Genomic DNA, 55,180 nt, shown 5'->3' on the forward strand with positions numbered 1-55,180 from the left:
GGTAACGTTGGGCCCGGGTCAGCTGCCGGTAATGCGTAGTCATCTGCGCTTGAATCCTTTGGTGTGAGAGCCTGGATTCTACCGGTGGCTGGCCCTCTGCCTATCGTTTCAAGCGTTGCACTTATTCTATGAATTCAGGCAGTCATTCGGCCCGGCCTCATCAAGCAAAATATAACTCATTGTTATATATATAAATTAAACAGGTGCGAAGTCTCGTAGGGGCCGGAACCGTAGGATGGCGTTGAGCGTAGCGATACCCATCGAGCGATTTATACCTGTATCCGGATGTCGTGGCTGAACTCCGCGATGGGTTACGGCGCGTTTGTTCTGCTGCTGCAGGTCAATTTGCGGGCGCCTAACCTAGGCGGCCCCACCCATCCTACGGTCCTGATCCTTGAGCACCCCGTTTGCTGCGCGACTGCGCGGCGTCGTAGACGGGGCGACCCCGCTTATCCGAAGAGACGCTAACCCTATGTCGCGCATGTTCTCGCTCCTGGCAATACTTGCCGCCTTCTACGTGGCGATCTGTGTGGCGGTGTGGGTGTTTCAGCGCAGCCTCATCTACTTCCCGCAACCGCTTGCCATCAGCCACCCCAGCACACTGCTCAGGCTGGTGGTGGATGATGGCGAGGTGCTGGTCTCGGTTCGGCCGCACGCCGGTCCGAATGCCTTGATCTACTTCGGCGGCAATGCTGAGGATGTTTCGCTCAACCTGCCTGAGTTCGCTGAGGTGTTTCCCGAGCATGCGCTCTATCTGATGCACTACCGAGGTTATGGTGGCAGCTCCGGGTCGCCTTCCGAGGAGGCGATCCAGCGCGATGCCCTGGCCTTGTTCGACTGGGTGCATGCCATGCACCCGCGGACCGTGGTGATGGGCCGTAGCCTGGGTGCTGCGGTCGCCATTCGTCTGGCCAGTCAACGCCCAGCTTCGCGCCTGGTAATGATTACGCCGTTTGACAGCCTGCTGGCTTTTGCGGCGCGTCAGTTTCCCTACCTGCCGATCAAGTGGCTGCTCAAGGACAAGTTCGAGTCTTCGACCTATGCCGCACGTATCCAGGTGCCGACCCTGCTGGTCGTGGCCGAGCAGGATGAAATCATCTCGCGTGCCAGTAGCGAGGCGCTCTACCGGCATTTCGCGCCCGGCGTGGCCGCGCTCAAGGTGATCCCGGGCAAGGGCCACAACTCGATCTCCGAGAGCCCGGTGTACCTGGAGCTGCTCCGCGCCGCGCTGTGACCCCGTTTTGTAGCCCGGATGCAATCGGGGCTGGGCGCCTACATGTTTTAACGGTCTGCTGGTGATGGGTGAATAAAGCCTCAGAACAGGCCGAGCTGGCCACCGACCAGTTGGGTGAAGTCGTCACCGACAAACGGCAGGATGGCGTCTGCCACCGGCTGCAGTTGGCGGGTGAGGTAGTGGTCGTAGTCGATGGTCGTGCGCCGGGTTTCCAGCGGTTCGGGGCCGGCGAGGGTGATCACGTAGCTGATCCAGCCGCCGTTCTGGTACTGGCGCGGGCGGCCCTGTTGGTCGTTGTACTCATCGGCCATGCGCGCCGCACGCACATGTGGCGGCACGTTGCGCTGGTAGTCGTCCAGGCGGCGACGCAGGCGCTTGCGGTAGATCAGCAGTTCATCCAGTTCGCCGGCCAGGGTGCGGCGCACGTAGTCGCGGATATAGTCCTGGTACGGTTGGCGGTTGAAGATCAACAGGTACAGCTCACGCTGGAACTGCCGGGCCAGCGGCGACCAGTCGCTGCGCACCGTTTCCAGGCCTTTGAAGACCATCTCGCTGCTGCCGTCCACCGCCACGACCAGGCCAGCGTAGCGCTTCTTGCTGCCCTCTTCGGCGCCGCGGATGGTTGGCATCAAAAAGCGGCTGTAATGGGTCTCGAATTGCAGTTCCAGCGCGCTTTCCAGGTCGTATTCCTGACGCAGATGCTCGCGCCACCACTGATTGACGCGCTGCACCAGGGCGCGGCCGATCTGCGCCGCCTCGTCCTCGCCATGGGCGCGCCTGAGCCAGACGAACGTGGAGTCGGTGTCACCGTAGATCACCGCATGGCCTTCGGCCTCGATCAGCTCGCGGGTCCGGCGCATGATCTCGTGGCCGCGCAGGGTGATCGAGGACGCCAGGCGCGGGTCGAAGAAGCGGCAGCCGCTGGAGCCGAGCACACCATAGAAGGCGTTCATGATGATCTTCAGCGCCTGCGACAGTGGCGCGTTGTGCTCGCGCTTGGCCGTCTCGCGCCCCTGCCAGACGCTCTCGACGATGGCCGGCAGGCAATGCTGGGTGCGTGAGAAACGGGCGCCGCGAAAGCCCGGCACCGACGCGGTGTCTTCGGGATGGCGCATGCCTTCGATCAGCCCCAGCGGATCGATCAGGAAGGTGCGGATGATCGACGGGTACAGGCTCTTGTAGTCGAGCACCAGCACCGACTCGTACAGGCCGGGTTGCGACTCCATGACGAAACCGCCGGGGCTGGCTTCCGGTGGCCGCTCGCCGAGGTTCGGCGCGACAAAACCCTGGCGGTGCATCAGCGGCATGTACAGGTGGCAGAAGGCCGCGACCGAGCCGCCGCTGCGGTCGGCGGGCAGGCCGGTTACGGTGGCGCGTTCGAGCAGAAAAGTGAGGATCTCGGTCTTGGCGAAGATCCGCGTGACCAGCTCGCAGTCCTTGAGGTTGTAGCGCGCCAGGGCGGGCTTGTCCTCGGCGAACATGCGGTCGATCTCGTCCATGCGCTGGTAGGGCGTGGCGATGTCCTTGCCTTCGCCGAGCAGGGTCTGCGCGACGTTTTCCAGGCTGAACGAGGCGAAGCTCCAGGTCGCCGAACGTAGCGCCTCGATGCCATCGATGATCAGTCGTCCAGCGGCTTCGGCGAAAAAGTGATTGTTGCGGCTACCGTGCTCGCGCCAGCCCATGGCATCGCCGCCGCGGCCGAGTATCAGCGGCACCTGCAGGCGCTGGGCATGCTCGTGCAGTACGCGCAGGTCGAACTGCACCAGGTTCCAGCCGATGATCGCATCGGGGTCATGGGCGGCCAGCCACTGGTTGAGACGCTCCAGCAGCTGCTTGCGGCTGGCGCAGTACTCGAGGGCAAAGTCGCGCGGCGTGTCCACGCCATTGGCCGGCCCGAGCATGTACACCTGGCGCTGGCCACAGCCTTCCAGGGCGATGGAGTACAAATCACCCTGGGCGTTGGTTTCGATGTCCAGGGACGCCAGCCGCAAGCGCGGGCGATAGGCCGGCGCGGGCTTCATCTGCGCATCGAGCAGCATGCCGCTGGCGTCCGGCTTGCCACTGACGCACACCGGCGCGGTGATGAAGCGCTCCATCAGGTAGCGCTCCGGCGGACGGATATCGGCCTCGAACACCTCGACCCCGGCCTTGCGCAGCAGTTTTTCGATATTCATCAACTGGCGATGCTGGCGGCAATACAGGCCGAGCACCGGTCGATGCTGGAAGTCGCATAGATCCAGTGGGCGCAGCTCGACGTCACGCTCGCCGCGCAGCAGCGCCTCGGCCAGCGCGCGCTGTTCGGCAGGAATAAAGGCCACCGACGGCTGGCAAGGCAGGCGGATATGCAGCGGCCCCGCGTCGGTCGCCAGCCAGAATTCGACCTGGGTGCCGGCGGGCGTATCGCGCCAATGTCGGGTCAGGACGAAGCCCTGCTGTAAATCCACCGCTGCAACCTCAAGTGCTTGTTTCACGGCGCGATGCTACGTGGCATGGGCCGCGATTGCGCGGCCAGGGCAGCTAGGCGGGTTTTCCGCTAGTAACGGAGCAGGGCAGGGTTAAAACCGTCCAGAAGATGCGTCCATGTTGAGGAATGGCCAGGGTCAACACATATGCCTCCGTGCGCTCAGCCACTGCTGCTTTGCCCAGCGGCCCGCTAACCCGGCTGTGCGTCCTGCGTCCTGAGTGATTTCTTCAGGTAGTGACGTTGGTGGCCGGGCGGGCAGTCTTCGAGTATCCCCATCAGCTGATAGCCCTGTTTGTGGTAGAAGCCCGGCGCCTGGAAGCTGTAAGTATAAAGAAACACGCCCTGACAGCCGCGGCGCTGCGCCTCGTCCTCTGCTGCATGCAACAGCTGTGTACCCAGGCCATGGCTGCGCTGGTTGTCATCCAGCCACAGGTAATCAATGTACAGCCAGCCCATGCCTGAGTGGCCGAACAGGCCGCCCACTACCTGGCCGGCACTGTCGCGGGCATACAGCTGGAAGTCCTCATAGGCATAAGCGCCAATCTGTTCGACATTGAAGCGTTCAAGGCCCTGGCGCACCACGGCCATGGCCTGTGGGTCGGCACCCAGACTCAAGCGGTAAAGTGTGTCTGTCATGTGCTTTCCTGTGTGGGCACTTGCGGGGAAATAGCGGAGGAGTGGCCGCGCGGGGAGGGTAGCAACTCAAAACCTGCGCTCGACAACAATCACCCAGGAGCGTGTAGTTGGGTACGTCGAACAGGTCGTTGTATGCCGTGGCGCCGCTAGCAGGGTGCGCTGGCGTGAGAGGAAGGCGGCAGTCAAACCGCCTCCTGCTCAATCGGTGAATCTACTCGTCCATCTGCGATTGCAGGTAGTTCTGCAAGCCAATGGCTTCGATCAGGCTGAGCTGGGTTTCCAGCCAGTCGATATGCTCTTCTTCCGAGCAGAGGATGTCTTCCAGCAACTCACGGCTGGCGTAGTCGCCGATGCTCTCGCAGTAGGCGATCGCTGCCTTCAGGTCGATATGGGCTTTGTGCTCGATCTTCAGGTCGCACTCAAGTATTTCCTTGGTGTTTTCACCGATAAGCAGTTTGCCGAGGTCTTGCACGTTCGGCAGCCCTTCGAGGAAGAGGATGCGCTTGATCAGCTTGTCCGCGTGCTTCATCTCGTCGATGGATTCGTGGTACTCGTGCTCGCCAAGTTTTTTCAGGCCCCAGTCTTCGTACATCCGCGCATGCAGGAAGTACTGATTGATGGCGACCAACTCGTTACCGAGGACCTTGTTCAGATGCTGGATGACTTTCTTGTCGCCTTTCATGGTCTGAGCTGCCTTGCTGGGGAATTTGATTGGAAATTCTGAGCCGGCTACTACGGTCTGTCAAATCTAAGCATTTGAAATTTAGGCAGAAATAAATACTAGCAAGAATGATTTTGCTCCGTATTCAGAGTCTAAACGCTTGAATTTAAGGCATAAAAAAACCGAACACAGGGTCCGGTTTTTTGCATCGGTTAATTCAGGCTGCGACAAAACTTCCTGGATAAGCCGAGGCTGCCTGACTGCTCTGTACTTCGCCCAAGGTTTCGCGCACTACCTGTTTGGCCAGGCAGGCACACTTGCCGCATTGGCTGGCCACGCCGAGAGCGGCACGTACATCACGGTAGCTGCAGCAACCTTCAAAGATTGCGTCGCGGATCTGGTTGTCGGTGACACCTTCGCAGAGGCAGACATACATAGCGTAAGACCCGTCGCATGGCAGTAGTTGGTTGCGATTGATACTAATGCTAATGAGAATGCTTGTCAAAGCTATATTCTGAGAAGGTCTTCGCCGCTGTGTGCAGCAGACAAACGGTCGAGGTGGCGCCGCGTTCTTAGGTTTTGCCGTCGGCGTTATAGGCGTCTAGCACCCCACAAAAAAACCGGCCTGGGCCGGTTTTTTGTGAGCTGCTGTGGCTTTAGTTGTCGAAGTCTTGCCAGCCGCCCATTTCCTTCCAGCGGTTGACGATGCCGCAGAACAATTCGGCAGTTTTTTCGGTGTCGTAACGGGCCGAGTGGGCTTCCTTGCCGTCGAAGTCGATATCAGCGGCCTGGCAGGCTTTGGCCAGTACGGTCTGGCCGTAGGCAAGGCCGGCGAGGGTGGCGGTGTCGAAGCTGGAGAAAGGGTGAAAGGGGTTACGCTTGAGGTCGCAGCGCAGGACGGCGGCATTCAGAAAGCCGAGGTCGAAGCTGCTGTTGTGCCCCACCAGGATCGCCCGCTTGCAGCCATTGGATTTCAGCGACTTGCGCAAGCTGCGGAAAATCTCGGTCAGCGCATGCTCTTCGCTGACGGCCATGCGCAACGGGTGATCGAGTTTGATCCCGGTGAAGTCCAGGGCTGCCTGTTCGATATTGGCGCCAGCGAAAGGCTCGACGCGGAAAAACAGGGTGTGCTCGGGGTAGAGAAAGCCACTTTCATCCATGCCGATAGTGGTGGCGGCGATTTCTAGCAGGGCATCGGTGGCGCAATTGAAGCCGCCGGTTTCCACATCTACCACCACTGGCAGGTAGCCGCGAAAGCGCTCCGCCATCGGGTGACGCGAACCGCTACCTGTGTTCGGGTGGTCCAATTCAGTATCGTAGTGTTCGCCGCTCACACGTTGTCCTCCAGCAGGCGCCAGCGCAGGGTTTCACCAGCGCGCAGCGGGATTACGGTTTGATCGCCCAGCGGTAATTCACCAGGTACGACCCAGTCCTGACGAACCAGGGTGATGGTTTCGCTGTTGCGCGGCAGGCCATAGAAGTCCGGGCCATGCTGGCTGGCGAAGGCCTCGAGTTTGTCCAGGGCATTGCGCTGCTCGAATGCCTCGGCATACAGCTCCAAGGCTGCATAGGCGCTGTAGCAACCGGCGCAGCCGCAGGCAGCTTCCTTGGCATGCCGGGCATGCGGCGCCGAGTCGGTGCCGAGAAAGAACTTGGGATTGCCGCTGGTGGCCGCGTCGAGCAGGGCTTCCTGGTGCACGTTGCGCTTGAGAATCGGCAGGCAATAGAAGTGCGGGCGGATGCCGCCGACCAGCATGTGGTTACGGTTGTACAGCAAGTGGTGGGCGGTAATGGTCGCGCCTACATTGGCTGATGCCGCATTGACGAACTCGACCGCGTCACGGGTGGTGATGTGCTCGAATACCACCTTGAGGGTCGGAAAACGCTCGACCACCCGGCTCAGTTGTTCATCGATAAAGTACTTTTCGCGGTCGAATACATCGACCTCACTGCGGGTCACTTCACCGTGCACCAATAGCGGTAGGCCGATTTCGGCCATTACCTCAAGGGTCGGGAAGATCTTGTCGATGCTGGTCACGCCGGAGTCGGAGTTAGTGGTGGCGCCGGCCGGATAGAGCTTGGCTGCATAGACAAAGCCCGAGGCCTTGGCTGCGCGTACATCGTCCGGGCTGCTCAGGTCGGTGAGATAAAGCACCATCAAGGGCTCGAAGCGACTGCCAGCCGGGCGTGCGGCGAGAATCCGCTGGCGGTAGGCATCGGCTTCGCCGGTATTGCGTACCGGCGGCACCAGGTTGGGCATGATGATGGCGCGGGCAAAGGTCCGCGCCGCGTCGGCGACGGTGTGCGGCAGCAGATCGCCATCGCGCAGGTGAATATGCCAGTCGTCGGGACGCAGCAAAGTAAGGCGGTCGGTCATGGGTGTTTCCAGGCGGGCAAAACGTGCCGGGAATGCTACCGGAAAAGCCCTGTCAGGGCACGCCGAAAGCGGCGTGAGTGCGATCAGCTGTTGCGGCGAAAAACCGGGTCGCACAACAGTTCAAACGGCAATCCCGGCGTGCGGTCCGGCTTTGCTGGGTCTGCTGGCTCAATCAGCGGCTCAAGTTTTGCCCGGCGGCACCGATAGTCAGGGGGTACGTGGTATTTTTTGGAGTCTTCCGTGCGTCCGCCCTCACTCGCCCTCTTGTGCCTGCTGGCCAGTCAGCCAGTGCTAGCCATCACCTTCCAGACCCGTCTGGAGAAGGTCGAGTGGGCGGTCGCGGGTGACCAGTTCGAGTGCCGTTTGAGCCAGCCAGTCACCGACTTCGGCGCAGGAATATTCGTGCGCAGGGCTGGCGAACAGGCGACCTTCAACTTGCAGGTGCCTGAGCGTTGGCTGGGCAGCGGTTCGGCAACATTGCTGGCTGCTGCGGCGCCCTGGCAGCCGGGGCGTGGCGACATCAACCTGGGGTCAGTCAGGGTGGGCGACGGTGAGATGCCTTTCAGTAGCACGCAAGAGCAGGCCAGTCGTCTGCTCACCGGTCTGCTCGAAGGTCGTAGCCCGTTGATCCGCCACCGCACCCAGCATGCCGGCGACAGCCTCGAAGTGCGTTTGCTGCCGGTCAGGTTTCGCAAGGCCTACAATGAATATTTGGCCTGTACGGCCAAACTACTGCCGGTCAATTTTGAACAGATTCGCCAGTCCCAAGTCGGTTTCCCGGGTGGTGGCGTGGATCTGGCGCCGTTGGCCCAGGCCAAGCTGGACATCATCCTGAATTATCTCAAGGCCGACCCCAGCGTTAATCGCATCGAACTCGACGGGCATGCTGATAACAGCGGCAATCGCCTGACCAATCGCGATTTGTCGCGGCGCCGCGCCATGGCCGTGATGGAGTATCTGAAAGCCAATGGCGTGGCGGCCGAGCAGATCACGATGCGCTTTCATGGCGAGCGTTATCCGCTGGTGCCGAACAACAGTGAGGCCAATCGGGCGAAAAATCGCCGGGTGGGTATGTTGCTGGCGCGTGTCGCGGAAGCCTCTGAAACGCCTTGAACCATGCTGCAGCAGTGGCTGGAGTGGCGATTCGGTGGGGCAGGGCGTTGCCGCTTTGTCGTCACGGACTGTCGCAGTGCTGTAAATCATCTTGCGCGACCAGTAGAATCACGGGTTTTCCCGAACAACCCCGTGGAGTTGATTGGCATGGCCGACGTAAATAAGGTAGTCCTGGCATATTCCGGTGGCCTGGACACCTCCGTGATCCTCAAGTGGCTGCAAGACACCTATAACTGCGAAGTGGTGACCTTCACCGCCGATCTCGGTCAGGGTGAAGAAGTTGAACCGGCTCGCGCCAAGGCCAAGGCCATGGGCGTCAAGGAAATCTACATTGACGACCTGCGTGAAGAATTCGTCCGCGACTTCGTCTACCCGATGTTCCGTGCCAATACCGTCTACGAAGGCGAGTATCTGCTGGGCACCTCCATTGCGCGTCCGCTGATCGCCAAGCGCCTGATCGAAATCGCCAACGAAACCGGCGCCGATGCCATCTCCCATGGCGCCACCGGCAAGGGTAACGACCAGGTGCGTTTCGAACTGGGCGCTTACGCCCTCAAGCCAGGCGTTAAAGTCATCGCCCCGTGGCGCGAGTGGGACTTGCTGTCGCGCGAGAAGCTGATGGATTACGCCGAGAAGCACGCCATTCCGATCGAGCGTCACGGCAAGAAGAAGTCGCCGTACTCCATGGACGCCAACCTGCTGCACATCTCCTATGAAGGCGGCGTGCTGGAAGACACCTGGACCGAGCACGAAGAAGACATGTGGAAATGGACTGTCTCTCCCGAGGCGGCGCCGGACACTGCAACTTATATCGAGCTGACCTACCGTGCCGGCGACATTGTCGCCATCGACGGCAAGGACATGAGCCCGGCCACCGTACTGGCTGAGCTGAACCGCATCGGCGGCGAGAACGGCATCGGCCGACTGGATATCGTCGAAAACCGCTATGTCGGCATGAAGTCCCGTGGCTGCTACGAGACGCCCGGCGGCACCATCATGCTCAAGGGCCACCGCGCCATTGAGTCGATCACCTTGGACCGCGAAGTCGCTCACCTGAAAGACGAGCTGATGCCCAAGTACGCCAGCCTGATCTACAACGGCTTCTGGTGGAGCCCTGAGCGTCTGATGCTGCAACAGATGATCGATGCTTCCCAGGCCAACGTAAACGGCGTGGTCCGCATGAAGCTGTACAAAGGCAACGTGATCATCACCGGGCGCAAGTCTGACGATTCGTTGTTCGACGCCAATATCGCCACTTTCGAGGACGATGCCGGCGCGTACAACCAGGCGGACGCCGGTGGCTTTATCAAGCTCAATGCGTTGCGCATGCGCATCGCTGCGGGCAAAGGCCGCAAGCTGATCTGATAAGCTGATCGCCTTGTGTCTGACGAACCCCGGCCATAAGCCGGGGTTTTGCTTTCTAGAAGAGGAAAACCCGATGAGACTGCTGCATACCATGCTGCGAGTTGGCGATCTGGATAACTCCATTGCCTTCTATACCGACGTACTGGGTATGACCCTGTTGCGCCGCAAGGACTACCCGGACGGCCAGTTCACTCTGGCCTTCGTCGGTTACGGTGACGAGGCGCATAACAGCGTGATCGAACTGACCCACAACTGGGGCGTCAACAGCTACGAACTGGGCACCGGCTACGGCCATATCGCCCTGGAAGTGGCGGATGTCTACAAGGCCTGCGATGACATACGTGCCCGTGGCGGCAAGATCACCCGCGAGCCGGGGCCGATGCAGCACGGCACCAGTATCCTGGCCTTCGTCGAAGACCCGGATGGCTACAAGATCGAATTGCTGTCGCCGTCGCGTAAGGACTGAGGGTACGGTTCGCTGACTGCATGGGGCCAGGCGTCACCGTTGGCCCACGCAAAAACCGAAACCCATAGCCCAGATTGCATCTGGCTATAAACGAAAAGCCCCCGCAGATCTGCGAGGGCTTTTTCGTATCGGCTTAGGTTTACAGGTCGAAATCATATTCGGCCAGTTGTTTGTTCAATCGCCGCTCTTCGAGAAGATTGTCGATAACACGCCGTTTAGCCAGGTTGGTTTTGGCAACCTCAACAGGGGTATCACTATCGTCGGCATCTTCTGCGACAAATTCTTCGTCGAGCTCGAGGTTTTCTTTACCAGTGCTCATGTTTTTCACTCCAGGCTACCAAGGCCATTGGCGCACCTTATAACGGCAAAACACGGGCGGGTAAAAAAGTTTTTTTCAATCGATCAGATATAAAACTATTGAAAGCTCAATCATCGGAGGTTTTGTGCTTGTATTCGCACAGGTCTTCTACGCGGCAACTGCCGCAGCGCGGCTTGCGCGCCTGACACACATAACGGCCATGCAGTATCAGCCAGTGGTGTGAGTCGAGGAGAAATTCCTTGGGCACGAACTTCAGCAGCTTCTTCTCCACCTCGAGCACGTTCTTGCCAGGGGCAATGCCGGTGCGGTTGCTGACCCGGAAAATATGCGTGTCCACCGCCATGGTCAGCTGCCGAAAAGCGGTGTTGAGGACCACGTTGGCAGTCTTGCGGCCAACCCCGGGCAGGGCTTCGAGCTCTTCGCGGGTCTGCGGCACCTGGCTGCTGTGCTTCTCCACCAGGATGCGACAGGTCTCGATGACGTTCTTCGCCTTGGCGTTGAACAAGCCGATGGTCTTGATGTATTCGGATAATCCCGCCACGCCCAGGGCATAGATCGCTTGTGGCGTATTGGCCACCGGGTAAAGCTTTGCGGTGGCTTTGTTGACGCTAACGTCGGTGGCTTGGGCCGAGAGGATGACCGCGATCAGCAGCTCGAAGGGCGAGTTGTAGGCCAGTTCGGTTTTTGGCTCGGGGTTGTCTTCGTGCAAGCGTCGAAATATCTCGTGACGCTTTGCCGCGTTCACTCGATCACCCCGGTGACCCTGACCCGGCGGCTTTGTACTGGGATATCTGCCTGACGGGCCTTGGCGCGTTCGATCAGGATCTGGTCGATGCGGTTCTTTCCGGCAATCAGCAGGCCGAGCATGATGAAGGCCCCCGGCGGCAGAATCGCCAGGAGAAAGCCTTTGTAGTCGGCGAAAAGGGTCAACTGCCAGTCGGCGGCTACCGGGCCAAACAGCAGGTGCATGTTGGCAAATACCGCGCCGGTGCCGAACAACTCACGCAGCGCACCAATCATCACCAGAACCACGCCGAAACCAATGCCCATCATCAGGCCATCGTAGGCGGCCCGGCCTGGATCGTTCTTCGCGGCAAAGCCGTCGGCGCGGCCGAGGATCACGCAGTTGGTGGTGATCAACGGGATGAAGATGCCGAGGATCTGGTACAGCTCGTAGGTGAAGGCCTGCATCAAGAGTTCGATGCAGGTGGTCAGGGCGGCGATGATCATCACGAAGGCCGGCAGGCGCACGGCGGTGTTGACCACGCCGCGCACCAGCGACACGGCGGTGTTGGAGCAGATCAGTACCACCGCACTGGCCAGCGCCAGGCCGAGGGCGTTGACCGTGGAGTTGCTGACCCCGAGCAGCGGGCAAAGGCCGAGTAGCTGGACCAGCGCCGGGTTGTTCTTCCACAGGCCGTTAAGGGTGATATCACGGTAGCTGGGGCTGCTCATGGCGCGGTTCCTTGATCGTCAGGGCCGCTGCTGTCGCCCTCGCTGGCCGGCAGGGCGGGTGTATTGCGGATTGCCGCGTCGAGCAAGGCGCTATCGCTGTCCGCTGTCGCATTGCCGGCGACCAGCAGTTCGGCACGATGCTGATCAAAATACAGCAGCGCGTTATGCACCGCTTTGACCACTGCGCGTGGGGTGATGGTGGCACCGGCGAATTGATCGAACTCACCGCGATCCTTTTTCACCGCCCAACCAGTTTCACTCGGGTTGTTCAGCGACTTGCCGATGAAACTCTGGATCCAGCTGCTTTTGCTCACTTCGATCTTGTCGCCCAGGCCGGGTGTTTCGCGGTGGTTGAGCACGCGCACGCCGGCCAGTCGGCCATCGGCTTGAATGCCGACCAGCAGGCGGATCGCGCCGCTGTAACCATCCGGCGCCGTGGCCTGGAGGATCACCGCGTTAGGCTGGCCATCCTTCATCGCGATGTACGCGGGTTGCGGGCTGCGGCTGCCAAGCAGGGCGTCATGCACCTGGATACTGTTATCCAGTAGATGGTTGTCATAGCTGCCGGGCGGCAGGATCTCGCCCAGCGCGCGTACCTGAGCATCGCGCGCGGAGGCCTCGATCCGCGTGGCGGTGGCTTGCTGGATCAGCGTCACCAGGCCGACCGTGACGATGGCAAAGAGGCCGAGTACCAGGCTGTTTTTCAGCATCGAACGGCTGATTTCCGGGAGCATGTTCATTCGCCCAACTTGAAGCCGCGAGTCGGCTTGCGATGACCGTAGGTGCGCGGTCTTGTGTAGTAATCGATGGTCGGAGCCGCCAGGTTCATCAGCAGCACGGCGAAGGCCACGGCATCCGGGTAGCCGCCCCAGGCGCGGATCACATAGACCAGCACGCCGACGCCGGCACCGAAAATCAGCCGGCCACGATTACTGGTGGCGCCGGATACCGGATCGGTAACGATGAAGAAAGCGCCAAGCATGGTCGCGCCGGTGAGCAGGTGAAACAGCGGCGAGCCGTTGGAATCCGAGCCCGAACCATTCCAGAACAGCAGGCTCATGATTGCCAGGGCGGCGAGCATGCCTACGGGTGCGTGCCAGGTGAACAGGCGCTTGTAGAGCAAATAGAGACCGCCGGCGAGGAAAGCCAGATTGACCGCCTCAACCGCATTGCCGCCGAAGCGGCCAAAGGCTGGGTTCTGTGCCCAGAGTTCGTCCATGGTCAGGCTTTTATTGATCTTGAGAGCATCCAGCGCAGTAGCCTGGGTCCAGCCATCGGGCAGGGCGGCCAAACCAAAAATATGCTGCAGACCGTCGAGTAGGCCGATCGTGTGCGGCGCTGGCCAGCTGGTCATTTCCACCGGGAAGGAGATCAGCACCACTACATAACCGAGCATCGCCGGGTTGAACGGGTTCTGCCCCAGGCCGCCGTACAGTTGCTTGCCGAACACGATGGCGAAGCCGGTGGCGATCAGGGTCAGCCACCAGGGCGAATAGGCTGGCAGGGCCAGGGCCAGCAGTACTGCAGTGACCAGGGCGCTGTAGTCATTGAGGAAGAAGCCCAGGGGGCGTTGGCGCAGGGCCAGGATCGCCGCTTCGAAGCCCAGGGCGCAGACGCTGGCCCAGAGCAGGTTGATCAGGGTGCCGGCACCGAACAGCCAGGTCAGCGCCAAGATGCCCGGCGCGGTGGCCAGCAGTACCTGCAGCATCACCTGCTGGGTGCGATTGCTGCCCTTGGCGTGGGGCGATGTGATACGGGGCAGGGCCATTGGCTCTCCGGTTGGTGACTTATGCAGGCTGCGCGGTGCGCGGCCTTGACTGCTGTTCAGAATCGTAGCCCGGAGCCACTATTGGGCATTTTTAGTGGGTAGTCTCAAGGCCACCCACCCTTGTTGCATCCGGGCTTCAGGGTGTTGGTGAGCCTGCGTGTTGCTGTAATTGTTGTTCGGCTTGCGCCAGGCGTTGACGGGCTGTAGCCAGGGCATCGGTGGCACTGCTCGGGTCACGCTCCAGCTTGCGCAGGTCTGCGCGGGCGAAGGCCACCTCGGTTTTCAGCGCGCGGGTGGCGTCGTCGATCGGCTGTTTGTCAGTGCGTACCAGCGTGGGCGCAGGCGTGCTGGTCGTCGCCTCGGCTGTGTGCAGCGCCTGTTCGGCCTGGCTCAACGCATCGCGCAGACGACCCAGTTCGGCGTCATCACTGCCGGCCTTTTCGGCTTTTTTCAACGCGGCGCGCTGCATTGCCAGTTCGATCTTGGCTTTCTTCAGGGCACTGTCGTCGACCGGCGGCGTTGCCGGTGGCGCGGCCTGGCTTTGCAGGCTGGTCAGGACCTTTTCGGCCTCTTCGAGCTGCTGGCGTAGGCGCGCCAGTTCGGCCTGTTGATCGTCGTCCGGGGTTTCGAGTTTCTCCAGCTTGCGCAACTGGGCGCGGAGCATGGCGGCGTCGATCTTGGCCTTCTTCAGGGCGCCGTCATCGGCCGGCTGCGTTGCCGGTGGCGTGGCCTGGCTTTGCAGGCTGGTCAGAACCTTTTCGGCCTCTTCGAGCTGTTGACGCAGGCGGGCTAATTCGGCCTGTTGATCGTCGTCCGGGGTTTCGAGCTTCTCCAGCTTGCGCAACTGGGCGCGGAGCATGGCGGCGTCGATCTTGGCCTTCTTCAGGACGCCGTCATCGAGCGCAGGCGCTGTTGCTGCTGCGACAGGCGGGCTGTGCACCATCGCGGCGCCCAGGGCCTGCTGTGCGGCTGTGGCGGCGCTGCGCAGCTGGTCTACTTGTGCCTGCAGTTCAGGCGTGGCGTGCGTCGCCAGTTGTTTCTCTGCCTTCTTCTGCGCGACCTGGGCCATGCTGGCTTCGATCTTGAGTTTTTTCAGTTCATCGCCGACGCCGGCTGGTGCGCCAGCATCAGTGCTCGCCGGTGCTTCGGCTTGAGCTGCCTTGACGCGGGCGGCTTTCTCGGCGCGGGCCTTGCGCTCGATTTCTTTCTGTTCTTCAGCGCGGCGCAGGCGTTCCTGGCGCAGCTCGAAGCGTTGCTTGGACTGTTCGGCCTTGAGCTGCTTCTGTTCCAGATCGCGAATTTCGCCTTTGGCCGCGCGGTAGTACTGCACCAGCGGGATGCTCGACGGGCAGACATAGGCGCAGGCGCCGCATTCGATGCAGTCGAACAGGTTGTGCGCCTTGAGTTGCTCGTGTTCCTGGCCGATGGCGAAGAAATGCAGTTGCTGCGGCAGCAGGCTGGCCGGGCAGACTTCGGCACACTCGCCGCAGCGGATGCACGGCATGGCCGGCGGCGGCGGTGGCAATTCGGCGCTGGTCGCGGCGAGCAGGCAGTTGGTGGTCTTGATCAGTGGCACGTCGAAGTCGGGCAGGGTAAAGCCCATCATCGGGCCGCCCATGATCAAACGGTTGAGCTTGCTGCGGTCGAGGCCGGCAAACTCAAGCAGTTCGCCCACTGGGGTGCCGAGCAGCACCTCGACGTTCATCGGCCGCGCCAGGGCTTCGCCGGTGAGGGTGGTGATGCGCGAGATCAGCGGTTTGCCGAGGACCACCGCATCATGGATGGCTTTGCAGGTGCCGACGTTTTGGCAGAGGATGCCGATATCCGCCGGCAGGCCACCGCTGGGGACTTCGACACCGGTGAGAATCTGGATCAGTTGTTTCTCGCCGCCCGAGGGGTATTTGGTCGGGAACACCCGCAGTTGATAGCTGCGGTCATGCAGGGCTGAGCGCAGCGCCGCTATGGCCTCGGGTTTGTTGTCTTCGACGCCGATCAGTACCTGGTCGGGCTGGATCAGCTGGGCGAGGATGTCGATGCCGGAGATCAGTTGCTCGGTCCGCTCGCGCATCAACAGGTCGTCGGCGGTGATGTAGGGCTCGCACTCGGTGCCGTTGATCACCAGCGTATGAATCTTCTGGGTTGGCCGGGCGTTGAGCTTGACCGCTGTAGGGAAGCCAGCGCCACCCATGCCGCTGATCCCGGCCTGGCGAATAATCGCCAGCAGGCTGTTGTTTTCCAAATGGCGGTAGTCAGGGCGGGGCGTCAGGGCGCACCACTGGTCCAGGCCGTCGCTGTCGATGACGATGGCCTGGGCGAGCATGCCGGATACATGCGGGTAGGGTTGCGGCCCGATGAAGCTGATGGTGCCTGATGTTGGCGCGTGCAGCGGTACGCTGACAAAGCCATTGGCCGTGGCGATCAGTTGGCCCTTGAGTACCCGTTGTCCCAGGCTAACCAGTGGCTCGGCTGGAGCGCCGATGTGCTGGTTGAGCGGCAGCACCAGGCGCTTGGGCAGTGGCGCCAGCTGGATCGAGGTGCGATTGGAGAGGTGCTTGCGTTCCGGCGGATGAATGCCGCCGGGGATCTCCCACGCCAGAGGTTGCATTGCGCTCATGCTGCCTGCTCCCGATCACTGGCGATCAATTGGCCCGGTGACAGGGGCTTGCTCCACTTCCAGCTTTGCACGCTGCTGCCCAGCGGGATCATGTCGATGCAGTCCACCGGGCAGGGTTCGACGCAGAGGTCGCAGCCGGTGCATTCGGAGACAATCACCGTGTGCATCTGCTTGGCCGCGCCGACAATGGCGTCCACTGGGCAGGCCTGAATGCATTTGGTGCAGCCGATGCACTCGGCTTCGCGGATGTAGGCGACCATTTGTGGTTTCTCGCCTTCCACCGCATCCAGCGGTTCGATTTCGACATCCAACAGGTCGGCCAATGCCTGGATGGTCGCTTCGCCGCCAGGCGGGCATTTGTTTATCTTGTCGCCGCCGGCAATCGCCTCGGCGTAAGGCTTGCAGCCGGGATAGCCGCACTGGCCGCACTGAGTCTGCGGCAGCAGGGCGTTGATCTGTTCGGCAATCGGGTTACCTTCGACCTTGAAGCGCACCGCGGCAAAACCGAGGATGGCGCCGGCCACCAGGCACAACCCGAGCAAGGCGAGAATCGCGCTGAGTACCAGGCTCATAGCTTGATCAGTCCGGTAAAGCCCATGAACGCCAGCGACATCAACCCGGCGGTGATCATGCCGATGGCGGCGCCCTGGAAGGATTTAGGCACGTCGGCGATGGCAATACGCTCACGCATGGCGGCGAATAGCACCAGCACCAGAGAAAAACCGAGGCCGGCGGCAAAGCCGTTGGCGGTAGCCGTGATAAAGGAGAACTCGGCCTTGTTGGCATTCAGCAGGGCCACGCCGAGAACGATGCAGTTGGTGGTGATCAGCGGCAGGAAAATGCCGAGCACGCGGTACAGCAGCGGGCTGGTCTTGTTCACCACCATTTCGGTGAACTGCACCACCACGGCGATCACCAGAATAAAACTGATCGTGCGCAGGAACTCGATATCCAGCGGCTTGAGCACGTACTGCTGAACCAGGTAGCTGCACATGGCCGCCAGGGTCAGAACGAAGGTGGTGGCCAGGGACAGGCCAATGGCCGTCTCGATTTTCTTCGACACACCCATGAACGGGCACAGGCCGAGGAATTGCACCAGCACGAAGTTATTGACCAGGATGGCGCTGACCATGATCAAGGCGAGTTCGGTCATTGCGGGTTCCGTTGGTGGACAGGCAAGGCCGTGGGGAAAGGGGCTTCTATTATCGGCAAGCCGGTCAGGCCACACAAGCCAGATAACTGTTCCTGAGTGGCCGGCATAAGGCTGGCGCAGCGTATTGGGGCACGCTGCGCCAATCCGCCGCAGTTGCTTACTTGACCCGCTGGCCCGGCTTGGCGCCGCTGTCCGGACTAAGCAGGTAGATTTCCTCACCGCCGGGGCCTGCAGCCAGGACCATGCCTTCGCTGATACCGAACTTCATCTTGCGTGCGGCCAGGTTGGCCACGTACAGGGTCAGGCGGCCTTCCAGCTTACTTGGGTCCGGATAGGCGCTCTTGATCCCGCTGAACACGTTGCGCTTGGCATCGCCAATATCCAGGGTCAGGCGCAGCAGCTTGTCGGCACCTTCGACGAATTCGCATTTCTCGATCAGGGCAATACGCAGGTCCACTGCGGCGAAGGCGTCGAAATTGATCTCTGCGGCCAGCGGATCTTTTGTCAGTTCGCCATTGCCGGCTGCTGCTGGGGCGGCACCGCTGGCGGCCAGGTCTTCTTTGGAGGCTTCGATCATGGCGTCGATTTTCGCAGGTTCGATTCGGGTCAGCAGGGCGCTGAACGGGTTCAGTTGATGGTTGGCCAGCAGGTTCTGGTGGTCGTCCCAAGTCAGCGGCGCGACATTGAGAAAGGCCTCGGCATCGGTAGCCAGTTTAGGCAGTACCGGCTTGAGGAAAATCAGCAGCTGGCGGAACAGGTTGATGCCCAGGGCGCAGATGGCCTGCACCTCGTCCTGCTTGCCGTCCTGTTTGGCCAGGGCCCAGGGCGCCTTGTCGGCGATCCAGGCGTTGGCGCGGTCGGCCAGGCCCATGATTTCGCGCATGGCGCGGGCAAAGTCACGGGCCTCGTAGGCCTCGGCGATGCTCGGGGCTGCGGCCTGGAAGGCGTCGGTCAGTTCGGGTGCGGCATTGCCGGCAACCAGCACGCCGGCATTACCCTTGTGGATAAAGCCCGCGCAACGACTAGCAATATTGACGACTTTGCCGACCAGATCCGAATTGACCTTCTGCACGAAGTCTTCGAGGTTGAGGTCGAGGTCTTCAATGCCGCGGCCCAGTTTGGCTGCGTAGTAATAACGCAGGTATTCCGGGTTGAGGTGATCCAGGTAGGTGCGCGCCTTGATGAAGGTGCCGCGCGACTTTGACATCTTCTGCCCGTTGACGGTCAGGTAGCCATGCACAGCGACCGCAGTCGGCTTGCGGAAACCTGCGCCTTCGAGCATGGCCGGCCAGAACAGGGCGTGGAAGTTGACGATGTCCTTGCCGATGAAGTGATACAGCTCGGCCGTCGAGTTCTTGCCCCAGAAGGCATCAAAATCCAGCTCGGGAGTGCGTGCGCAGAGGTTCTTGAAGCTGGCCATGTAGCCGACGGGTGCGTCTAGCCACACGTAGAAGTACTTGCCCGGCTCGTCAGGGATCTCGAAGCCGAAGTAGGGCGCATCGCGACTGATGTCCCATTCCTGCAGGCCGGAATCTAGCCATTCGGCGATCTTGTTGGCCACCGCGTCCTGCAAGGCGCCGCCTCGGGTCCAGCTTTTCAGCATGGCGTCGAAGTCTGGCAGTTTGAAGAAGAAGTGCTTGGAGTCGCGCAACTCCGGCACCGCACCGGAGATGGCAGAGCGCGGGTTCTTCAGTTCGGTGGGCTCATAGGTGGCGCCGCACTTCTCGCAGTTGTCGCCATACTGGTCTTCAGCGCCGCATTTCGGGCAGGTGCCCTTGATGAAGCGGTCGGCGAGGAACATGCCCTTTTCCGGGTCGAAGTACTGGGTTACCGAGCGCGTGGCGATATGCCCGGCGTCGCGCAGCTTCAGGTAGATCGCTGCGGATAACTCGCGGTTCTCTTCGGAGTGGGTCGAGTGGTAGTTGTCGAAGTCCACCATGAAGTCAGCGAAGTCAGCCGTGTGTTCAGCCTTGACGTTGGCGATCAACTGTTCCGGAGTAATGCCTTCTTTCTCGGCGCGCAGCATGATCGCCGAGCCGTGGGCGTCGTCGGCGCAGACGTAGATGGCCTGGTTGCCGCGCAGTTTCTGGAAGCGCACCCACATATCGGTCTGGATGTACTCGAGCATATGGCCGAGGTGGATCGAGCCGTTGGCATAGGGCAGGGCGCTGGTAACGAGAATTTTGCGGGCTTCGCTCATGGGGATCGGCTGCACTGGTAACTCAGGGAAGCCGGCAACTATATAGGTGCGGGGAATTTTTTTCATCCTCGCGCAGGCAAACCCTGTCGTCGATAGTGTCTCGGGATACCTGCCAACTGCTCGATTGTGAGTAGGCTTGCGCCTATAGCTGTTGCCCTGGGGTAATATGTCCGCCTGATTTACTCAGTCTTTCGGAGTCCTCCATGAGTGTTGTTACCCGCGCGGCGGTCGAAGCCGCATTGTCCCAATACATCGATCCCCATCTTAATCAGGATCCGGTCAGTGCTGGCTGTGTGCGTGAGGTAGACATCCAGGGTGGCAAGGTTGGTGTGCGGCTGCAGTTGGGTTACGCCGCCGGTTTGTTCAAAAGCGGCTGGGCGCAGATGCTGCAGATGGCCCTGGAAGGCCTCGATGGCGTCGACAGTGCGCAGGTCCAAGTCGATTGCGTGATCGAGGCGCACAAGGCGCAAACCCAGGTGCCGGCCTTGGCCAATGTGAAGAATGTGATCGCCGTGGCCTCAGGCAAGGGCGGTGTGGGCAAGTCCACCACCGCCGCCAACCTGGCGCTGGCGTTGATGCGTGAGGGCGCCAAGGTCGGCATTCTCGATGCGGACATTTACGGTCCGAGTCAGGGCATCATGTTCGGTATCGCCGAGGGTACGCGGCCTGAAATCAAGGATCAGAAATGGTTCGTGCCGCTCAAAGCCCATGGTATCGAAGTGATGTCGATGGCTTTTCTGACCGACGAAAATACCCCAGTGGTATGGCGCGGGCCGATGGTCTCTGGTGCGTTGATCCAGCTAATCACCCAGACCGCCTGGAATGACTTGGATTATCTGGTGGTCGACATGCCGCCAGGCACTGGCGACATCCAGTTGACTCTGGCGCAGAAGGTGCCGGTGTCCGGTGCGGTAATCGTCACCACGCCGCAGGACCTGGCATTGCTGGATGCGAAGAAGGGCGTAGAGATGTTCCGCAAGGTGAATATCCCGGTGCTCGGTGTGGTGGAAAATATGGCAGTGCATATTTGCTCGAACTGCGGGCATGCCGAGCATCTGTTCGGTGAGGGTGGTGGCGAGAAGCTGGCCGCGCAGTTCGATGTCGACCTGTTGGCGTCTTTGCCGTTGTCGATGGCCATTCGCATGCAATCCGACGGCGGCAAGCCGGCCACTATCGCCGACCCGGAAAGCCAGATCGCCATGATTTATCAGGAGATTGCCCGTAACGTTGGCGCGCGCATCGCCCAGGGTGATCGACAGCAGGCGATGCCAAGCATCATGGTCAGCGATGACTGAGAGTTTGTGAAAAACGCTCGCCTACTGCGACTGCCTGCTGGTGTCCGCAGCGGGCGTAGCCTCTACAAATTGGTGCGGCACCAATCCGGCGGGCTCGCAGCGTAGCGAAAACCCGCCAGCTTTGTGCCGTGCCGATGAACCATGGTGCACTGCCTGCTGCGAGTGTCGACGGTTTGCGCCAATTTGCGCCCACAAAAAAGCCCCGCACTAGGCGGGGCTTTTTAACAAGCGGGTTAGATCAGGTTATGCAACCTGAACTTCCTCAGCTTGCATGCCTTTCTGACCACGGGTGGCCACGAAAGTAACTGCTTGGCCTTCTTTCAGGCTCTTGAAGCCATCGCTCTGGATAGCTTTGAAGTGTACAAACAGGTCATCACCGGATTGCGGAGTGATAAAGCCGTAGCCTTTCTCATCGTTAAACCACTTGACGGTACCATTCTGACGATTCGACATGTTATGTCTCCTAACAATTTTGATAACAGCCCTGGAAAAGCCCAGGCCGGGACTGAGTGCAACGAGTACTAGGAGTCGGACGATGTTTGGATCGAAATCTAGGCATCAAGTAGCGATTCGCGGTGACACATGCAGCACAGTGGCGCTACTGTACGCGGTTTTAACGATAAGCGCGAACGCTCTGTGCGCCTTTCTGTTATTCGGCGATGGTTGAAGTATGGCCATAACTTATGGGCTGGCATGGGTCGACAGCCTTTGAACCCTGTCGCCGGCCCCGGTAAGATGCGTTCACTTCTTCATCACCCGCTTATTCAGGACACTCGCCATGAGCATCAAATCGGATAAATGGATTCGCCGCATGGCTCAAGAGCACGGCATGATCGAACCCTTCGTTGAGCGCCAGGTACGCGCAGAAGGCAGTCAGCCGCTGATCTCCTTCGGTGTTTCCAGCTATGGCTACGATGTGCGCTGTGCCGATGAATTCAAGGTGTTCACCAACATCAATTCGGCTACCGTTGATCCGAAGAACTTCGACGAAAAGAGCTTTGTCGACGTCAAAAGCGACGTGTGCATCATTCCGCCGAACTCCTTCGCCCTGGCGCGCACCGTTGAATACTTCCGTATCCCGCGCAATGTGCTGACCATCTGCCTGGGCAAGAGCACTTATGCGCGTTGCGGCATCATCGTCAACGTCACCCCGCTGGAGCCAGAATGGGAAGGCCATGTGACGCTGGAGTTTTCCAACACCACCACCTTGCCGGCGAAGATCTATGCCCATGAAGGTGTGGCGCAGATGCTCTTTCTCGAATCTGATGAGGAGTGTGAAGTGTCTTACAAGGATCGCGGCGGCAAATACCAGGGGCAACGTGGTGTGACCTTGCCGAAAGCCTGATCGATTTTCTGGATTAAAAAAGCCGGGTTCCACATTGTGTGGAACCCGGCTTTTTCTTGCCCGTGATTTCGTAATCAGGGTGCCAGCGGCAGTTCGCGCTTGTGCCGACTGTTGTCGTAGGTGCGGGTGATGATCGCATACGCCTCGTCGCGAACCGGCTGGCCATGCAGGAAGGCGTCGATCTCGGCGTAACTGACGCCATGTGCTTCTTCGTCCGGTTTACCGGGACGCAGTTCTTCCAGGTCGGCGGTGGGTACCTTGAATACCAGGTTTTCCGGTGCGCCAAGTTGCTTGGCAATAGCACGCACCTGCCCTTTGACCAGGCCGCTGAGCGGGGCCAGGTCGCAAGCGCCATCACCGAATTTGGTAAAAAAGCCCATCACCGCCTCGGCAGCGTGATCGGTGCCGATCACCAGGCCATTATTGGCATTGGCGATGGCGAACTGGGCGACCATGCGCACGCGGGCCTTGATGTTGCCGACGACAAAGTCGCGGCGTGCTGCGGTGAGTTGCTGCAGGTGAGTGACCTGTTCGCCGAGTCCCGTCACGCTGCCTTCGATGTTTACCGTGTCTTCTTCGTCCGCGCCGATAAATTGCAGTGATGCCTGGGCATCGTGCTCGTCGTGCTGGGTGCCGTGAGGCAGGCGCACGGCAATGAAACGGTACGCAGCATCGTTGGTCTGGTTGCGCAGTTCTTCCACGCTTAGCTGCGCCAGACGCCCGGCGGTCAGTGAGTCGACCCCGCCGCTGATACCCAGCACCAGTACTTTTAGGCCGGCGTTACGCAGGCAATCCTTGATAAAGGTTTTGCGTCGCTCGATCTCAGCCAGCAGGGCGGCTTCGTCGGCGAAGGGGGGCACCACGTTCAGGGCAGTGGCGATTTCGGCTTGGCGGCTGCTCATGCTGGTTCCTTGGGGCAAGTCGGTACGCGGATGATGGTGGGCGGCAAGCGACGGCCTGCTCGTGGTGGCATGGCTTTCCATCGTGATGGTTTGCCACAAACGCTAAAGGATCATAAGCCAACTATGCCCTCGCGTTAATCTGCAAAGTTGTGTTCTGGGCTGAAATTCAAGCGAACAGCAGGCGCTTAGGCCCCGCGGAGTGCTGCTGCAGTGCCGAGCACATCAGCGATGTCGGTTGTTCCGTAGTTCCACCTTCAGTGCGGCTGGTCGGCGTTGGATTGCCCCGGATTTAATCCAGGCTACAAAAAACGGCGCATTTGGCTTAACTGAACAGTGCTGCGGTCTGGCGGAGCAGTGGCGCTGAAACATCTGGAAAGGCTGTGCTGCGAGGTACGGCCTGTACCGGTCGAGTTGCTTTGGTAGGGTGTGTCTGACGCAGAAGCGTGTCGCCTATTCAAGAGGCGTTCGAGTGTTTTAGTACTGGAGGAATCAGTTATGACGACCTGGAAGATTACATACAGCAAAGATGAGCGGACCGAGGTGTTCGAGCTGCAATCCAGCCGCAAGCCAGACATGGAGAAGGCGGTTCTGCAGTTGCTCAAAATGGCCGAAAAGGTTTACGAGTGCGAAGAGCCAAAAGATTTACCCAATGAAATCCAGACCCCGGCGGTGCGCCTGGATGAGTGTTATGGCATCACCATCACCGGGATCACCCGCGTCTGACCCTTGTCAGTTGCTGGGCCGCGAGCGCGGAGGTAAATCATGCGCAAAAGAAAGGGCGCCAGAAGGCGCCCTAAAGTGATGACCTATGGAGTAAGTCTGTTTCTTCAGAGCTGAGGCCTGGCACATTGGTTCAATCGCCGCCGACCAGTGGTGGCTATTTTCCGGGTGTCAGGATCAGGCGCTTGCTGCCATAGACCTTTTCGAGATTCTGGGGCTGAAACGGGAAACTCATGTACTGGCCCTTGAGCCAGGCATCAATGCCGTCGGCGTAATGCTTGCTCGCCGGGTTGCCGGATTGGCCGGAGCTGTTGAGGCCGATCAACGGCTCTTCGCGGCCGAAGTCGACGACGATGCGCATGGCCGGGATCAGCCAGGTGTCGAAGTCCTGCCCCCAGTTGTAGGCCGATACATTGAGTGTGCTGTGGTCGCCTCCGGCGGGGTAGGGGCCGCGGTCCAGGTAGCCCTTCAGTGAGTTGACCGCAGTGCGCTGGCTGGTGCTCATGTAAGGCGCCAGTTTGCTGGTCTCGCTGACCCAGTCGTAGCGGTGCAGCTTGCCCCACTGCCAGGCGCTGCGCTCGCTGCCGAGCTTGGCTTCGGCGAAGGTCACCGCGGCGGCCAGGCTGCGAGCGAGAATGGCAGGTTTGTCTTCTTGCTGGGCGCTGCCGATATCGTTCCAGAACGGGCTGTCGTCACGGCCTAGCAGGTGGTCGGCCTGGGCCGAATAGGATTTGTTAGCAGTCTCTACCAGAGCCAGCCATGCGGGGCTGGTTTCGGGGCCCAGTTCATCGAGGAAAATCTGCCGCGCGCTTTCGTGCAGGAAGGCGCCATAGAGTGCGGCATCTGACGAGCTCGCCTGGAGGTTGCCGTCGAATGCCATTAGTCGGCTGTAGGCTTCGCGCGCTTTGCTGCGTTCTAGCGCTGGCAGGGCCTCGATGGCTTTTTGCAGCGGCTCGGCCATGCCCGGTGCCTCGAACATGCTTTGCAGTTTGCCGACAAAGGGTGTGGTCTGATCGTACTGCATGGCAATCATGCTGCGAGTGTCGTGCTTGCCGTTGCCAGCCAGCTGCGCCAGGCGCTCGTAGCGCTCAGGGTAATACCAGGAGTTGGACAGCTGCATGCCGTAGCCGCGCGGCACGGTGCGGTGGTTGGCGGTGCCCAGCCAGCCCTGCGGTGGATCCTGATCGTAGGGATGCAGCATCGGATCGGCGAAACCATCCCAGTCGTAACGGCTGTCCCAGCCAGGTGAAGGTATCAGGCCAAGGCCTTCGCGCCGATTGGGAAAGCGTCCGGTAACCTGCCAGCCAATATGCTGGGCGTCGGCGAAGACGATATTCAATGGCATGGCGCGCACTTCGCGGGTGGCCTCAAAGGCTTGCTCGACTGACTGCGCGCGGGACAGGTCGAACAGTGCGTCTAGGGATTGATCCGCCTCGAACTGCGTGGTTTGCAAGGCCAGTCCGTAGCCACTGTTCAATTGCAGGGGCTGTAACGGATGTTTGCGCTCGCCCAATACCGAGTTGAGCAGCGGGCCGTGACGGGTCTCGAAGATGGTTTCGCGGATCGGCCGCTGACCCTTGATAAAGAAGGTTTCCTGGCGCTCCCGAGTAGCCAGCCATTTGCCGTCGGCCTGGTAGTAGAGCCGATCGCCTTCGCGCTTGATCTTCTCCAGGAACAGGTCCTGGTTGTCACCCATGACCATGGTCATGCCCCAGCCGAGTTTGCCGTTGAACCCGGCAACGATAGCGGGTACGCCGGCAATCGACACGCCGGCGGCCTGGAATTTCGGCGAGCGGATCTGCACGAAGTTCCACGCCGATGGCATCGACAATGGCAGGTGGGTATCGTTGGCCAGCAGACTCTTGCCGCTGCGGCTGTTCTGTGGGGCTATGGCCCAGTTGTTGGACGCGGCGACGCCAAGCATGTGGGTGCTGGCGAGCTGGCTGGCCGCATTGTTGACAGCGGCCAGGCCTGGAATCTGTCCGCTGAGGTTCAGACCCTTGAGTTTTGCGGCCTCATCGAATGGCAGCGGTTCGTCCGGGTAGGTGGGCAGCAACCAGGCGAGTTGCTCGCTGCCGACTTGCTGCGTGAGCACCAGGGCGGCGATTTCTTCCTGCAGGTTGACCGATAGGCCGAAGTTCAGCAGGCAGAACACCAGTACCGAGTCTTCGGCTTTCCAGTAGGGCGGGCGATAGCCGGATTGCGCCAGGTCCATCGGCAGCTTGTCGCGATAGCGGAACAGGTAGGCGTTGACGCCGCGGGCGTATACCTCGAAAAACTTTTTCAGGCGTGGCGAGGCGTTGGCATACAGCACTTCGGCACTTTTCTTCAAGTTGACCGCGCGCATCAGGCGATCAATTTCCAGTACCCCGGGGCCAGCCATCTCTGCTAATCGACCTTCGGCCATCAGGCGTAGCCCGACCATCTGACTGAGGCGGTCGCTGGCATGCACATAGCCCAAGGCGAATAGTGCGTCGTGGAACGTATTGGTCTCGATCAGCGGCATGCCCAAGGCATTGCGTCGAATCACCACGTTTTGTGCCAGGCCCTGCACGCGCACGGTGCCTTGATCCGGGTGCAGGCTATCGCTGTACCGGCTGTCGAGAAATGACTGGCAGCCGCTTAACGCCAAGCCGGCAGTGAGGCCGGCGGCAAGGCCCAGGTGGGCTAGGGGGCGGAATGCGCGCGTTAGCATACAGCTAGCTCCTTACAGACGCGGGGCTGGAAAATCGGTGGGTAAACGTACTATTTCACTAGGCTCAGGAAGGTTGTTTCAGGCCTTCTTCGAGCAGCCAGCGTGCAGCTGTGCGAGCGGCAGACTTGTGCTGCAGTTCCAGTTCATTGAAATGCTTTTCATGCTGGCGCCGCTCGGCCTGTTCCAGAGCTTTCCAGTGGGCGTGGGTAGGTACCTGGGCGGTGGCTTCGAACAAGAGGTGAAATACCTGGCAGCGGGAATCCTGGCTGAGCAGGGTGTCGTAATTATCCAGTAGCACCTTGATCCTGATCGCGCCCTCGATCAGTGGCAACTGGCCTTCGAGCAGGCTGCCGGCGAGCATTTGCAAATCACCGGCCAGGCGCTCACTCCGCAGTAGTTCAGCCTGCGCCAGGTTGCGCCGTTGCGCCCAGACGCGGCGCCACAGGAGCAGGGCGTACAGTGCAAGGGCCGTCACCACCAGGGCGCTGGCGAGTAGAAGCAGAAGATTAAACGTAGTCACAGGCACATCAAACGCCGTGACATTTTTTGAATTTCTTCTGGCTGCCGCATGGGCAAGGGTCGTTGCGACCAATGTCCTTCAGCGTGTTGCGCACCGGCTCTTGGTGAGCGTGGTTGCAGTCCGGGCCATGCACGTGGTCGTGATCATGCTCGGTGTGGTGGCCGTCGGAGCCGTTTGCGTGGGCGTGCTGGTTCATATGTATTTACTCAGGAATGAAATCGCCGGGGATTATCTCGCCATTACGCGACATGTGCACGCTACGGCCGAACAACAAACCAGTTTTTACCTGGCCTTCAAGGCGATAGCGGATAGGTTCTTCAGGCCGTTCCAGTAATTTGACGATTTGCCGTAGGTGTCGCCAAAGGTTGGTGCGCACGGGCACATCAAACACGTGATGGCCATAGGCTGGAACCGTGAACCAGGTGTCGGATTGGCCTTCTGCCAGCTTAACCTCATTAAGGTGTACGCGGTAATCCAGGCCGCGAACCGGCAGGCTCATGCTGTTGGGGTTGTCGATGCGAAAACGCAGGACGAACTGCTGCTCCAATAACTTGGCCCTGACGACTTCCACTTTGACCAGGCGGACATCGGGATCCTTGAATCCCCCGCTGGTCCATGTGGAACATCCGCCGAGCCCGCAAAGCAGGCCGAAAAAAATCAGTAGGCTGAGAGTTTTTATAGTTAGCGCCTGGGAAAACATTTCATACTCCAAAGGACGCGTCAGTGTAACAAGCACGTGCTTGGCTGCAACGTGTTGTGAGGGTAAAAAAACCTGCGCCATACTGAACGCTTAATAGGACAGGAGTGTGACCATGCCTCGTTACGAGATCGCCTTTGCCGGCCAGTTGGCGCCAGGGGCGCAGCTGGACGCAGTCAAAGCCAATCTGGCCAAGTTGTTTCAGGCTGATGCCACGCGGATTGCCTTGCTGTTCTCCGGGCGGCGAATGGTGATCAAGAACAACCTGGATGAAGCCGGGGCGGAAAAATATCGCAGCATCCTGTTGCGCGCCGGTGCTCTGGTCGAGGTGCGGAGCATCGTGGATGATATCGAGGAAATCGAACTGGCGCCGCCGCCTGCGGCCGAGCCCGAGTCTGATTTTGTGTCTGCGGCGAGTACGCCCGCGATGGGTGGCCGGCGGCTCAAGGTGCTGCCTCGGGATGAATACATGGCGGCGTTTTCTGACGTTGATGCACCGGACTTTGCCATTGCGCCACTAGGCGACGACCTGCAGGATGAACAGCCCGTAGCGCAAGCGCCGCCGCTCGATCTGTCGCAATTCAGTCTGGCACCTGCCGGCAGCGACATGGGTGAGATCAAGGCCGTGCCAGCTGCGCCGCCGCCGGATATATCCCATCTGAAATTACAGGAATAGCTCGGGTCTGGAGATTGTCCTTCTCGCGGCGGCAGTCGCGCAGACTGTTAGCTGTCGGTGGGTGAGCAGCTTTTTGTAGCCTGGATGAAATCCGCGGGAAAGCTGGTGGATTCTCCTCGCCCTGCGCACCCTGCGTGCAGCAAGCGAGGGCGCCGCGCAAAGGGATTTGGTGTTCGTCGTTTCAGACAAAGCCCGCGCAGCATTTCTTGAATTTCTGCCCGCTGGCACACGGGCATGGGTCATTGCGCCCGACCTGCAGCGCGACCGTAGGGTCGATGAAGAACCAATGGCCTTGGTGCTGGACGAAGGCGGAGCGTTCACGGTGAGCATGTTCGCCACCGTCATCATGCCAGCGGGCGGTAAAGGTCACGAACGCATGTTCCGGCTGGCCGCCGAACACTTCACTGCTTTCGACTTCCAGGCCAAGCCAGGTGCTCTGCAGGCTCCAGGCGCTGATGGCGGCGCGATCCAGACCTGTTTGTTGTGCCGCCAGGGTGGTCGCCAGCAAATAGTCGACCAGCCCCAGTACATAGGCGCTGTAGCGCGAACGCATCAGCCCCTCGGCGCTCGGTGCTGGCAGCCCGGCATGGTAGCGACCGCAGCACTCGTCGAGTGAGCTGCCACTGCCGCAAGGGCAGCTTGGCAGAGGATCGCCATTGGCTGTCGTCATGTGGCCTACCACCAGTATTTGCCGAAGTTTTCCGGGTTGGCCCAAAACTTGGCATTCAGCCAGTCGGGGACCTGTTTGTAGTCGAGCAAGTCGTAGGTGAACAGGCTCAGGGTCTGTTCGCCGCGCTGAAAACGCTCACTGGCCTGCAGCGCCAAGGCAAAGAAGTCGGTGTCCTGCCAGGCGCAGGCCTGCAGGTCGACCAGTACGGCCATGCGGCTGGCATTAAGGTTGCGGATGCCGCCGAGAAGCTCCAGAGCGGTGCGCTTGGGCAGATGCTCAAGGCAGTCGATGACTAGCGCCAGGTCAAATCGTTGCGCTGCCAGCTCGGCTGGCAGGGCGCCGGCAGCCGCGTGTGCAACCTGACAGTCGGGGTGCGCGGCCTGAAAAGCAGCCAGCGCAGGCAGTGCATTGGCACCTATTAATAGCAGGCGGCTTGGTGCGTAACGCTCCAGTAAAGCGGCCAGCGCTTGCTGTGGCGTACGTGAAGAAGTGCTCTCGGTCATCGATAATCCTCGATCAATTGTGAAAAGACTACCGTGTCGCCGGGTGAAGGCCTAGAACCTAATATTGTTGTTGCGTATGTAAATCATGCCTGGCGGATTCTAAAACGGGAGTCTTTACTCCATACGTATCGGTTTTGGTCCGATTCTTACTGGAGACAAGCACATGAGCATCATAAGGAAAGCCGTACCCCTGATTTTAACGACCAGCTTCTTGACGGGTTGCGCTGGCCTGCAGAAAACCGATTGGCCGACGTGCGCGGCAATCGGTGGTGTGGGCGGTGCGGCACTGGGCGCGATTGAGAGTTCGACGTGGGCAGGTGGTGGTGCCTTGGTCGGTGCCGGTATGGCCGCAGCCTATTGCTGGGTGCATGGTGCCGCAGGCGAAGAGCTGGTGATGGTCGAGGAGGTTATGGTCGAAGAGACGCCCATGCCTGAGCCAGTCGCTGAAGCTGTGCGTGTCGAGCTGGATGTGAAGTTTGATTTCGACAAGGCTCAAGTCAAGGAAGGCAGTTTTGCCGATATCAAAAACCTTGCTGACTTCATGGCGCAGTACCCGCAAACCACTACCGTGGTGGAAGGGCATACCGACTCCATCGGTACCGACACTTACAATCAGGGGCTTTCCGAGCGTCGTGCCAACGCTGTTCGCGATGTGCTGGTCAACCAGTATGGTGTGAATAGTAGTCGCGTCAACTCGGTAGGCTATGGCGAAACCCGCCCGGTTGCTGACAACGCGACTGACGCCGGGCGCGCAATCAACCGTCGAGTCGAGGCTGAAGTCGAGGCGCGGCCTTAACTATAATCACGCGCTCTCGCTGGGGGCGCGCTTGTACTCTCCAGAGGGTGCGACTTAACTCCTGTATTACTGGCAACACGCCGGTAATACAGGAGATTCGCCATGAGAATCAGACTCTTTAGAGTTGCTTGCCCCCTTCTCGTGGCCAGCAGTGTTCTATCCGGTTGCGTCACGACTTCCAGTACGGGAGATGCGGCGCTCAACCAGGGGAACTGGCCCTTATGCAGTGCGATTGGAGGCTTGGCCGGGGGTGGCCTGGGCGCAATCGAAAGTTCAGCTTGGGCAGCAGGTGGTGCCGTGGCCGGCGCGGTCATAGGCGGTATTCTGTGCTATGCCCAAGACGGTGACTTGGATGGCGATGGCGTGTTCGATCGTCGCGACCGTTGCCCGGATACACCGCCCAATACTCAGGTGCGCCACAATGGCTGTCCATTCCCCGAGTATGCGAGCCCATCGCAAGTGATGGCGCCCGATGAGCCTGCAGTGCCGGTTCGAGTTGAGCTGGACGTGAAGTTCGACTTCGACAAGTCGGTAGTCAAGGCGGGCAGTCATGCCGACATCAAAAGCCTCGCTGACTTCATGAAGCAGTACCCGCAGACCAGCACAGCTGTCGAGGGGCATACCGACTCCGTTGGCTCCGAGGCCTATAACCAAGGTTTGTCCGAACGGCGCGCCAGTGCCGTGCGTGACGTGCTGGTCGAACAACATGGGGTTGAGACCAGCCGGGTGACGGCTGTCGGTTACGGTGAATTACGCCCGGTTGCCGATAACGCTACGGAGTCTGGGCGCGCTATCAATCGAAGGGTCGAGGCTGCGGTTGAAACGCTGCCGTAGGCTGCCTCATCTGATGCGGGCCGGTCGTTGATCGGCCAGGTATCTGGCGGGGCGGGAGGTCTCTGCAGTTTTTGCTAGCCTGGCGCAAAGCGGTTAAGGTGCGGCGGAGCAAAAAAACTGCAGGGGCGGACATGAGACTTTTGTTGGGGCTGGGCAAAGTACTGACTGCGTTATTTTGGGGCGTGGTGTTGGCCAATCTGCTTGAGCCATTCGCGCAGCCTTTCGCAATGCTGCTGACTCTCGCGGGCGCTGCGCTGGTCATGATCCATGTGCTGGAGTTGTTGGTGTTCAATGATCGCCTGAGCGGGCACACGCAGCCTGGTTTGGCGCGCGTGCAAATTCTGCTGTTTGGCATTTTCCACCTGCAGGCACTGACGGCCGGGCAGTCGGTGGGCGACGCTGCAGTGCCGTTGGAGGTTGAGCATGCGTAACGTGTTGCTCTTGGCTGCACTGGTCAGCCCGATGGCGCTGGCGCAGAACCTGATCGATGTGCAGTCGCATGCCTTGCTGCGCTTGCCGGCGACCAGCAGCGTGTTGCGGGTGGAGCGTTTGCACGTGGCAGATCATGGCACGCTGCTGATTCCTGCCGGGCTTACCGAGATGCATGTCGCCGACTTGCGCCTGGGCCGTGATGCGCGCATCGCTGTCGCGCCTGGCCAGCAGGCTTTTCGTCTGGAGGTGCTGAGCGGCGAGATCGCTGCCGGTGCACAGATCAGCGTGCGCGGCAGCCCAGGTTCGTTTGTGCAACCCGCATTGCCAGGGCGTTCACTTACCATACGCCTGGTCGATGTGTTGGCTCCGGCGTTACTGGTCGATGCCCGTGGCGGCATGGGGACGCCAGGTTATGTTGGTCTGGATGGCGCGGATGGCAAGCCGGGTGGCTGCACCTGGGGCCAGGCCAGTCGCGGTCATGATGGGCTAAACGGAGGTGATGGCCAGGCTGGAGCCGTAGGTGGTCAGGTTCGCCTGGAAGTCCCGGGGGACTTTCCACTGGAGCGCTTGCAAGTGCTCCTTGACGGCGGTGCTGGTGGTGCCGCTGGCAACGGAGGTGGTGCAGGGGCTGGTGGCGCGAGCAAGGGCTGCTGGCTGTACAGCACGCAGCATGCTCGCGGTGGACGCCCCGGCCAGGCTGGTCAGGCCGGCGTTGCGGGGCCGGCCGGCAATCTGGACATAGTGCGGTTTTAGATAAGCGGTTATAGGCTCAGGGGTGCTGTGCGCACCTGAGCCTCGCTCAAAAGCCCGGGCGGGCTGCAGCGATGCTGGTCACTACCAGGCCCAGAATCAGGTTGAGGCCCACCAAGCGGCGAATACGTCCGAGTACTGCACCGCCGTTCGGCCAGTCTTCGCCCGCCACTGCGCGACGTAGTTCAGGCAGCTGCAGCGCCTGCACGCGGATAAACAGCGCAAGCATGACTAAATACAGACCAATCATGATGTGTACGTAACGTGGCGCCGTCTCGAAGCCGGAAAAACCCAGGTGGAGCATGCCCACGCCGGTAATCGGCAGCACTATCACGGCCGCCCAGACCCAGTAGAAGAAACGCTGAAAGACCTCGAGCCACAGTTTCAAGCGAGCAGGTGCCTCGAGGGTGCTGACCGCAGCGGGGCGCAGGATCATCCAGGCGAAGAACATACCGCCAACCCAGATCAGTGCGGCGAGCAGATGCAGTGCGTAGGTCACAGCGTAAGGTGTCATGTAAAACTCCGGTCCGGGTTCTGCGCATTATCGATTAGCGCGCTATGATAGCGGTCGTTGCCAGACACTGAAAATTTATCCAGCCTTTTCGCCCGTAGACCACGTCCAGATCCCATGCTCAGTACCGAACTCAAGTCCCAGATTCAGGGCGCGTACACGCGTTTCCTCGAAGCCAAATCGCTCAAGCCCCGCTATGGCCAACGGCTGATGATCGCCGATATCGCCAAGGTGCTGGGGGCGATCAAGGTCGACGGGGAAGGTCGGCGCGACGGTGAACCTGCCGTGGTAGCGGTCGAGGCTGGTACCGGAACCGGAAAAACGGTGGCCTACTGCATGGCGGCGATCCCGGTCGCCAAAGCGGCTGGCAAGCGCCTGGTCATTGCCACTGCGACAGTGGCGCTGCAGGAGCAGATCGTACACAAGGATCTGCCTGATCTGATGCGCAACAGTGGTCTCAGTTTCAGCTTCGCCCTGGCCAAGGGGCGAGGGCGCTACCTGTGTCTGTCCAAGCTCGACATGCTGTTGCAGGAGGGTCATGCGCAAAGCGCCACTGCGCAGTTGTTCGAGGATGAAGGCTTCAGGATCGACGTCGACGAGCAGAGTCAGAAGCTGTTCGTCGCCATGATGGAAAAACTCGCCGGTAACAAATGGGATGGCGATCGCGACAGCTGGCCCGAAGAGCTGGAGGACACGCGCTGGTCGCAATTGACCACCGACCACAGCCAGTGCACCAGCAGGCATTGCCCGAACTTTCAGCAGTGCGCCTTCTACAAGGCCCGCGAGGGCATGAGTAAGGTCGATGTGATTGTCACCAACCACGACATGGTGCTGGCTGACCTGGCGCTTGGCGGCGGCGCGGTGTTGCCTGACCCGCGCGAAACGCTCTACGTGTTTGACGAGGGGCACCACCTGCCGGACAAGGCCATCGGTCACTTTGCCCACTTCACCCGCTTGCGTTCGACCGCCGATTGGCTGGAGCAGACCGCCAAGAACCTCAGCAAACTACTCGCCCAGCATCCACTGCCCGGTGATCTTGGGCGCTTGATCGAGCAGGTTCCAGAGCTGGCGCGGGAGATCAAGACCCAGCAGCAATTTATGTTCGCCGCGTGCGAGCAGGTGGCCGAATTCAAGCCCGGCGAAGACATGCAGGGTCGCGAACGACCGCGCCACCGCTTTGTCGGTGGTCTGGTACCGCCTCACCTGATCGAGCTAGGCGTGGAGTTGAAGAAGGGCTTCTCCAAGCTCAACGACTTGTTCACCGGGGTTACCGAAAAACTCAAGGAGGCCATGGATGGCGAGGCCACTATCGGCATTGCCAGTCACCAGGCCGAGGAGTGGTACCCGCTGTTTGGCAGCCTGCTGGCGCGTGCCCATGGCAGCTGGGAACTGTGGCTGGCCTTCACCACCGAAGATCCCGAAGACAGCCCGCCCATGGCGCGCTGGCTGACCTTGGCTGACAGCGGCGCGTTGTTCGATATCGAGGTCAATGCCAGCCCGATCCTTGCCGCCGAAACCTTGCGCCGCAACTTGTGGAACGTGGCCTACGGCGCCCTGGTGACCTCGGCCACCCTGACCGCGCTTGGCACCTTCGACCGCTATCGAATGCGTGCGGGCTTGCCCAAGGTGGCAGTTACCTCGGTGGTGCCGAGTCCTTTTCATCATGCCGATGCCGGTGTTTTACGGGTGCCGAACCTGAATGCCGATCCGCGCGATGCGGTGGCACATACGGCGGCGATCATCCGCGATCTGCCTGCTCTGGTGGAAGGCTCCCGCGGTACGCTGGTGTTGTTCTCCTCGCGCAAGCAGATGCAGGACGTGTTCGAGGGGTTGGAGCGCGATTGGCGTAAGCGGGTGTTTATCCAGGGCAACTTGTCCAAGCAGGAAACCCTCAACAAGCACAAGGCGCGAGTCGATAGCGGTGAAGACAGCGTGCTGTTCGGCTTGGCCAGTTTCGCCGAAGGCGTCGACCTGCCGGGCGCCTATTGTGAGCATGTGGTGATCGCCAAGATTCCCTTTGCGGTGCCGGATGATCCGGTGGAGGCGGCGTTGGCCGAGTGGATCGAGGCGCGTGGTGGTAACCCGTTTATGGAAATCGCCGTGCCCGACGCGTCGTTGCGCCTGGTTCAGGCCTGCGGGCGTTTGCTGCGTACCGAAGAAGACCGCGGCACCATCACCTTGCTCGATCGTCGGGTGGTCACCCAGCGTTACGGCAAGGCGATTCTTAATGCGCTGCCACCCTTTCGCCGCGAGATCGACTAGCGATCCGTTGAAGATCGCCAGCAAGCTGGCTCCTACCTGTTTGCAAAAACTCAGTCCTTATCCCGATCCTGCTGCAGGGCATCGCCCAGGCTACCGCACTGCGGCTTGATGCCTGCCCGGTAGGCGGCTCGTGACAGCACATGGGCGGCCAGCGGAGCACTGGCCAGCAGCACCAGCACACCCAGCAGGACTTCCAGGGCGACCTCGGCATTACTCGCCGCAGCGACGCCTGCCAATATCAGTGTCGCGCCCAACAGCCCGGTTTTGCTCGCCGCATGCATGCGGCTGTAACTGTCCGGCAGGCGCACTACGCCTATGGCCCCGAGCAGGGAAACCAGCGCACCGGCGAGTACTAGAAACGAGGCCAGCCAGGCCAAAAGTGGGGAGGTCATTTGGGCTCCTTGTCATGGGGCTTCGTCTGAGGGGCCTCGCGAAACAGAAAGGCAAAAGCCGCGGTGCCGAGGAAGGACACCAGAGCCAGCAATATGGCGACATCGACCAAGGCCGCCTGGGCGCTGAATAGTGCACTGAGGGCCATGGCGGCGACAGCTAGCAGGGTCAGGGCATCAATGGCCACCGCGCGATCCGGACGGCTTGGGCCACGCAGCAGGCGGTAGAGGATCAACAGGCCGCTTAGCCCTAGCAGCGTGGCAGCCAGGGGCAGCACCCAGAAGGCGCCCGCCAGTTCGACAGTCATGTGCGTTCTCCGCTTGCAGTGGGTGCAAGCCATTGCAGCAGGCGGCTTTCCAGGTCGCGGACCATGCTTTCCACCTCCATCTGCTGGCGCGCATCGAGGGCGTGGATAAACAGGGTGCCATCGGCTGCTCGATAGTCCAAGGCCAGGGTGCCAGGGGTCAGGGTCAGCAAGCAGCCAATCAGGGTCACCATGTTCGCGTCTTGGTTGCGCAGGCGCACGGCAACTATCGCCGGTTCGACTGCGACGCGTCGCGCCAGCACCAGCCTGGCCACTTGCAGGCTGGCGAGCAATACCTGGCCGATAAACCAGGGGATGAAGCGACTACCCAGCTCTACCCGGCGAGCGTACTGGCGCAGTCTGACGCTGGGCCATGCCAGTTTGCACAGCAGGTAGAGCAGGGCGAAGGCGCCCAGCGCGCCCCAGCCATGCAGATGCCCGGCGAGTGCGGCCAGGGTCAGGCTGAGCAACAGGTGCAGTAGGAGCATTCAGTTGCCTCCTGGCGGGGCAAAGCCTTGGAAATAAGCCTGAGGGTCGGCCAGTTGCGCGGCGGCGGCGCTGGCGTAGTCGATCACCGGGCCGGCCGCCAAGCCGATGGCGACGGTGAGCAAGGCCAGGGCGCTGATGCTCCACCAGGCCGAACGCAGGCCGATGGCGCTCTGCAGGCTGTCGTCGCCCTGCGGATGGGTCTTGAGAAAGGCCTCGTTCCAGATCTTGTTCATCGACAGCAGGGTAAACACCCCGGTCAGCAGGGCGATGCCGGCGGCCCACCAGGCGGCGCTGTCCAGGCTGGCCTTGACCAGCAGGAACTTGGCCCAGAACCCTGACAGTGGCGGAATGCCGGCGAGGGACAGCGCCGGAATGGCGAATAGCAGGGCCAGCCAGGGCCAGCGCGCATACAGGCCACCCATGGCAGCCAGGCGTTCGGAGCCGCAGATGCGTGCGGCCAGACCGCCGATGAAGAACAGGTTGGCCTTCACCACAATATGGTGGATCAGGTAGAACACCGCCCCGGTCAGGGCCAGCGGGGTGGCCAGGGCCAGGCCGAGAATCATATAACCGACCTGACTGACGATATGAAACGAGAGGATTCGCCGTATCTCGGTTTGCGCCGCCGCACCGAGCACGCCCACCAGCATGGTGGCGCAGGCGACCCACAACAGCACCTCGTGAACCAGTCCGTAGTCGGGCCAGATCAGGGTCACCAGGCGGATCAGCGCATACACCCCGACCTTGGTCAGCAGCCCGGCAAACATCGCCGACACCGCAGTGAAGGCCACGTGGTAGGTGGCCGGCAACCAGCCAAACACCGGGAACAGCGCCGCCTTGATCGAGAACGACAGGAGCATCAGCAGCAAGGCCGGGGTGGTGCCTGGCGGCGCTTCGCCGGACCTTACCAGCAATGCCAGTTGGCCCATGTTGAGGGTGCCGCTGGAGCCATAGATCATCCCCGCCGCCAGGAGAAACAGCAGGGTGGCGAACAGGTTGAGGATCACATAGGTCATGCAGCCGGACAGTCGGCGTTTGCCGCCGCCCAGGGCCATCAGGGCGAAAGAGGCAATCAACAGCACTTCGAACCAGACATACAGGTTGAAGATATCGGCGGTGATAAAGGCCCCGCCGATGCCAGTCAGCAGGCCATGCACGAACAGGTGGAAGTCGCCACTCAAGTGTTGGTCGCTGTCGCGGCTGATGCCATAGACCAGGGTGGCCAGGCCGATCAGCGCGCTGATCGCAATCATCGCCGCGGACAGGCGGTCGATCACCAGGCTGATGCCGTATGGGGCTTGCCAGTCGCCCATTTGCCCGCTCAACACGGTATCGCCGGCGGCTAGCCAGACCAAGCCCATGCCCAAGACCAAGAGCAGCGTCGAACCGCTCAGGCTGACCAGTTTGAGCAAGCGCGGGTGCCTGCGCAGCAGCAGGCACAGCACCAGGGTAAACAGTGGCAGCAATACCGGCCCGACCAGCAGTGCACTCATGAACGGGGCTCCGCATGTTCGCTGGCGATTTTCGCGTTCTCGTGTTCACTGGCAGGCCAGTCCGGCGCCGGCTGTTCGGTGACCGAGCTGATCGAGTCGGTCGAGTTATCACCATGCAGTTCGCGGGTGCGCTTGAGCAGCGCGAGGGCGAAGATAAACAGGCTGAAGCCGATCACGATGGCGGTTAGCACCAGGGCTTGCGGCAAGGGGTTGGCCAGTTCGGCGGTTGTGCCGTCTGCGCTAACGAATGCCGCTTGCCCACCAAAGCGCCCAGCGGTGATGACGCCAAGGTTGATCGCATTGCCCAGCACCGCCACCCCCAGCACCACGCGCTTGAGGTTACGGTCGAGGAGCATCCACAGGCCGAAGCCAGCCATACCGCCAGTGGTCAGCGCGGCTATCCATTCCATCAGCGTTGTGCTCCTGTCAGTTGTTTGAGCATATGCATTGCAGCACCGAATACCGTCAGAAAGACCCCCACATCGAATAGCAATGGGCTGCCCAGGGGGAGCCCCGCGGGGAACCACCACAGCCCACTCAAAAACGCTTTGCCGGCGAGCAAGCCGAGTACCCCGGCTCCTGCTGCACAGCCCAGTCCCAGGCCGATCAGGCTGCTCGAGCTGATGGCGTATCGGTGTGCGCTGTTGCCGAAGGTCAGCAGCAGTAGCGTCATGCCACAGGCGGCGACCAGTCCGCCGATAAAACCACCGCCAGGCAGATTGTGGCCGCGCCACAGCAGTAACAGCGCGACGGCTAGCAGCAGAACCGCCAGCGGACGCATGCCTTGCTGGAGCAACAGTGAGGCGAACTCGGGTTCTCCTGCGGGTTTCTTGGCGCGGTTGTCGCTGGCCAGCAAGGTGGCTGCTGCCAGGGCCGACAAGGCCACCACCAGTATCTCGCCGAGGGTGTCGAAGGCGCGGAAGTCCACCAGGATTACGTTCACTACGTTGCGCCCATGGCCGCCGCTCAGGCTGTTGTCCAGGTACCAGTCGGCGATGTTGCCCGGCAGTGGCAGGCTCACGGCGAGGATCAGTGCACCGGCCACGCTGATACCGAAGAGGATCGCTACCGCAGCATGCAGGCGACGTTTCCAGGGCCTGCGTGCGCCGCTGCTAGGTATGCTCGGCATGCGCCGGAACACCAGGGCCAGGAAGATCACGCTGAGGGTTTCTACCATCAATTGGGTCATGGCCACGTCCGGTGCATTGACCGCGACGAAGAACAGCGCCAGCCCCAGGCCGCAAGCCCCCAGTGCCGCCACTAGAGTCAGACGACCGGGCAGCAGGGCCGCGGCAGCTGCGCCAGCCAGGGCCAGCAGGCAGCCGGCCACGCCGAGCGGGGAGATCGGCGAGAAGCGGGCGTCGCTCAATACCTGGCTGGCTGGCACCAGGCTGAACAACAACAGGCCGCCGATGGTCACCCCCAGTAGCAGCAGATGCTGGCGCAGGGAACCGTGCTGGAAGCGTGCGGCAAGCATCCCGGCAAACAGGAAGATACGTTTGAGCAGGCGATCCCAGAGCAAATCGCCGCTGAAGTTCCAGGCGCTGTTGATCCGTTCGATCAGTGCCCGCAACGGGTCGCGCAACCAGTAGAAGAGGATGCCCAGGCCGATGGTCAGCAGGCTGGCCAGTAGCGCCGGGGTAATGCCGCCCCAAAGGTACAGGTTGACGTCAACCGTGCCGCGCGCCACGGCCTGCACGGCGGTATTCACCAGCCAGGTTTCCGGCCAGGCATTCCAGGCTCCGAGCAGGAAGCCGCCGATGGCCAGGAGCATGGGGCCGATCCACATAGCCAGGGACACCTCGTGAGGCGTTTTAGGGTAGTTGCCCTGGCGGCCGAGAAAGGTGTGGATAAACACCAGGCAGGCGGCGGCGAACAGCAGGGCATTGGTGAGGATCATCACCAGGGTCACCGCCCAGCCGATCGAGCCCATTTCAATCAGGCCGGTGTACTTGAACTCCTTGGCAATAAAGCCGAAGAACGGCGGCAGACCGGCGTTAGAAAAGGCCGCCAGAGCCACCGCCGCACCGGTCAGGGGCATAAACCGGATCAAGCCGCCCAGGCGCGACAGCTCGCGGGTGCCGGTGGCATGGTCAATGGCGCCGACCGCCATAAACAGTGCGCCCTTGTACAGTGAATGGGCCACCAGATAGAGCACGAAGGCCTGTAGGCCGTAGCTGGTGTTGGTGCCGATCAGCATCGTCAGCTGACCCAGTACGGTGACCGTGGTGTAGGCCAGCAGGCGTTTCAGGTCGGTCTGACGAAAGGCCAGGAAGGCGCCGAGTACCGCCGTGACCGCGCCGAAAGTGATCAGCAGGGTGCCCCAGCCGACAGAGCCGCCGAGCACCGGATTGAGGCGCGCCAGCAGGTAGATGCCGGCTTTGACCATGGTCGCGGAGTGCAGATAGGCGGACACCGGAGTCGGTGCGTTCATCGCATTGGGTAGCCAGATATGAAACGGCACCTGGGCCGATTTGGTAAAGCAGCCGAGCAGTACCAGCAGCATGATCGCCGGCAGCAGGGCGTGTTCTTCCACCTGGCTGGCATCGAGCTGGGAGAACTGCCAGGTCTCACTGACGCTGCCTAGCAGGATCAGCCCGGCGAGCAGGGCCAGGCCACCGCCACCGGTAATCAGCAAGGCCTGCAGGGCCGCGCGGCGCGATTCGCCCTTCTTGTGGTTGAAGCTGATCAGCAGGAAGGAGGTGATGCTGGTCAGCTCCCAGAACACAAACATGGCGATAAAGTCATCGGCCAGCACCAGGCCGAGCATTGCCAGCATGAATAGCAGCAGGTAGGCGTGAAAGCGCCCGAGCTGATGATGGTCGGCCAGGTAGGCGCCGGCATAGAGCACGATCAGTGCACCAATGCCGCTGATCAGCAGGGCGAACAGCAGCGACAGGCCATCCAGGCGCAGGCTCAGTTGAATGCCCAGGGCCGGCACCCAGTCGAGCGTCTCGAACAGGGCTTCGCCACCAGCAACCAGGGGGATCTGGCTGGCCAGCCAAGCGAAGGCCGCCAGTGGCGCGAGCATCAACACCCAACCGGCCCGCTGGGGCAGTTGGTGGGTCAGCCAGGGTGCCAGCAGGGCGGCCAGCGCAATGATGGCCAACAGATAAAGCACGGCAGTCTCCTGTTGCAGTTTTGGGTGGCGGCCTGTGTGCAGTGCCCGTAATGACACTCTCGGCAAGTGCCTGAGTGCTGAATTAAATTGAACCCTCCTGACGATGATTCTTTTTCAGCATAGAGAATTACGCAGGCATATCGCTATTTCTTGAGGTTTCAGAACGTTGCATGATTGGCCTACGTTGCTGCTGGCATCTTGCGCGATAGTCGTTCAAGGTCGCGGTATTTCAGGATTCAAGGAGCGCAGGTTGATGCAAGTTCAGGGTTATTTCGATCTCAGGTTCGAGGCGCTCAAAGAGGCGTTCACCGCGCTGTTCGACAACCCGCAGGAGCGCGGCATGGCGCTGTGCGTGCAGGTCGGTGGCGAGACCGTGCTGGATATCTGGGCCGGGGTAGCCGATAAGGATGGCCAGCAGGCCTGGCACAGCGACACCATCCTTAATCTATTTTCCTGCACCAAGCCCTTTACTGCCGTGACCGCGCTGCAATTGGTCGGCGAGGGCAAGCTGGAGCTCGATGCGCCGGTCGCCCGTTACTGGCCGGAGTTCGCGGCGGCCGGCAAGGACAAAATCACCTTGCGCCATCTGCTCAGCCATCAGGCGGGGCTGCCTGCACTGCATCAGATGCTGCCGGCCGAAGCCTTGTATGACTGGCCGGCGATGACCGCCGCGCTGGCGGCCGAACAGCCTTGGTGGCAAGTCGGCGAAGGCCATGGTTATGCGCCCATCACCTACGGCTGGCTGGTGGGCGAATTGCTGCGCCGCATCGAAGGCCGTGGCCCGGGTGAGTCGATAGCTGCGCGCGTTGCCAACCCCCTGGGGCTGGACTTTCATGTCGGTCTGGATGATGCAGAGTTCGACCGGGTGGCGCATATCTCCCGCGGCAAGGGCGGCGTTGGTGATGCGGCTGCCCAGCGCCTGCTCAAACTCATGATGAGCGACTCTGCGGCCATGAGTACTCGAGCGTTCACCAATCCGCCATCAATCATGACCAGCACCAACAAGCCAGAGTGGCGTCGAATGCAGCAACCGGCGGCTAACGGTCACGGCAATGCGCGCAGCCTGGCCGGTTTTTACAGTGGCTTGCTCGATGGCAGCCTGCTGGAAAGTGAGCTGCTCGATGAACTGACCCGTGAACACGCTGTCGGTAATGACAAGACCTTACTGACGCGTACCCGCTTCGGTTTGGGTTGCATGCTCGATCAGCCCGGGGAGGCAAACGCCACCTATGGCATGGGCCCGCGAGCATTTGGGCATCCTGGCGCGGGTGGTTCCTGCGGCTTCGCCGACCCGGATCGGGACGTGGCTTTTGGCTTCGTGGTGAACAATTTGGGGCCGTTCGTCTTGATGGACCCTCGTGCACAGCAACTTGCACGTGTTTTGGCAGATTGTTTGTAGGAAGCTCGGCTAAACTCCCGGTCTTAAAGGCTGTTTTAAATGCCCACACCGGTAATTACCGGTTTCTTTCGATTGTTCCGTATGTGGATGACCCATGCTCGCCAATAAATCTATCGCCTTCGTCCTGTGTCTATTCCTTGCCGGTTGCGCCGCTCCGGAGAAGAGTAAAGCGCCACTAGCGGTCGCCATGCCGGATCCGAAAATTACCCAGGCATGGCTGGATGATTACGAGCCGCGCCTGCGTGAAGCGATCAAGGGCAGTCACTTCGAATTGGAGCGGCGCGATAATTTGTTGGTGGTAACGGCCCCGGTGCAGGGCACTTTCAACCCTGACCGTCCATTCATGCTGATGCCGGTGACCCTTGGGCCAATCAGCCGGGTTGCCAAATTGCTGGAAAATGACCATGGCGTTGCCGTGCTGGTGATTGGGCATGCCGACACCAGTGGCGCCGCAGCGGCCAACCGCGAGCTAAGTCATGAGCGGGCCCGCGCCTTTACTGCGATTTTTCGGTTGAGTGGGCTGAAGCAGAATCGCCTGATGGTTAAAGGTATGGGCTCGGATATGCCGCGCGCCGCCAATGACAGCGTCGAGGGTCGTGCGCTCAATCGGCGGGTGGAAATTCTCCTGACCTCGCATGACACCATGCAGGCGCTGGTTGCCAAATACAGCCAGCCCGCGCCGGCTGCTGCACCGACGTTGGTCGCCGTCACTGGCAAACAGCAAGGCACTACCGATCCGGTGGCAGGCAAGTAGATCCTTGCCTTGGATCAAGCCAACTGAGTTGTGTCCGGGTAAGCTAGGCAGCCTCCGTTCTCGAGGGCTTTGCAATGACCCAGATCCTGGCTGATATGCGCCGCGACTACATCCGTGATGGCTTGAGTGAGGCGCTAGCGCCTGCCGAGCCATACAGCTTGTTCAGGCAATGGTTTGCTGATGCGGTAAAGACCGAGCAGCCTCCTGTTGAACCCAATGCAATGACCCTTGCTACTGTGGATGCAGAAGGCCGTCCGCACTGCAGGGTGTTGTTGCTGAAGGGGTTGGACGAGCGCGGTTTTACTTTCTTCAGCAACTACGACAGCGCCAAGGGTGAGCAATTGGCTGCCAGGCCTTTTGCTGCCATGACCTTTTTCTGGCCAAGTCTGGAGCGCCAAGTGCGCATCGAGGGCCGGGTAGAGCGTGTTACTGCCGCAGAATCCGATGCCTATTTTCAGGTGCGTCCGCTAGGCAGCCGTCTGGGCGCCTGGGCTTCACCGCAAAGCCAGGTGATCAAGGATCGTGAGGCGCTTGAAACGCTTCTGGCGCACGTAGAAGAGCGTTTTCTTGACCAGGCACCACATTGTCCGCCGCATTGGGGCGGTTATCGTCTTCTGGCCGAGCGTGTCGAGTTCTGGCAGGGGCGCACCAGTCGTCTGCATGACCGCCTCAACTACCGGTTGCACGATGATGCCTGGAGTCGCGAGCGCCTGGCGCCCTGATTGCGCCGAGGCGTCCTGCAAAAGCCCGGCCGCGCTGTCTCGTTGAGTAACTCGCGACTGATTGCGCTCGCCGCGGCTGGTTGGCGCGGCGCAACACCGGTCGGCTGTCGCTGCGCTCCGAGCGGATCGTTGTACGCTGCGGTATCTTCCTTCGGGCTTCGGGCGCCTGGCTTTCACGCCAGGCCGCGCGATTTTCTTGCAAGCTCTCAGGGCGCTTGGTAACCGGCAGCCGCCCGTTCCAGCCAGCCATGCAGCTCGCGACGTTTGACCTTGCCAGCCTTGGCTTCGGCCAGACGCTGGAGCATGAACGCTTTCTTTGTGGCGTCTGTGCCGGCTAGGGACAAAGCCAGGTCACGGTCAGCCCAGCGTTTGATGCGCACGAAAAGCCACCAGTGGAAGTAGAGTCCGGCACAGGTCAGGCTTGCGATGATGAAGTAGTCCATGGGTGTTTCCTCCTTCGGCAAAGGCTAACCGATAGCCTAACCTGACTAGAAGTAGACACGTTGTCGCGCGGGGGTTTTTCCGAGGACAGGATGACAGTTGCGCGGTTTGCCGGTCTAATGAGCAATATATTGGAAACGGAGGAGTTCTCATGCGTAAGCCATTTGCGTTGGTTACAATTTTTGCGGCATTAGCTCTAACTCTGGGCGGTTGTGCGTCAAGCCTGACGGGTGATACCTATTCCCGCGCTGAAGCCCGCGCCGTACAAACCGTGCGCATGGGCACCATCGAAGCCCTGCGTCCGGTGCAAATTGAAGGTACCAAGACGCCAATCGGAGCAGGTGCCGGTGCGGTAGTCGGCGGTGTGGCGGGCAGTGGGATTGGCGGTGGTCGTGGCAGTGCTGTCGCGGCGGTGATCGGTGCCGTGGCGGGTGGTTTGATCGGTGCAGCGACCGAAGAGGGCTTCACCCGCACTCAGGGTGTGGAAATCACCGTGCGTGAGGATGATGGCACTATGCGCGCCTACGTTCAGGCCGTTGAAGAAAACCAAGTCTTCCGGGTTGGTCAGCGTGTCCGCATCATGACCGTCAACGGCACCAGCCGCGTCGCCCCGTAACGCATGTCCAAGCCGGATCAGCACTAGCTGGTCCGGCTTTTTCGTGTGTGTCATTCAGTGATTCTTTCTGGTCGCCTTCACCCGCTGGCTGGCAGTTAAGTGACGGTATCGTGTCAGTTCATGTAGTGTTGCGCGCTTGGGTTTTCAACGGCCAGTCACAGTCTGACAATCCCTGTGGTCTGCGATTTTGGTAATACTTCTATTCATGACGGCGTATCCATAGATATGGATAATCGCCAAATTATCTTGTGCCGACAAAGACTTAGCTGGTTTTAGCCAGCTAAGGTGAGTGTCGGCAGAGCACTTCAGGGCATGCGTACTACCCGTAGCCCTGAAATTATCACTGGCCTTCTGGCCAGGCAGCAGGCGTAGATCTGCCATTACAAGAAGGTATGCACGGCGCATGACGGAGAATCGTCGGCATGCGTCGTGCATAGCAGTTTGGACGCTAAGCGTTGGCCATGACGTGGCCAGCGGACTTGCAAAAAAGGGGTTTTGTGTATGGCGCTTGCGCTAATTGTCGCCTTGCCATTTTTGGGGCTGTTCCTGCCACTGTTGGCAGAGCGACTGGGCCGTTCGGCGTGTGCAGCGGCTGCCGGGGTAGCACCCTTGGCCGCCCTGATCCTGCTGCTGTCGCAGCAGTCTTCGGTGTTTGCCGGTGAACTACTCAAGTTCAAGGTGGAGTGGCTGCCGGCTCTGGGTCTGAATCTGAGCTTTCGCCTCGATGGGCTGGGCTTTCTGTTCGCCCTGCTGATTCTCGGCATCGGTCTGCTGGTGATTCTCTACGCCCGCTACTACCTGGCGAAACAGGAGCCGATGGGCCGTTTCTTCGCCTTTCTGCTGCTGTTCATGGGAGCCATGCTCGGCGTGGTGCTCTCGGAAAACCTGCTGCTGATGCTGATGTTCTGGGAGCTGACCAGCCTGTCGTCGTTCCTGCTGATCGGCTTCTGGAGCGGTCGTTCGGATGCGCGCAAGGGTGCGCGCATGGCCCTGGTGGTGACGGGTGGTGGCGGCCTGGCGCTGCTCGCCGGGATTCTGCTGCTCGGCCATATTGCCGGCAGCTTCGAATTGTCCCAGGTGCTGGCCGCCGGCTACGCGATTCGCGCCCACGAACTCTACCCGCTGGCCCTGATCCTGGTGTTGCTCGGCGTATTCACCAAATCGGCGCAATTCCCCTTCCACTTCTGGTTGCCCCACGCGATGGCGGCGCCCACCCCGGTGTCGGCTTACCTGCACTCGGCGACCATGGTCAAGGCTGGGGTATTTCTGCTGGCACGACTGTACCCGGCGTTGGCTGGCTCGGATTGGTGGTTTTACCTGGTGAGCATCACCGGCCTGGTGACCCTGTTGTATGGGGCCTGTATGGCCCTGTTTCAGCACGACCTCAAGGGCCTGCTGGCCTATTCAACGATCAGCCATCTGGGCTTGATTACCTTGCTGTTCGGCCTCGATACACGCCTGGCGGCGGTGGCGGCGGTGTTCCATATCATCAACCACGCGACCTTCAAGGCGTCGCTGTTTATGGCAGCGGGGATCATCGACCACGAAACCGGCAGTCGCGATATGCGGCGCATCAACGGACTATGGAAGTACATGCCGCATACGGCGGTGCTGGCCATGGTGGCGGCCTCTGCCATGGCCGGTGTGCCGCTGCTCAATGGCTTCCTGAGCAAGGAAATGTTCTTTACCGAAACCCTCAACCAGCACTTGCTGGGCAGTTTCAGCTGGGTGATTCCGGCCGGCGCGACCCTGGCCGGGGTGTTCTCGGTGGCCTATTCGCTGCGCTTTATCCACGATGTATTCTTCAATGGCGAGCCGGTCAACCTGCCGCATTTCCCGCCCCATGAGCCGCCGCGCTATATGAAGGTGCCGGTGGAGGTTCTGGTATTCCTCTGCCTGCTGGTCGGCATCGTGCCGGCCTACACCGTCGCGCCGCTGCTGGCGGTGGCCGCCGCCTCGACCTTGGGCGGGCCGCTGCCCGAGTACAGCCTGTCGATCTGGCACGGCTTCAATCTGCCACTGCTGATGAGCTTTATCGCCCTGTTCGGCGGCATCCTGGTCTACACCTTTCGCCAGCCGCTATTCCGCTGGTATGCCGGGCTACCGCAGCCAGATGCCAAGCTGGTGTTCGAGAAGGCGGTACAGAAACTCGTCGCTGTGGCCGCAGTAATTACCGGGTTCCTCGAAAGCGGTTCCCTGCAGCGCTACCTGGCGCTAATTCTGCTGGCCTCGCTGGCGGTTGTGGCGGTAGCGCTGGGGCCGTTGTCGAGCCTGCAAGGGCCGCTGGCCATGAGTCCAGTGGATGCGGTGACGGGCCTGAGCATGGGTATGCTGTCGCTGTCAGCGCTGATCACCGTGGTGTTCCACCGCCGCCGCCTGGTGGCCTTGCTGATGCTCAGCGTGGTCGGCCTGCTGGTGGCCCTGGCTTTCGTGCGCTTCTCCGCACCGGATCTCGCACTGACCCAGTTGTCGGTGGAAATGGTCACCATGATTCTGCTGATGTTGGCGCTGTTCTTCTTGCCAGCCTACACCCCGAGCGAATCGAGCAGCCTGCGCGGGCTGCGCGACTTTGTCCTGGCCAGCGGCTTTGGCACCCTGGTGGCACTGCTGGTCTATGCGGTGCTGAGCCGACCTTATGAGTCGATCTCCCACTTCTTTATCGACAACAGCGTCTCCGGGGGCGGCGGAACCAACGTGGTCAACGTGATTCTGGTGGACTTCCGCGGTTTCGATACCCTGGGCGAGATCAGTGTGCTGGCTATCGCCGGGGTCGGCATCTATGCCTTGCTCGGTGGCCTGCATCTGTTCCAGCCCAAGCAGGACGCCGAAGGCCATGAGTGGGCGCGGGACCGTCATCCGCTGATTCTGGCCACCCTGTCGCGCCTGTTATTGCCTTTGGCGCTGCTGATTTCCGCCTTTATCTTCCTGCGCGGGCACAACCTGCCGGGCGGCGGCTTTATCGCCGGGCTGATCACCTCGGTCGCGCTGATCCTGCAGTACGTGGCCAACGGTGTGCAGTGGACCCGCTCGCGCCTGGCGCTCAATTACCACCAGATGGCTGGCGGCGGTGTGATGTTGGCCGGGGCTACCGGGCTGGCCAGCGGGTTGTTCGGTTACCCGTTCCTGACCACCACTTTCGGTCATTTCAATATTCCGCTGGTGGGTGAGGTCGAGCTGGCCAGCGCCATGCTCTTCGATTTGGGGGTCTACCTGACTGTGATAGGCGCAACCCTGCTGATTCTCGCCAACCTGGGCAAGCTGACCCAGGACGATGCAGCCACGGAGGTGCACTGATGGAAGCTTTATTTGCCGTAACCCTGGGCATTCTCACCGCCAGCGGCGTTTATTTACTGCTGCGCGCGCGCACCTTTCCGGTGGTGATGGGGCTGATCCTGTTGTCCTATGCGGTCAACCTGTTCCTGTTCGCCATGGGCCGCCTGCAGACCGGCATGCCGGCAGTGATCGGCCGCAGTGCCGAGTACGCCGACCCCTTGCCCCAGGCCCTGGTGCTCACGGCCATTGTGATCGGCTTCGCCATGACCGCGTTTATCCTGGTGCTGTCGCTGCGCGGGTTGGGTGAGCTGAAAACCGATCATGTCGATGGCGAGGAGCCGAAAGCATGAATCACGCTTTGATTCTGCCCGTACTGTTGCCGATGTTTGTCGGCAGTCTGCTGTTGTTTGCCGCACGCCTGCCTCTGGCCCAACAGCGCATGCTGTCAGTGCTGTCGACCGTAGGGTTGCTGCTGGTCAGCGTGTGGCTGCTGCGTCTGGCCGATGGCGGACAACTGCACAGCTATGCCCTGGGTAACTGGCAGGCTCCGTTCGGCATCATCCTGCTGCTCGATCGCCTCAGCGCGCTGATGCTGGCGGTTACCGCAGTGCTGGCGCTGTTTGCGGTGCTCTATGCGGTGCGCGGCGACGACACCCGCGGCAGCAACTTCCACGCCTTGTTCCAGTTCCAGTTGATGGGCATCAACGGGGCCTTTCTCACGGGAGATCTGTTCAACCTGTTCGTGTTCTTCGAAATCCTGCTGATCGCCTCCTATGCCCTGCTGCTGCATGGTGGCGGTGCCGATCGGGTACGTGCCGGGATTCATTACGTGGTGCTCAACCTGCTCGGTTCCTCGTTGTTCCTGATTGCCGTGGGCATGATGTACGGTATCGCCGGTACCCTGAACATGGCCGATCTGGCGGTCAAGGTGGCAGCGGCTTCAGACGATGATGCCGCACTGCTGGGCGCGGCCGGGTTATTGCTGCTGGTGGTATTCGGCCTCAAGGCGGCGTTCCTGCCGATGTACTTCTGGTTGCCGCGGGCCTATGCCGCAGCCAGCGCGCCGGTGGCGGCGCTGTTCGCGATCATGACCAAGGTCGGTCTGTACTCGATCATGCGCGTGTATATCCTGATCTACGGCGAACAGGCCGGCAGCATCGCCAATCTGGCATCCGACTGGTTGTGGCCGCTGGCCTTGCTGACGGTGGTCTGTGGTGTGTTTGGCGCGCTGGCGGCGGTCACTCTGCAAGGGCTTCTGGCTTACCTGGTGGTGGTTTCGGTGGGTACCTTGCTGGCGGGTATTGCCTTGGGCACCCCCGAGGCCTTGAGTGCAGCGCTGTTCTACCTGGTACACAGCACCTGGATTACCGGCGCGCTGTTTTTGATCGTCGACCTGATCGCCCGTCAACGCGGCGAGAAGGGCGGCAAGCTGGTGCAGGGTCCGGCCCTGCTGCAACCGCTGATGCTCAGTGCGTTGTTCTTTATCGGCGCTATTGCGATTGCCGGTCTGCCGCCGTTTTCCGGCTTCCTCGGTAAGCTGCTGCTGTTGCGGGCGGTGGAGCCCGGGCTGCAAGCGCTGCTGTTATGGCCGGTACTGCTGCTTGGCGGCTTGCTGACCCTGGTTGCCTTGAGCCGGGCTGGTAGTACGGTGCTCTGGCGCACCGGTCGGGACGTGCTGGGCTGTGCCGAGAGGGATATCGGTCGCACCTCGGCCGCCATTGGCTTACTGCTGATGGTCGTGCTGCTGCTGCCCTTTGCCGCGCCGCTGCTGAATTATATCGATGCCACGGCAGCGCAATTGTTCGACCTTGGCCCCTATATGCAGCTGGTATCCGCGGGAGCGCCATCATGATCACGGTATTTGCCAATCGCTGGTTGCCGCAGCCCCTGCTCAGCCTGTTTCTGATGTTTATCTGGCTGCTGCTGATGAACGACCTCGGTCTTGGTCACTGGTTGCTCGGTGCGCTGCTTGGCTGGGCGATCCCGCAACTGACCCAGGTGTTCTGGGTGCGTGCGCCGCGGTTGTACAAGCCGGTCAAGCTGTGCCTGTTCTTCCTGCGCATTCTTGGCGATATCATCTTCGCCAATCTGCAGGTAGCCAAGTTGATCCTCGGTTCCAGCGACAAGCTGCGTCCGGCTTTCGTTGAGGTCCCGCTGGAGCTGGACGACGACCTGGCGCTGACCATGCTCGCCAGCATCGTATCCCTGACGCCTGGTACTGTTTCCGCCGACCTCAGCGACGACCGCAAGACCCTGCTGGTGCATGGTCTGGATGTGGCCGACGAAGATGCCCTGATTGCTGAGATCAAACAGCGCTACGAGGCCCCACTGAAGGAGGTATTCACATGCTCTACTACGTGATTCCCCTGTGTTTGGCGATCATGACGGCAGCCCTGGTGCTGACCCTGCTGCGCCTGATCAAGGGCCCCGATTTGCCAGACCGGATCCTCGCCCTGGACACCCTGTACATCAATGCCATCGCCCTGATCGTCTTGTTCGGTATCTGGCTGGGTTCGGATCTGTATTTCGAAGCGGCGCTGCTGATTGCCGTCATGGGCTTTGTCGGCACCGTGGCGGTTGCCAAGTATCTGCTGCGCGGCGACATCATTGAGTGAGAACGAGTTTACGATCTGCTGCGCGTCGGCCCTGCTGCGTTAAAAACAGGCTCGGAATGCTCATTTACAGCTCGTAAACTCCGCTTCCTCGCCTGTTTTTGCCTTGCATGGCTCTAGCTCGCGAGATCGTAAAAACGTTCTACGGAGATTGCTTAATGAATATTTGGATTGAAGCACTGGTCTCGATCAGTCTGTTGATCGGTAGCCTGTTCGCCCTGATCGGCGCGCTGGGTCTGTACAAACTGCCCGACTTTTATATGCGCCTGCACGGCCCGACCAAGGCTACAACCCTCGGGGTGGGCGGCATGGTGGTGGCATCGATGATCTATTTCAGCAGTCAAGGCAATGGCTTCAGCCTGCATGAGCTGCTGATTACCTTGTTCCTGTTTATCACCGCCCCGGTAAGCGCCCACATGCTGGCCAAGGCCGCCTTGCAGCAAAAACTGCGCCTGAGCGACAAGACCCGCGGCCGCCCCTGGGAGCAGTAGGGCGGCGAGCAGTCCAAGCTTCTCGTGGGGTGGATGACGCTTCATCCATCCACCAACTGCGCTGGTGGATGATAAAGGCCTCAGCTACGCGCCCCGATCCACCCTGCACAGCTACCGTAGCCCGGATGCAATCCGGGAGCGGCTTGCGCGGAGTGCCCTCACCTGTCGCACAGTTCGCGCGCCTGACTGTATCTGTCTGCTCCGAGCAAGCCCCTCTACACTCCAGCTTTTAGACGGAGGTGGCTATGGACGGGCAGGGCAGGCGGGTGGCGGTTATCTGCCTGGTGGTGGCCATGGCGCTATGGGGCAGCTCCTTTATTGCCCTGAAAGTGGCCTTCGCCGAGTTGCCCGCGATGTGGGTGATCTTTGGCCGTATGGCGCTGGGCAGCCTGGTGTTTCTGCTGGCCTGGCGCTGGCGTGGGCGCATGCACTACCGTCAGGGTGACTGGAAATACCTGCTCGGCCTGGCGGCCTGCGAACCCTGCCTGTACTTCCTCTTCGAGGCCCTGGCGCTGCAGCATACCAGTGCGTCCCAGGCAGGCATGGTCACCGCGTTGCTGCCGCTGCTGGTCGCCGTCGGTGCCTTTATCTTTCTGCACGAGCGCATTGCCCGCACCACCCTGGCCGGTTTTCTCCTCGCCCTGTTCGGCGCTGTCTGGCTGAGTCTTGCCGGCAGCGCCGATGAGCACGCACCTAACCCCTTGCTGGGCAACTTCTTCGAGCTGCTCGCCATGCTCTGTGCCATGGGCTACACCCTGTTGCTCAAGCACCTGTCGGCGCGTTATTCACCCTTTCTGCTGACGGCCATGGTGGCCTTTGTCGGCACTTTGTTCTTTCTGCCATTGGCGTTGCTTGGCGAGCCGCTGCCAGCACAGGTCAGCCCGCTGGGTTTGGCGGCAGTGGCGTACTTGGGTGTGCTGGTGACCGTGGGCGCTTATGGGCTTTACAACTTCGGCGTCAGCCGTCTGCCGGCCAGCCAGGCCTCTGGTTTTACCAACCTGATACCGGTGTTCACCCTGGTGTTCGCCATGTTGTTGCTTGGTGAGCGTCTGAACAGCATGCAGCTGTTCGCCGTCCTGCTGGTATTTGCCGGGGTGGCGTTGAGCCAATGGCGCAGTGGCACGGCACAGCCTGCGGGCGTACTTGATTAAGGAACTGAGATGAGCGCAGCACGACAATGGGCCCGCGAGGCGATCCGGATTATCGAGGCGGATTTCCAGCGCAGCGCCGACACTCACCTGATCCCCCTTGAGCTGCCCGGCTTGCCCGGCATTGAGCTTTATTTCAAAGACGAGTCCAGTCACCCCACGGGCAGCCTCAAGCATCGACTGGCGCGTTCGCTATTTCTCTATGCCTTGTGCAATGGCTGGTTGAAGCCCGGCGCGCCGGTGATCGAGGCCTCCAGCGGCTCCACTGCGATCTCCGAAGCGTATTTTGCCCGCCTGCTGGGCATACCCTTTATCGCGGTGATGCCCGCCACCACGTCGAAGGAGAAGATCGCACAGATCGCTTTCTACGGTGGGCAGAGCCATCTGGTGGCCGATCCGACGCAGATCTATGCCGAATCCGAACGCCTGGCCCAGGAGAGCGGCGGGCACTTTATGGATCAGTTCACCTATGCCGAGCGCGCCACCGATTGGCGCGCCAACAACAATATTGCCGAATCGATTTTCCAGCAGCTGCGCTGCGAACGCTTTCCTGAGCCGAGCTGGCTGGTTTCCAGTCCGGGTACCGGCGGCACCCTGGCGACGCTGGGCCGCTATGTGCGCTACCGCCGCCACGCCACCCGGGTGCTGTGCGCCGATGCCGAGCGTTCGGTGTTCTTCGATTATTACCGTACTGGCGACGCCAGCCTGACGCTGGACTGCGGCTCGCGTATTGAAGGCATCGGCCGGCCGCGCGTCGAGGCCTCGTTCTTGCCGACGGTAATCGATGCCATGTGCAAGGTGCCGGATGCCCTGTCCCTGGCGGCCATGCATTACCTGGCCCAGCGCCTAGGTCGGCGCGTCGGTGGCTCCAGTGGTACCAATCTGGTGGGCGCGCTGCTGGTGGCGCAGCGGATGGTCGCAGCCGGCGAATCCGGCTCGGTGGTGACGATTCTCTGTGATGGCGGCGAGCGTTATGCCGGCAGCTACTATGACGATAGCTGGCTCAGTGCCCATGGCTTCGAGCTGGCCCCGCTGATCGCGGCGGTCGCCGCCTGCGCCGAGCGTGGCGAGCCTTTGCCGGGTGAATTGCCAACAGCCGGCCTCTAGCAGCCTGTCGGACTTAGGACTGGCCTACTGCGAAAGCCTGGATCAAATCCAGGGGCGATGTTCGGCGCACAACCGCTCCCGGATTGCATCCGGGCTACAAGAGCCTCGTAGATGGGTTATGGAACAGACCAAGCCCGGATGAAATTCGGGGGAGATTGCCGCCAACCCAACACCGCCGCAGATTGCGTTCGAGCGACCAGAACCGGGGGCTTTCTGAAAAAGGCAGGGTAAATGAGCGATTTCGACATACGCCAAACGCAGGCTTGGGATATCGATAACCTCTGCGCCTTGATCTTCGAGCACGGCCCCAACCCCCGGAATTACCTGCCCCGCGACCACCTGCAAGCTATCGCCGACGGCGCGGTGCAGGCGGTGTCGGCCGAGCGTGATGGCGAGTTGCTGGGCTTTGTCAGCTACCAGTTATCCAGGCACTTCGAGCGCTATCAAGCCGAGGCGCGCCGCCCCCGTGGTTCGCGCCGCACGGTCTGTCACGTGCAGGTGCATCGCCACAGGCTGGTGTGCGCGGCGCACCCTACGGGATCAGGTGTCGGCGATCCCCAGCATATCCCGCGCCAGGAATTCGGCGACGCGAATGCCGTCGACCCCGGCGGAGAGGATGCCGCCGGCATAGCCCGCGCCTTCGCCAGCCGGGTATAGGCCCTTGACGTTGAGGCTCTGCATAGTCGCGTTGCGAGTGATGCGCAGGGGCGAGGAAGTGCGCGTCTCGATGCCAGTGAGTACCGCGTCGTGCAGGGCGAAGCCTTTGATCTGCTTGTCGAAGGCTGGCAGCGCCTCGCGGATCGCCTCGATGGCAAAGTCAGGCAATGCCAGGGCCAGGTCGCCGAGTTTGACCCCCGGCTTGTAGGACGGCTCGACGCTACCCAGTTCGGTCGAGGGGCGTCCGGCGATAAAGTCGCCGACCAATTGCCCCGGTGCCTCATAGGTGCTGCCGCCGAGCAGGTAAGCCTGAGACTCCAGGCGCTCTTGCAGCTCGATGCCGGCCAGCGGGCCGCCGGGATAGTCCTGCTCAGGAGTAATACCGACGACAATACCGGCGTTGGCATTGTGCTCGTTGCGCGAGTACTGGCTCATGCCGTTGGTCACCACGCGGCCGACTTCCGAGGTGGCTGCGACCACGGTGCCGCCCGGGCACATGCAGAAGCTGTAGACCGAGCGGCCATTTTTGGCATGGTGCACCAGCTTGTAGTCGGCGGCGCCAAGCTTGGGGTGGCCGGCGTACTTGCCCAGCCGCGCGCGGTCGATCAGCGACTGTGGATGCTCGATGCGAAAGCCCACCGAAAACGGCTTGGCTTCCATGTACACACCGCGCTTGTGGAGCATGCGGAAGGTGTCGCGTGAACTGTGGCCCAGCGCCAGGATCACGTGA

General features: G+C 61.0%; 57 protein-coding genes and 1 pseudogene (1 of these 58 cut by a window edge). 26 read left to right on the forward strand and 32 right to left on the reverse strand.

What is annotated here, in order from left to right:
- The first annotated feature begins 472 nt into the window (after window positions 1-472).
- A complete protein-coding gene (locus Q8K09_RS17725) occupies window positions 473-1,234 on the forward strand; it encodes an alpha/beta hydrolase (RefSeq protein ID WP_305256304.1) in 762 nt (253 codons plus the stop codon).
- A gap of 80 nt (window positions 1,235-1,314) precedes the next feature.
- Here the strand turns inward: Q8K09_RS17725 and Q8K09_RS17730 are convergent, their stop codons facing one another.
- The 6 genes from Q8K09_RS17730 to pyrC form a co-directional block, all read right to left on the reverse strand.
- Window positions 1,315-3,678, reverse strand: a complete 2,364-nt coding sequence (locus Q8K09_RS17730; RefSeq protein WP_305256371.1) for a DNA polymerase II — start codon at window positions 3,676-3,678, stop codon at window positions 1,315-1,317.
- A gap of 209 nt (window positions 3,679-3,887) precedes the next feature.
- On the reverse strand, window positions 3,888-4,334 hold the full coding sequence (locus tag Q8K09_RS17735; RefSeq protein WP_305256305.1) for a GNAT family N-acetyltransferase: 447 nt from the start codon (window positions 4,332-4,334) through the stop codon (window positions 3,888-3,890).
- A gap of 211 nt (window positions 4,335-4,545) precedes the next feature.
- Window positions 4,546-5,016 carry a bacterioferritin gene (bfr, locus tag Q8K09_RS17740; protein WP_305256306.1) on the reverse strand — a complete coding sequence of 157 codons (471 nt, stop codon included), beginning with the start codon at window positions 5,014-5,016 and terminating at the stop codon, window positions 4,546-4,548.
- Between the two features lie 196 nt (window positions 5,017-5,212).
- Window positions 5,213-5,431, reverse strand: a complete 219-nt coding sequence (locus Q8K09_RS17745) for a bacterioferritin-associated ferredoxin (protein WP_305256307.1) — start codon at window positions 5,429-5,431, stop codon at window positions 5,213-5,215.
- A 220-nt stretch (window positions 5,432-5,651) separates the two neighbouring features.
- Window positions 5,652-6,263 carry a ribonuclease T gene (gene rnt, locus Q8K09_RS17750; RefSeq protein ID WP_370869565.1) on the reverse strand — a complete coding sequence of 204 codons (612 nt, stop codon included), beginning with the start codon at window positions 6,261-6,263 and terminating at the stop codon, window positions 5,652-5,654.
- Between the two features lie 62 nt (window positions 6,264-6,325).
- Window positions 6,326-7,372, reverse strand: coding sequence for a dihydroorotase (pyrC, locus tag Q8K09_RS17755; RefSeq protein ID WP_305256309.1), 1,047 nt, complete (start codon window positions 7,370-7,372; stop codon window positions 6,326-6,328).
- A 240-nt stretch (window positions 7,373-7,612) separates the two neighbouring features.
- Between pyrC and Q8K09_RS17760 the strand changes: the two genes are divergently transcribed.
- The 3 genes from Q8K09_RS17760 (at window position 7,613) to gloA (ending at window position 10,316) form a co-directional block, all read left to right on the forward strand.
- Complete coding sequence (locus tag Q8K09_RS17760; RefSeq protein ID WP_305256310.1) at window positions 7,613-8,485, forward strand: OmpA family protein; 873 nt, start codon at window positions 7,613-7,615, stop codon at window positions 8,483-8,485.
- Window positions 8,486-8,632: 147 nt separating this feature from the next.
- Window positions 8,633-9,850, forward strand: coding sequence for an argininosuccinate synthase (locus Q8K09_RS17765; RefSeq protein WP_305256311.1), 1,218 nt, complete (start codon window positions 8,633-8,635; stop codon window positions 9,848-9,850).
- A 73-nt stretch (window positions 9,851-9,923) separates the two neighbouring features.
- Window positions 9,924-10,316, forward strand: a complete 393-nt coding sequence (gene gloA / locus Q8K09_RS17770; RefSeq protein WP_305256312.1) for a lactoylglutathione lyase — start codon at window positions 9,924-9,926, stop codon at window positions 10,314-10,316.
- Between the two features lie 139 nt (window positions 10,317-10,455).
- On the opposite strand, the gene Q8K09_RS17775 is transcribed toward gloA, so the two are convergent.
- The 9 genes from Q8K09_RS17775 to metG all read right to left on the reverse strand — a co-directional run bounded on the left by Q8K09_RS17775 (window position 10,456) and on the right by metG (window position 19,825).
- A complete protein-coding gene (locus Q8K09_RS17775) occupies window positions 10,456-10,635 on the reverse strand; it encodes a PA3496 family putative envelope integrity protein (protein WP_305256313.1) in 180 nt (59 codons plus the stop codon).
- A gap of 106 nt (window positions 10,636-10,741) precedes the next feature.
- Window positions 10,742-11,380, reverse strand: a complete 639-nt coding sequence (nth, locus tag Q8K09_RS17780) for an endonuclease III (RefSeq protein WP_305256314.1) — start codon at window positions 11,378-11,380, stop codon at window positions 10,742-10,744.
- Window positions 11,377-12,090, reverse strand: a complete 714-nt coding sequence (locus Q8K09_RS17785; protein ID WP_305256315.1) for an electron transport complex subunit E — start codon at window positions 12,088-12,090, stop codon at window positions 11,377-11,379. Before Q8K09_RS17785 ends, nth begins: the two co-directional genes overlap by 4 nt.
- Window positions 12,087-12,800: an electron transport complex subunit RsxG gene (gene rsxG / locus Q8K09_RS17790; protein WP_370869566.1), complete on the reverse strand. Its 714-nt coding sequence runs from the start codon at window positions 12,798-12,800 to the stop codon at window positions 12,087-12,089. The genes Q8K09_RS17785 and rsxG overlap by 4 nt, the downstream gene beginning before the upstream one ends.
- Before the next feature lie 26 nt (window positions 12,801-12,826).
- Window positions 12,827-13,858 (reverse strand): RnfABCDGE type electron transport complex subunit D, encoded by a 1,032-nt coding sequence (locus tag Q8K09_RS17795; protein ID WP_305256316.1) that lies wholly within the window; start codon window positions 13,856-13,858, stop codon window positions 12,827-12,829.
- A 136-nt stretch (window positions 13,859-13,994) separates the two neighbouring features.
- A complete protein-coding gene (gene rsxC, locus Q8K09_RS17800) occupies window positions 13,995-16,472 on the reverse strand; it encodes an electron transport complex subunit RsxC (protein ID WP_305256317.1) in 2,478 nt (825 codons plus the stop codon).
- The gene (gene rsxB, locus Q8K09_RS17805; RefSeq protein ID WP_305256318.1) at window positions 16,469-17,044 is read right to left on the reverse strand and encodes an electron transport complex subunit RsxB; all 576 of its coding nucleotides are present in this window, start codon (window positions 17,042-17,044) and stop codon (window positions 16,469-16,471) included. Before rsxB ends, rsxC begins: the two co-directional genes overlap by 4 nt.
- Window positions 17,041-17,625 carry an electron transport complex subunit RsxA gene (rsxA, locus tag Q8K09_RS17810; protein ID WP_305256319.1) on the reverse strand — a complete coding sequence of 195 codons (585 nt, stop codon included), beginning with the start codon at window positions 17,623-17,625 and terminating at the stop codon, window positions 17,041-17,043. Before rsxA ends, rsxB begins: the two co-directional genes overlap by 4 nt.
- 157 nt (window positions 17,626-17,782) lie before the next feature.
- Entirely contained in the window at window positions 17,783-19,825 is a 2,043-nt protein-coding gene (metG, locus tag Q8K09_RS17815; protein WP_305256373.1) for a methionine--tRNA ligase, read from the reverse strand.
- A 203-nt stretch (window positions 19,826-20,028) separates the two neighbouring features.
- Here metG and apbC point away from each other — a divergent pair, with 203 nt between their 5' ends.
- Window positions 20,029-21,120, forward strand: coding sequence for an iron-sulfur cluster carrier protein ApbC (gene apbC, locus Q8K09_RS17820; protein WP_305256320.1), 1,092 nt, complete (start codon window positions 20,029-20,031; stop codon window positions 21,118-21,120).
- Between the two features lie 243 nt (window positions 21,121-21,363).
- On the opposite strand, the gene Q8K09_RS17825 is transcribed toward apbC, so the two are convergent.
- On the reverse strand, window positions 21,364-21,573 hold the full coding sequence (locus Q8K09_RS17825; RefSeq protein ID WP_079202733.1) for a cold-shock protein: 210 nt from the start codon (window positions 21,571-21,573) through the stop codon (window positions 21,364-21,366).
- A 325-nt stretch (window positions 21,574-21,898) separates the two neighbouring features.
- Between Q8K09_RS17825 and dcd the strand changes: the two genes are divergently transcribed.
- Window positions 21,899-22,465 (forward strand): dCTP deaminase, encoded by a 567-nt coding sequence (gene dcd / locus Q8K09_RS17830; RefSeq protein WP_305256321.1) that lies wholly within the window; start codon window positions 21,899-21,901, stop codon window positions 22,463-22,465.
- 74 nt (window positions 22,466-22,539) lie between these two features.
- On the opposite strand, the gene nadE is transcribed toward dcd, so the two are convergent.
- Window positions 22,540-23,367 carry an ammonia-dependent NAD(+) synthetase gene (nadE, locus tag Q8K09_RS17835; protein ID WP_305256322.1) on the reverse strand — a complete coding sequence of 276 codons (828 nt, stop codon included), beginning with the start codon at window positions 23,365-23,367 and terminating at the stop codon, window positions 22,540-22,542.
- Between the two features lie 495 nt (window positions 23,368-23,862).
- Here nadE and Q8K09_RS17840 point away from each other — a divergent pair, with 495 nt between their 5' ends.
- A complete protein-coding gene (locus Q8K09_RS17840; RefSeq protein WP_305256323.1) occupies window positions 23,863-24,090 on the forward strand; it encodes a hypothetical protein in 228 nt (75 codons plus the stop codon).
- A gap of 154 nt (window positions 24,091-24,244) precedes the next feature.
- Here Q8K09_RS17840 and Q8K09_RS17845 read toward each other — a convergent pair whose 3' ends face one another.
- The 4 genes from Q8K09_RS17845 to Q8K09_RS17860 form a co-directional block, all read right to left on the reverse strand.
- A complete protein-coding gene (locus Q8K09_RS17845) occupies window positions 24,245-26,782 on the reverse strand; it encodes a penicillin acylase family protein (protein ID WP_305256324.1) in 2,538 nt (845 codons plus the stop codon).
- Between the two features lie 64 nt (window positions 26,783-26,846).
- Window positions 26,847-27,302: a DUF2489 domain-containing protein gene (locus tag Q8K09_RS17850; RefSeq protein ID WP_305256325.1), complete on the reverse strand. Its 456-nt coding sequence runs from the start codon at window positions 27,300-27,302 to the stop codon at window positions 26,847-26,849.
- A 7-nt stretch (window positions 27,303-27,309) separates the two neighbouring features.
- Window positions 27,310-27,498 (reverse strand): SEC-C metal-binding domain-containing protein, encoded by a 189-nt coding sequence (locus tag Q8K09_RS17855; RefSeq protein ID WP_305256327.1) that lies wholly within the window; start codon window positions 27,496-27,498, stop codon window positions 27,310-27,312.
- A 6-nt stretch (window positions 27,499-27,504) separates the two neighbouring features.
- Entirely contained in the window at window positions 27,505-28,002 is a 498-nt protein-coding gene (locus Q8K09_RS17860) for an LEA type 2 family protein (RefSeq protein WP_305256328.1), read from the reverse strand.
- Between the two features lie 112 nt (window positions 28,003-28,114).
- Between Q8K09_RS17860 and Q8K09_RS17865 the strand changes: the two genes are divergently transcribed.
- Window positions 28,115-28,675, forward strand: a complete 561-nt coding sequence (locus tag Q8K09_RS17865; protein ID WP_305256329.1) for a hypothetical protein — start codon at window positions 28,115-28,117, stop codon at window positions 28,673-28,675.
- 181 nt (window positions 28,676-28,856) lie between these two features.
- Here Q8K09_RS17865 and Q8K09_RS17870 read toward each other — a convergent pair whose 3' ends face one another.
- Window positions 28,857-29,345, reverse strand: coding sequence for a YchJ family protein (locus Q8K09_RS17870; protein WP_305256330.1), 489 nt, complete (start codon window positions 29,343-29,345; stop codon window positions 28,857-28,859).
- Between the two features lie 5 nt (window positions 29,346-29,350).
- Window positions 29,351-29,848, reverse strand: coding sequence for a DUF6231 family protein (locus Q8K09_RS17875; RefSeq protein ID WP_305256331.1), 498 nt, complete (start codon window positions 29,846-29,848; stop codon window positions 29,351-29,353).
- A gap of 439 nt (window positions 29,849-30,287) precedes the next feature.
- Here Q8K09_RS17875 and Q8K09_RS17880 point away from each other — a divergent pair.
- From Q8K09_RS17880 to Q8K09_RS17895, 4 genes and pseudogenes are all read left to right on the forward strand, one after another.
- A pseudogene (locus Q8K09_RS17880) lies at window positions 30,288-30,644 on the forward strand (OmpA family protein); the annotation flags it as partial.
- Between the two features lie 102 nt (window positions 30,645-30,746).
- Entirely contained in the window at window positions 30,747-31,478 is a 732-nt protein-coding gene (locus tag Q8K09_RS17885; RefSeq protein ID WP_305256332.1) for an OmpA family protein, read from the forward strand.
- Window positions 31,479-31,609: 131 nt separating this feature from the next.
- Window positions 31,610-31,909: a DUF1145 domain-containing protein gene (locus Q8K09_RS17890; protein ID WP_305256333.1), complete on the forward strand. Its 300-nt coding sequence runs from the start codon at window positions 31,610-31,612 to the stop codon at window positions 31,907-31,909.
- Complete coding sequence (locus tag Q8K09_RS17895) at window positions 31,902-32,663, forward strand: collagen-like protein (protein WP_305256334.1); 762 nt, start codon at window positions 31,902-31,904, stop codon at window positions 32,661-32,663. The genes Q8K09_RS17890 and Q8K09_RS17895 overlap by 8 nt, the downstream gene beginning before the upstream one ends.
- Window positions 32,664-32,709: 46 nt before the next feature.
- Here Q8K09_RS17895 and Q8K09_RS17900 read toward each other — a convergent pair whose 3' ends face one another.
- Complete coding sequence (locus Q8K09_RS17900; protein ID WP_305256335.1) at window positions 32,710-33,174, reverse strand: CopD family protein; 465 nt, start codon at window positions 33,172-33,174, stop codon at window positions 32,710-32,712.
- 114 nt (window positions 33,175-33,288) lie between these two features.
- On the opposite strand from Q8K09_RS17900, the gene dinG reads away from it, so the two are divergent.
- Entirely contained in the window at window positions 33,289-35,433 is a 2,145-nt protein-coding gene (dinG, locus tag Q8K09_RS17905; protein ID WP_305256336.1) for an ATP-dependent DNA helicase DinG, read from the forward strand.
- A 50-nt stretch (window positions 35,434-35,483) separates the two neighbouring features.
- Here the strand turns inward: dinG and mnhG are convergent, their stop codons facing one another.
- From mnhG to mbhE, 6 genes are read right to left on the reverse strand one after another with little or no spacing between them, the layout of a single operon-like run.
- Entirely contained in the window at window positions 35,484-35,825 is a 342-nt protein-coding gene (gene mnhG, locus Q8K09_RS17910; protein WP_305256337.1) for a monovalent cation/H(+) antiporter subunit G, read from the reverse strand.
- Window positions 35,822-36,130, reverse strand: coding sequence for a monovalent cation/H+ antiporter complex subunit F (locus Q8K09_RS17915; RefSeq protein WP_305256338.1), 309 nt, complete (start codon window positions 36,128-36,130; stop codon window positions 35,822-35,824). The genes mnhG and Q8K09_RS17915 overlap by 4 nt, the downstream gene beginning before the upstream one ends.
- A complete protein-coding gene (locus Q8K09_RS17920) occupies window positions 36,127-36,615 on the reverse strand; it encodes a Na+/H+ antiporter subunit E (protein WP_305256339.1) in 489 nt (162 codons plus the stop codon). The genes Q8K09_RS17915 and Q8K09_RS17920 overlap by 4 nt, the downstream gene beginning before the upstream one ends.
- The gene (locus Q8K09_RS17925) at window positions 36,616-38,109 is read right to left on the reverse strand and encodes a proton-conducting transporter membrane subunit (protein WP_305256340.1); all 1,494 of its coding nucleotides are present in this window, start codon (window positions 38,107-38,109) and stop codon (window positions 36,616-36,618) included.
- Window positions 38,106-38,519, reverse strand: a complete 414-nt coding sequence (locus tag Q8K09_RS17930) for a sodium:proton antiporter (protein ID WP_305256341.1) — start codon at window positions 38,517-38,519, stop codon at window positions 38,106-38,108. Before Q8K09_RS17930 ends, Q8K09_RS17925 begins: the two co-directional genes overlap by 4 nt.
- Complete coding sequence (mbhE, locus tag Q8K09_RS17935) at window positions 38,519-41,230, reverse strand: hydrogen gas-evolving membrane-bound hydrogenase subunit E (RefSeq protein ID WP_305256342.1); 2,712 nt, start codon at window positions 41,228-41,230, stop codon at window positions 38,519-38,521. The genes Q8K09_RS17930 and mbhE overlap by 1 nt, the downstream gene beginning before the upstream one ends.
- A gap of 253 nt (window positions 41,231-41,483) precedes the next feature.
- Between mbhE and Q8K09_RS17940 the strand changes: the two genes are divergently transcribed.
- The 3 genes from Q8K09_RS17940 to pdxH all read left to right on the forward strand — a co-directional run bounded on the left by Q8K09_RS17940 (window position 41,484) and on the right by pdxH (window position 44,105).
- A complete protein-coding gene (locus Q8K09_RS17940) occupies window positions 41,484-42,629 on the forward strand; it encodes a serine hydrolase domain-containing protein (RefSeq protein WP_305256344.1) in 1,146 nt (381 codons plus the stop codon).
- Between the two features lie 94 nt (window positions 42,630-42,723).
- The gene (locus Q8K09_RS17945) at window positions 42,724-43,383 is read left to right on the forward strand and encodes an OmpA family protein (protein WP_305256345.1); all 660 of its coding nucleotides are present in this window, start codon (window positions 42,724-42,726) and stop codon (window positions 43,381-43,383) included.
- 74 nt (window positions 43,384-43,457) lie between these two features.
- Entirely contained in the window at window positions 43,458-44,105 is a 648-nt protein-coding gene (pdxH, locus tag Q8K09_RS17950; RefSeq protein ID WP_305256346.1) for a pyridoxamine 5'-phosphate oxidase, read from the forward strand.
- Between the two features lie 206 nt (window positions 44,106-44,311).
- Here the strand turns inward: pdxH and Q8K09_RS17955 are convergent, their stop codons facing one another.
- Window positions 44,312-44,548, reverse strand: coding sequence for a hypothetical protein (locus Q8K09_RS17955; RefSeq protein WP_305256347.1), 237 nt, complete (start codon window positions 44,546-44,548; stop codon window positions 44,312-44,314).
- Window positions 44,549-44,697: 149 nt separating this feature from the next.
- Here Q8K09_RS17955 and Q8K09_RS17960 point away from each other — a divergent pair, with 149 nt between their 5' ends.
- The 10 genes from Q8K09_RS17960 to Q8K09_RS18005 all read left to right on the forward strand — a co-directional run bounded on the left by Q8K09_RS17960 (window position 44,698) and on the right by Q8K09_RS18005 (window position 54,450).
- Window positions 44,698-45,162 carry a glycine zipper 2TM domain-containing protein gene (locus Q8K09_RS17960; protein WP_305256348.1) on the forward strand — a complete coding sequence of 155 codons (465 nt, stop codon included), beginning with the start codon at window positions 44,698-44,700 and terminating at the stop codon, window positions 45,160-45,162.
- Between the two features lie 501 nt (window positions 45,163-45,663).
- Window positions 45,664-48,456, forward strand: coding sequence for a monovalent cation/H+ antiporter subunit A (locus Q8K09_RS17965; RefSeq protein ID WP_305256349.1), 2,793 nt, complete (start codon window positions 45,664-45,666; stop codon window positions 48,454-48,456).
- Window positions 48,456-48,785, forward strand: coding sequence for a Na+/H+ antiporter subunit C (locus Q8K09_RS17970; RefSeq protein WP_305256350.1), 330 nt, complete (start codon window positions 48,456-48,458; stop codon window positions 48,783-48,785). Before Q8K09_RS17965 ends, Q8K09_RS17970 begins: the two co-directional genes overlap by 1 nt.
- The gene (locus Q8K09_RS17975) at window positions 48,782-50,287 is read left to right on the forward strand and encodes a monovalent cation/H+ antiporter subunit D (RefSeq protein WP_305256351.1); all 1,506 of its coding nucleotides are present in this window, start codon (window positions 48,782-48,784) and stop codon (window positions 50,285-50,287) included. Before Q8K09_RS17970 ends, Q8K09_RS17975 begins: the two co-directional genes overlap by 4 nt.
- Window positions 50,284-50,796, forward strand: coding sequence for a Na+/H+ antiporter subunit E (locus tag Q8K09_RS17980; protein ID WP_305256352.1), 513 nt, complete (start codon window positions 50,284-50,286; stop codon window positions 50,794-50,796). Before Q8K09_RS17975 ends, Q8K09_RS17980 begins: the two co-directional genes overlap by 4 nt.
- Window positions 50,781-51,050 carry a K+/H+ antiporter subunit F gene (locus Q8K09_RS17985; RefSeq protein WP_305256353.1) on the forward strand — a complete coding sequence of 90 codons (270 nt, stop codon included), beginning with the start codon at window positions 50,781-50,783 and terminating at the stop codon, window positions 51,048-51,050. The genes Q8K09_RS17980 and Q8K09_RS17985 overlap by 16 nt, the downstream gene beginning before the upstream one ends.
- A 155-nt stretch (window positions 51,051-51,205) precedes the next feature.
- Entirely contained in the window at window positions 51,206-51,538 is a 333-nt protein-coding gene (locus Q8K09_RS17990; RefSeq protein WP_305256354.1) for a Na+/H+ antiporter subunit G, read from the forward strand.
- Window positions 51,539-51,783: 245 nt separating this feature from the next.
- Window positions 51,784-52,689, forward strand: coding sequence for a DMT family transporter (locus tag Q8K09_RS17995; RefSeq protein WP_305256355.1), 906 nt, complete (start codon window positions 51,784-51,786; stop codon window positions 52,687-52,689).
- 9 nt (window positions 52,690-52,698) lie between these two features.
- Window positions 52,699-53,793 carry a PLP-dependent cysteine synthase family protein gene (locus Q8K09_RS18000; RefSeq protein WP_305256356.1) on the forward strand — a complete coding sequence of 365 codons (1,095 nt, stop codon included), beginning with the start codon at window positions 52,699-52,701 and terminating at the stop codon, window positions 53,791-53,793.
- A gap of 231 nt (window positions 53,794-54,024) precedes the next feature.
- On the forward strand, window positions 54,025-54,450 hold the full coding sequence (locus Q8K09_RS18005; RefSeq protein ID WP_305256357.1) for a hypothetical protein: 426 nt from the start codon (window positions 54,025-54,027) through the stop codon (window positions 54,448-54,450).
- Here Q8K09_RS18005 and Q8K09_RS18010 read toward each other — a convergent pair.
- On the reverse strand, window positions 54,334-55,180 hold the 3' portion of the coding sequence (locus Q8K09_RS18010; RefSeq protein ID WP_305256359.1) for an NAD(P)/FAD-dependent oxidoreductase. It continues 770 nt past the right edge of the window; the window shows 847 of its 1,617 coding nt (coding positions 771-1,617); its start codon lies off the right edge, out of view — the gene reads right to left on this strand; its stop codon occupies window positions 54,334-54,336. The genes Q8K09_RS18005 and Q8K09_RS18010 overlap by 117 nt on opposite strands.

The organism is Pseudomonas sp., assembly GCF_030683065.1.
In the GTDB taxonomy this organism is placed as follows: Bacteria; Pseudomonadota; Gammaproteobacteria; order Pseudomonadales; family Pseudomonadaceae; genus Aquipseudomonas.

Coding starts and splice junctions, on each gene's coding strand:
- Q8K09_RS17725 (WP_305256304.1), top strand. CDS start 473: ATGTCGCGCATGTTCTCGCTCCTGGCAATACTTGCCGCCTTCTACGTG.
- Q8K09_RS17735 (WP_305256305.1), bottom strand. CDS start 4,334: ATGACAGACACACTTTACCGCTTGAGTCTGGGTGCCGACCCACAGGCC.
- bfr (WP_305256306.1), bottom strand. CDS start 5,016: ATGAAAGGCGACAAGAAAGTCATCCAGCATCTGAACAAGGTCCTCGGT.
- Q8K09_RS17745 (WP_305256307.1), bottom strand. CDS start 5,431: ATGTATGTCTGCCTCTGCGAAGGTGTCACCGACAACCAGATCCGCGAC.
- rnt (WP_370869565.1), bottom strand. CDS start 6,263: ATGGCGGAGCGCTTTCGCGGCTACCTGCCAGTGGTGGTAGATGTGGAA.
- pyrC (WP_305256309.1), bottom strand. CDS start 7,372: ATGACCGACCGCCTTACTTTGCTGCGTCCCGACGACTGGCATATTCAC.
- Q8K09_RS17765 (WP_305256311.1), top strand. CDS start 8,633: ATGGCCGACGTAAATAAGGTAGTCCTGGCATATTCCGGTGGCCTGGAC.
- gloA (WP_305256312.1), top strand. CDS start 9,924: ATGAGACTGCTGCATACCATGCTGCGAGTTGGCGATCTGGATAACTCC.
- Q8K09_RS17775 (WP_305256313.1), bottom strand. CDS start 10,635: ATGAGCACTGGTAAAGAAAACCTCGAGCTCGACGAAGAATTTGTCGCA.
- Q8K09_RS17785 (WP_305256315.1), bottom strand. CDS start 12,090: ATGAGCAGCCCCAGCTACCGTGATATCACCCTTAACGGCCTGTGGAAG.
- rsxG (WP_370869566.1), bottom strand. CDS start 12,800: ATGCTGAAAAACAGCCTGGTACTCGGCCTCTTTGCCATCGTCACGGTC.
- Q8K09_RS17795 (WP_305256316.1), bottom strand. CDS start 13,858: ATGGCCCTGCCCCGTATCACATCGCCCCACGCCAAGGGCAGCAATCGC.
- rsxC (WP_305256317.1), bottom strand. CDS start 16,472: ATGAGCGCAATGCAACCTCTGGCGTGGGAGATCCCCGGCGGCATTCAT.
- rsxB (WP_305256318.1), bottom strand. CDS start 17,044: ATGAGCCTGGTACTCAGCGCGATTCTCGCCTTGCTCGGGTTGTGCCTG.
- rsxA (WP_305256319.1), bottom strand. CDS start 17,625: ATGACCGAACTCGCCTTGATCATGGTCAGCGCCATCCTGGTCAATAAC.
- metG (WP_305256373.1), bottom strand. CDS start 19,825: ATGAGCGAAGCCCGCAAAATTCTCGTTACCAGCGCCCTGCCCTATGCC.
- apbC (WP_305256320.1), top strand. CDS start 20,029: ATGAGTGTTGTTACCCGCGCGGCGGTCGAAGCCGCATTGTCCCAATAC.
- Q8K09_RS17825 (WP_079202733.1), bottom strand. CDS start 21,573: ATGTCGAATCGTCAGAATGGTACCGTCAAGTGGTTTAACGATGAGAAA.
- dcd (WP_305256321.1), top strand. CDS start 21,899: ATGAGCATCAAATCGGATAAATGGATTCGCCGCATGGCTCAAGAGCAC.
- nadE (WP_305256322.1), bottom strand. CDS start 23,367: ATGAGCAGCCGCCAAGCCGAAATCGCCACTGCCCTGAACGTGGTGCCC.
- Q8K09_RS17840 (WP_305256323.1), top strand. CDS start 23,863: ATGACGACCTGGAAGATTACATACAGCAAAGATGAGCGGACCGAGGTG.
- Q8K09_RS17845 (WP_305256324.1), bottom strand. CDS start 26,782: ATGCTAACGCGCGCATTCCGCCCCCTAGCCCACCTGGGCCTTGCCGCC.
- Q8K09_RS17855 (WP_305256327.1), bottom strand. CDS start 27,498: ATGAACCAGCACGCCCACGCAAACGGCTCCGACGGCCACCACACCGAG.
- Q8K09_RS17860 (WP_305256328.1), bottom strand. CDS start 28,002: ATGTTTTCCCAGGCGCTAACTATAAAAACTCTCAGCCTACTGATTTTT.
- Q8K09_RS17865 (WP_305256329.1), top strand. CDS start 28,115: ATGCCTCGTTACGAGATCGCCTTTGCCGGCCAGTTGGCGCCAGGGGCG.
- Q8K09_RS17870 (WP_305256330.1), bottom strand. CDS start 29,345: ATGACGACAGCCAATGGCGATCCTCTGCCAAGCTGCCCTTGCGGCAGT.
- Q8K09_RS17875 (WP_305256331.1), bottom strand. CDS start 29,848: ATGACCGAGAGCACTTCTTCACGTACGCCACAGCAAGCGCTGGCCGCT.
- Q8K09_RS17885 (WP_305256332.1), top strand. CDS start 30,747: ATGAGAATCAGACTCTTTAGAGTTGCTTGCCCCCTTCTCGTGGCCAGC.
- Q8K09_RS17890 (WP_305256333.1), top strand. CDS start 31,610: ATGAGACTTTTGTTGGGGCTGGGCAAAGTACTGACTGCGTTATTTTGG.
- Q8K09_RS17895 (WP_305256334.1), top strand. CDS start 31,902: ATGCGTAACGTGTTGCTCTTGGCTGCACTGGTCAGCCCGATGGCGCTG.
- Q8K09_RS17900 (WP_305256335.1), bottom strand. CDS start 33,174: ATGACACCTTACGCTGTGACCTACGCACTGCATCTGCTCGCCGCACTG.
- dinG (WP_305256336.1), top strand. CDS start 33,289: ATGCTCAGTACCGAACTCAAGTCCCAGATTCAGGGCGCGTACACGCGT.
- mnhG (WP_305256337.1), bottom strand. CDS start 35,825: ATGACCTCCCCACTTTTGGCCTGGCTGGCCTCGTTTCTAGTACTCGCC.
- Q8K09_RS17915 (WP_305256338.1), bottom strand. CDS start 36,130: ATGACTGTCGAACTGGCGGGCGCCTTCTGGGTGCTGCCCCTGGCTGCC.
- Q8K09_RS17920 (WP_305256339.1), bottom strand. CDS start 36,615: ATGCTCCTACTGCACCTGTTGCTCAGCCTGACCCTGGCCGCACTCGCC.
- Q8K09_RS17925 (WP_305256340.1), bottom strand. CDS start 38,109: ATGAGTGCACTGCTGGTCGGGCCGGTATTGCTGCCACTGTTTACCCTG.
- Q8K09_RS17930 (WP_305256341.1), bottom strand. CDS start 38,519: ATGGAATGGATAGCCGCGCTGACCACTGGCGGTATGGCTGGCTTCGGC.
- Q8K09_RS17940 (WP_305256344.1), top strand. CDS start 41,484: ATGCAAGTTCAGGGTTATTTCGATCTCAGGTTCGAGGCGCTCAAAGAG.
- Q8K09_RS17945 (WP_305256345.1), top strand. CDS start 42,724: ATGCTCGCCAATAAATCTATCGCCTTCGTCCTGTGTCTATTCCTTGCC.
- pdxH (WP_305256346.1), top strand. CDS start 43,458: ATGACCCAGATCCTGGCTGATATGCGCCGCGACTACATCCGTGATGGC.
- Q8K09_RS17955 (WP_305256347.1), bottom strand. CDS start 44,548: ATGGACTACTTCATCATCGCAAGCCTGACCTGTGCCGGACTCTACTTC.
- Q8K09_RS17960 (WP_305256348.1), top strand. CDS start 44,698: ATGCGTAAGCCATTTGCGTTGGTTACAATTTTTGCGGCATTAGCTCTA.
- Q8K09_RS17965 (WP_305256349.1), top strand. CDS start 45,664: ATGGCGCTTGCGCTAATTGTCGCCTTGCCATTTTTGGGGCTGTTCCTG.
- Q8K09_RS17970 (WP_305256350.1), top strand. CDS start 48,456: ATGGAAGCTTTATTTGCCGTAACCCTGGGCATTCTCACCGCCAGCGGC.
- Q8K09_RS17975 (WP_305256351.1), top strand. CDS start 48,782: ATGAATCACGCTTTGATTCTGCCCGTACTGTTGCCGATGTTTGTCGGC.
- Q8K09_RS17980 (WP_305256352.1), top strand. CDS start 50,284: ATGATCACGGTATTTGCCAATCGCTGGTTGCCGCAGCCCCTGCTCAGC.
- Q8K09_RS17985 (WP_305256353.1), top strand. CDS start 50,781: ATGCTCTACTACGTGATTCCCCTGTGTTTGGCGATCATGACGGCAGCC.
- Q8K09_RS17990 (WP_305256354.1), top strand. CDS start 51,206: ATGAATATTTGGATTGAAGCACTGGTCTCGATCAGTCTGTTGATCGGT.
- Q8K09_RS17995 (WP_305256355.1), top strand. CDS start 51,784: ATGGACGGGCAGGGCAGGCGGGTGGCGGTTATCTGCCTGGTGGTGGCC.
- Q8K09_RS18000 (WP_305256356.1), top strand. CDS start 52,699: ATGAGCGCAGCACGACAATGGGCCCGCGAGGCGATCCGGATTATCGAG.
- Q8K09_RS18005 (WP_305256357.1), top strand. CDS start 54,025: ATGAGCGATTTCGACATACGCCAAACGCAGGCTTGGGATATCGATAAC.